Genomic DNA, 56207 nt, shown 5'->3' on the forward strand with positions numbered 1-56207 from the left:
GGTTAACTCGAACACCGCTTGCGAGTTCCAGCCGTCGCTTAAGCAAGTTCCGAGCCATTGCACGGAACCTGGCCATCACTGTCCGTTTACCGCTTCACATCCGGACGTGCATCGCCGACAAACCTGTCGCGGTTCGGCATTTTGACGGCTGCAAGCGATCTTGCATCGAGGGTTGCGTCCGCTGCCACGAGCCCATTCAAGTTCAGGACGAAAGCGGACACCGCATACACATCCTCGTCGCTCAGCGACTGCGGCGCGTTCTGCGGCATGGCGCGTCGGATGTAGTCGAACAGCGTCGGCGCATAAGGCCAATAGCTGCCGACGGTGCGGATCGGCTTTGGCGTTCCGATCGTACCCTGACCGCCGGCAAGCCGATCACCCAATCCACCCTCGCCCTTCTCACCATGGCACGAAGCACATTGCTGAGCGAACACCTCGCGCCCATGGCTGACTGAACCACTCCCCTTCGGCAAGTTACTGCCGTCTCGCCCGATATCGATGTTCCAGCCCGCGATCTCCACAGCCGTCGCCGGGCGCCCGATGCCGTATGGGCTTTGCGCCTGCGCTTCGCTTGCGAAGGCAAACAGAACGATTGCGACGGCGATGCCGTAAATCTCACGCCAGCGCATTGGTCACCTCCCCGTCAGCGGCAATGCGCCAGGGCCAGATCGCATTGTTGTGGTAGAAATAATTCTCGCCTCGCACCGCAAGCAGTTCAGCCAGCGTCGGCTGCACGTAACCAGTCTCGTCAATCGCGCGGCTCTGGATCACCGCAGGCTTGCCGTCCCACTGCCACGGCAAGCGGAAGCGGGTGAGCGCACGCGTCAGCACCGGCTCCTGCAAGCGGGCTTCCTGCCAGCTCTTGCCGTCATCGACGGAGACTTCGACGCGTGCGATTTTGCCATGCCCGCTCCAGGCAATGCCGGTGATCTCGTGGAAGCCTGGCGCACTCAACCGCTGGCCACCGGACGGACGCGTGATGATCGACTTCGCTTCCATATAGAAGGTGAACTCGCGCGCGGTGCCGTCAGGCAGGAGATCGGTGTATTTCGAGGTCTCCTCGCGCGAGTATGCGGGCTCCGCGGCCACGTGCAGGCGGCGCAGCCATTTCACGCTCATATTGCCTTCGAAGCCCGGCAGGAACAGACGCAGCGGATAGCCCTGCTGCGGACGCAGCCGCTCCCCGTTCTGGCTGTAGACCAGCATGGCGTCTTCAAGGCACTTCTCGATCGGGATGCTTCGGGTCAGCGCCGCAGCGTCGGCGCCTTCGGCAATCACCCATTTGGCTTCCGGCTTCACGCCCGCCTCCTGAAGCACGAGCTTCAGGCTCACGCCGGTCCATTCGGCACAACTCACCAGCCCCACAAGGTCCGATGCCGTCTTGCCATAGGGCTTGCTGTAGCCGGGATTGCCCGAGCATTCGAGAAAGTGAATGCGCGACTCCGACGGGAAGCGACGCAGGTCGTCCATCGTGAAGACCAGCGGCCGCTCGACCAGGCCATGGAGCATCAACCGGTGCTGCGCTGGATCAATGGTCGGAACGCCGCCATGATGTCGCTCATAGAACAATCCGTTCGGCGTGATGATGCCGTCGAGCTCCTGCAACGGCGTCCGGCTCGACGCCGAAACGTACTGCTTGAGAGTCTTCGAGATGTTCCTGACGACGCCCTTCTCGAACGGCGACGGCGCGCCATAGGGCTCGCCTCCTGTTGGATCCCCCGGCGCCTTCATCCATTCGGGAATGTTGGGGGGAAGGTTGCCCGTCTCTGCGGCGACCGCCCCGCTTGCGCCCAGAACGGCTCCGCCGGCCGCTGCGGTGCCGCCCTGCAGAAAGCGACGGCGTGTCGTCCTTGCGGATTTGTCGTCGGCGTCGATTGTGCTGCTCATTTGCGGGCCCTCGGCTGAAACCTCGGGCCGCATCAAACTCTCAGCGAGGTGCATTTGCAATTCGCGCCTGTTTCAAAAACAGGCGATCTCGATCAAGATAGGTCTACATCCACTGGCCGCAACAGCAGTTCCGTTCTTCGCAACGCACAAACGGCCCGCACATCACTCTCCCGGCGCAATCGCATTGCTCGGCGTGGGCCGATCGGTGATCTGCTGTCCGAACAGGCTTCCGATCAGCTCAACTGCGGTGCGCGCGGTGCGGCCACGCTCGTCGAGAAACGGATTGAGCTCGACGATGTCGACCGATCCGACCACGCCGGAATCGTGCAGCAACTCCATGATCAGGTGTGCCTCGCGATAGGTCGCCCCACCCGGCACCGTGGTGCCGACGCCGGGCGCCACGCACGGGTCGAGGAAATCGACGTCGAAGCTGACATGCAGCACACCGTTGTTCGCCTTGACCCGCTCGATGACGCGGCGAATCAGGACGGCGACGCCGAACTCGTCGATCTGGCGCATGTCGACAACCCTGATCCGGCGCGCGCGCATCAACTCCTTCTCGAGCTTGTCGATCGAACGCGCCCCGAACAGGTCAAGCCTGTCAGGATGGATCGACGCGCGCGGATCATCGCCGAGCAGCCCGTCAAGGCCGGGTTCGCCGCATAGGAACGCCGCCGACATACCGTGCATGTTGGCGGTGATCGACGTCTCCGGCGTGTTGTAGTCGGCGTGGGCATCGAGCCAGAGCACGAACAACTCGCGTCCGCGCTCCTGCCAGTGGCGGGCCATGGCATTCACCGACCCCATCGACAGGGTGTGATCGCCGCCGAGGAAGATCGGCAACGCACCTGTTTGCGCGATTTCGTAGCCACGGCGGCTCAGCACACGCGTCCAGCGCTGGATTTCGCGGTAGTGATTGGCGTTCTGCGGCGGCCGGTCGGAAAAGTCCCTGACCTCGGAGACCGAGAGATCACCGTAGTCGACGACCTCGAGATCCAGGCTCTCCAGCAGTGTCGCAAGACCGGCGGTGCGCAGCGCCGCGGGGCCCATCAAGGTGCCGCGTTGCGAAGCTCCCATGTCGATGGGCGCGCCGAGCAAGGCGATGCGCCGGGCTCGATCCGTCACGGTTTGATCGGTCACGGCAATCTCCCGAGATCAGCAAGGCTGCACCAGCCTAACAGAGATTCGCATCCGTCGTTTCACGGGGGGCTCATGGCGAAATGGTCCTCCCGCTCCGGAACCAATTCCCGTACGCCGCATTTTCTCTGCAAGGCCGGCACCCGCCGTACAAAACGGCGCCTGTCGCGGATAGCCAAAGGTCTTCGGGCCCGCTGTTCAAAACGAGCGCACGCGTGGATAGCCAAAGGTGCCGGCCTCATTCATTTCGTCAGAAGCGGAGTTCACGAACTTGAGCACGGAGATTCCGCAGTCCACCCCGACACCGCCCGGCATGGCCGAGCGCGCCATCGACGCGGCGACTGACATGTCGCACACCATCGGCGAAGTTGCTGGAGGTTTGCGTACAGCTGTCGATCGCTTCACCTATGTGATCGATGAGGCGCGAAAGCCCGGACGACCGCTCGCGACGGTCGCCGCTATCGCGCGCGAAGCGCCGTTGGCCAGTCTGTTCGTCGCTTTCCTCTTTGGCGTAGCGGTTGCGCGCCGCCGCTAGACGCGCAGCGAGCCCGTTCAGGCCGCGCTGACGGCATCGAGCTCTGCCGCCAGAAATTGCTTCTCGAACGCTTCGGCAGGCATTGGACGGCCGAAGAAATAACCCTGCCCTTCCTCGCATCCCATGCTGACGAGGAAGTCGGCGGTGGCACGGTTCTCGATACCTTCAGCCACGACCGTGAGCCCGAGTTGCTTGCTGAGACCAATTGTCGAGCCGACGATCGCGGCATCGTCGGAATCGGCGAGCAGGTCGAGCACGAACGAACGGTCGATCTTGAGCCCGTCCAGCGGAAACTTCTTGAGATAGCTCAGGCTCGCATAACCGGTGCCGAAATCGTCGAACAGGACACGGACGCCGAGCTGCTGGATCCGCTTGAACATGTCGAGCACGCGGCTTTCGTCATGAAGCAGGATGTCCTCGGTGACCTCAATCTCGAGCAGCGACGGCGTCAACCCCGTCGTTTCCAGCAACACCGCAATCGCCTGCGCGAGATCTCCGGAATGGAGCTGCGACGGCGACAGGTTGATTGCGACACGTACGCTGTTACCGGACAGCTCCCACGCACGCGCCTGTCGGCAGGCGGTATCCATCACCCAGTTCGCGATCCGCTCAGACAGAGCTGAGGTATTGACCACCGGCATGAACTCGCCGGGCGAGACATAGCCGCGCACAGGATGCCGCCAGCGAATGAGCGCTTCGGCGCCAACCAGGCTGCCGTTGGCCAGGCGAACCTGGGGCTGGTAGAACAGCTCGAACTCGCCGCGATCCGCGGCAAGCGCCAATTCGCTCTCCAGTGTCAGCCGGTTCTCCAACTCCTCACGGATCGCACTCTCGAAGATCACATGGCTGCCGCGTCGCGTCGCCTTGGCGCGGCTCAGCGCCAGATGGCCGTTGCTCAGGAGATCGTCGGCATTCTGTCCACCTTCGGGATAGACCGCAACACCGATGCTGATCCTGACGCGGTGTTGCCGCGTGCCCGTCGCCAGCGGCGCCTCGAACGCGCCCGAGATCCGCTCCGCAAACTCCGTAATCCGCTCGCCGGCCTCCGCACCATCAAGAGCGATGGCGAATTCGTCCCCGCTGAGCCGGGCGACGATCCCCCTGCCATCGACTTCGGTTCGCAAACGCTCGGCAACGGCCCGCAGGACCAGATCGCCGGCCGAGTGTCCGAGCATGTCGTTGATCTGCTGGAAGCCGTCGAGCCCGAGCACGAGCAGCGCGACGTCGGAAGATCGCCGCTCCGCCGCGACGATCAGATTGGCGAGACCCGCATGCAGCATGTTGCGGTTGGCAAGACCTGTCAGCGCGTCGTGTTCAGCAAGATATCTGACGCGTTCAGCCTCGCGCTTGCGCACCGAGATGTCGCGCAGGATCGCGCCGTACTGGAAACCGTCCGTACCCTGCCAGCCTGAGAAGCTCGCTTCGACGGGGAACGTCTCGCCATTCTTGCGCCGTCCTTCGAACTCGACGACGACGGCGCCGCCGGGAACCAGCAGCGCCTGGCGCGCGGCATCGCGCATGGCAAACGCCTTCGCGCGGCCGTCCGCGGCCACCGCACAGAGGATTTCAAACGGACGTCCGATCATCTCCGTCGGCATATAGCCGAAGATCGCGCTGGCGCCCGGATTCCACACCGTGATCCGGTGTTTCTCGTCGGTGCAGACCAGACCGTCGCCGAGCGACATCGCGATGCGATGAAATCGGCTCTCGGCAATCCGCCCCAGCAGACTGCGGAAGTCGATCTCGTCGAGCGCAATCGCCGTCAGATAGGCAATGATCGCGATGTGAAACAGCGACGTGTCGATGATGAGCGGCCACTTTGCCTGCACAAGGGCAGCAGCCAGTTCGACGCCTGCACCCGCTGCAACCAGGATCGCGACGCGGGCACCCGGTGCGAGGCGGCGCCACGAATACAGCATGAGCAGGCAGATCAGGCCCAGGCCGACGATCATGCCGACGTCGGACGTCCAGCGCAGCATCCGGTTCTGGAGGATCGATTCCGCCGCCAGCGCCTGGAGCATGGGTCCCGAGACGATCTTGCCGTTTGGAACACTGAACCGATCACCGAGCTCGAGTGCCGTGGCACCGACGATGACCTTTTTGTCCCTCAGCTTGTCGAGGGTCGCGGTATCGCCGCGCAGCACGTCAAAATAGGAGACGCTTGGGATGGAGGCAGCGCGAATGCCGAAATCGATCAGGAAGGGCGGCCGCCGATTTGCATCCTGCCCGGCGAGCACGACGGCCATCGACGGCATCTGGGAGTCGCCGAGCTTCTCGCCGACCGGATAGCGGCGGACCAATCCGTCGGATTCGATTGCCACATTGACGAGGGCTGGCCACGACTGGTTGCTGAACGGCTTCAGGGGGCGATTGATGTGAGCCGCACCACCATTCGGCGTCGGCTGCTTGAAGGAGGGCAGGATCGTCGAGCCGCCGACCTCCCGGAGCGCCGTGACAAAGGCCTCGTCGGAGGCGGGGTCTGACGGTGTGCTGAAATCGACATCGAAGGCAACATCCTGCGCGCCCGCCGCCTCGAGTCTGTGCAACAGCTCGGCGTGAAGCCGGCGCGGCCAAGGCCAGATCCCGATCTGGTCGATCGAGGGCGCGTCGATCGCCACCACGACGACGTTGCCGCTCGCGGCACGAGATTGCCAGGTGAACCGCAGATCGGTGAGCGCATTGCGAAGCGCGCCATGCCATCCCGTGGACAGCACGACCGCCAGCGCGATCACGACAAGAATATGCGGCCGATAGCGTTTCACTTTGCTCCCCTGCACCGGCGGCGCCTGCCGCGAGGTGCTCCCCTATACCGGCGACGGCGCGGTCCTAGCGATGGCCCTTGTACCAGCCGTAGTGGTGGCCATTGTTGCCGTTATTCCCGTTGCCGCTATTCCCGTTTCCGCTATTGCCGTTGTTGCCGCTATTACCGTTGTTGCCATTGTTTCCGTTATTGCCGGTGCCGCTGCTTCCGTTGCCGGTCGCACCAGTCCCGCTGCTCCCACTCCCCGAGCTTCCGCTGGACACATTGCTGGTCGAACCAGCGGTGGTCGCCACAGTCGTCGTTGTATTTGACGTCGTCGCCGTCGCACTGGCAGCAGCTGCGCTGCTGCTCACGGTGACGGCCGTGACGTTAGAGCTGTTGGCGGCGGCGGTTGTCGTGCTCGCCTTCGTATCGCTCCAGACCGTCTCGGTCCCCGTGCTGGCGTTCGCATTGCGCACGCGCCCCGTCGCAACGGCGCCGTGGGCAAGCCCATTCGTGACCTTGTGGACGTTCAGCTTGACCTCGCCGAGCGAACTCGAAATGCGCACGACACCAGCCTTGGGCGTGTGAACTCCGCTCGCCTGATGCGATTGCTTCGGCACGCCGGCCGCCTTGTTGCCCTTGTCGACCGGACCCAGCGCATGGATCGCGTGACCGTTGGCAGCATTGCGCGGTGCGGACAGGCCCGATTTCGGCACGGGGACGCGCTCAATCGTGGACGCACGCGGCTTGCCATGTTCGATCGGACTGAAAGCCCCGGCGCCGCTCAGGCTGAGGCCGGGCTTGCCGTGTTCGAAAGCCGTAGCCGATTGTCCCGGCATGACCTGGGCGATCTGTCCGGTCTTGAAGTCCGAGACTTCGACCTGACCGCGGACCACGCCGACCTTGGTGCTGCCCGCACCCACGGTCACGCTGAACTGCGTCCCCTTGACCACGGCGGCGAGATAGGGCGTCTCGACCTCGAAATGCTTGACGTTGCGCTTCTCGACCTCGAGCAGGATCGAACCCGCCTGCTGGATGATGGTGGTCGAGAGCCCCTCCTTCTTCTCGGCCGGCAAGCCGACCACCGAGTTCGGAGAGATCAGAATGGTTTCCTCGCCGCGGACAAGCAGAACGCGCCCGTTGCGTCCGGTGCGAATGGTATCGCCTGCCTTCAGCGTGCCTTCCTGACCCAAGGAAACCTGCTGCGCACCGTTGGCGCCGAGCCAGACCTCGCCCGAGGACTTTCTGACCGACCAGACGCCGTCATCCGCGGCAGATGCGCCGGAGGCCAATCCCAGGATCAGCGCTGCCGCGAAGGCGCACCGTATTCCAACTTTGCCCAGCATGACGATCCTCGGTCCGCGTTACAGCAGCCCTGAGGGGTATCCGAAATCACTCAACATAAACTTAGCGGGAAGCAGCGAGTGACGTGGTCGCATTAACGGTTCGTTGACCATAAAAAACTAAGAAAAATCATGCAGCTAACGAACTCTTACCGGCTCAGGGGCACTTCTCCGTCAAACTACGGGGAACAGATCGTTGCGCGCGTTGAGAAGCGGCATCTCCTTACCGCGCTGGTGCTGGTCGCACCAATTTTCGCGGGAGTCTCGTCAGCATTCGCGCAGCAGGCGAACGCGCCCGGCTTCGATCCCCGACAGCCCGAGAAATACTTTGAGAACCAAACCGAGCAGGAATCGCTGAGCCGTCCTCCGGTCAGGTTGCCGACGGTTGGCCAGCCCAATACCGGCGGTGATACCAAGCCCCAATTCGTCCTTCGCGGCGTCAATGTCAGCGGTGCTCACGCCGTCCCCGGTGATGGCATCGCCGCCGTCTATCAGCCCTATCTCGGCAAGAAGGTCTCGCAAGCCGACCTCGCCGCGATCGCGGGCGCGATCAGCGATCTCTATCGTGCCGCCGGTTTCCATCTGAGCCGCGCGATCGTGCCGCCGCAGGATATTGCCGACGGTCGCGTCAGGATCCAGGTGATCGAAGGCGCCATCGTGCAGGCGGAGTTGAAAGGCGACGGCGCCGAACAATTCGGCGTGAGGCCGATGCTCGGGCCGATTCTTGCCGAGCAGCCGTCACGCCTCGCAACGCTCGAACGCCAGCTCTTTCTCATCAACGGCAGGCCGGGCGTCCGGATCACCGATACTGCACTGGAAGAGATCGGCGGTACGACCGGTCGCTTCCGCCTCATTGTCTATTTGAAGACCTGGCACGTGTTCTCGTCGTTTGGCCTGGACAATCTCGGCTCGTCATCGGTCGGCCCGTGGCAGACCTATGCGACCGGCGCGTTCAACTCCTACCTCACGCCAGGCGACACCCTGGCGGTCAATTTGTCGACCGTTGCCAACGACCCCCGCCAACTCGGCTTTGCACGGCTGTCCTATGACGCGCCCGTCGGCGTCGACGGCGTGCGCCTCGGCGCGTCCGTCCTGTACAGCGCCGTGCGGCCGGGCGACGCCCGCCGCCTCGACAGCGACATCACCACGACCGAGGCTTTCGAAGTGCGGGCAAGCACCGTGCCCTTCATGTCGCAATCGTCAGCGCTGACGCTGACCATGGCCGGGACCTTCAGCAATGTGTCCGAGCACGACCTGTACGGTCCCTGGTACAACGATCACATCAGAACCGCGAGCCTGACTGCCGACTACCGGCTCCAGGATCGATTCGGCGGCACCAATTTCGCGACGCTGACCTATCGCCAGGGCCTCGACATTTTCGGCGCCTCGCATTTCGACGACGATCTGTTGTCGCGCGACGGCGCCGCATCGAACTTCTCGGTGCTGAACGTCTGGTTCACACGCTACCAGACACTCAACGACGTGTGGTCACTCAAGCTCTCCGCGGCGAGCCAGACGGCATCGCGGCCGCTGTTCACCTCGCAGCAGTTCTATCTCGGTGGCGCGGCATTCGGCCGGGGCTATGGCGCAGCCGAGATCAGCGGCGACAATGGTCTGGCCGGCTCGCTCGAAGTTCGTTTCGACCAGAAGCTCAATTTCCGCTACTGGACTGGCTATCAGATCTACGCCTTTGGCGACGCCGGCGCAGTCTGGAACGACGGTTACCGCCTGCGCGACGGGCTGGCGCTGACATCAGCCGGCGCCGGCATGCGCTTCTTCCTGCCGGACGACATTCAGGCCGATCTCGGCGTGGCCGTGCCCCTGAGCTACCGGGCCCCGAACAACGAGCGCCGCAGCCCGCGCTTCCTGTTCACCCTGTCGAGCGCGTTCCGGCTTTGCCCCGAACGCGGCAAGGGCGGCTGCCTCTAGCCATCCGACTTTCGTCGCACGCGCCTTGATGCGGCCCTTTTGCGGCGCTTCTCACAGACTTGCGTAAATTTAATCCCGTAGCCTGCTCACGATCGCTCGATCCGGGCGAGCCCGATAGCCATGTTCAGCCGAATGTGATTTGAGACCGTTCCATGAAAAGGGTGTTTGCAATTCTGGCGTTTCTCTGCGTCCTCGGTGTCGGCCAGTATTTTGTCGTCAGCCGGTTCGCGATCCGCCATGAGATTTTGACTCTGTTCGATGCCTCGCGCCAGCGGCCGATCACCGTCGAGATCGCAGTGCGGCGTGATTACGAGACCAAGGCCAATCTCGGCCTCTGGAAGCTTCCGCTTGCCATCATCAGCAACGGCAACACCGTCAAAGCTACCGAATATTCCTTCCTCGCCAACGTACTCGCGGCACGCGGCTACCTCGTTGCCAGCATCCAGCAGGACCTGCCGAGCGATCCGCCGTTGATGACCCATGTCGGCGAGCAATATGTCGGTCGGCGCGAGGTCTACATGCGCTGCGAGGCCAATATCCTTTTCGCCCTGGCCGAGCTGAAGCGGCGGCAGGAAAACGCCGATTACGACCACATCACCCTCGTCGGCCATTCCAATGGCGGCGACGTCTCCATGTATGTCGCCCATCAGCACCCGGAGATGGTGTCGAAGGTGATCACGCTCGACAATCTGCGGGTGCCCTTCGTGCTCAGCGATAACATGAAGATCCTGACGTTCCGCTCCAAGGATCCGCATTTCCAGACCGACCCGGGTGTGCTGCCGACGCCGGAAGAGGCCAAGGCTCGCGGTATCGACATCGTTCATACCGGTGCTCAGCACACCGAGATGAGCGATCGCGGTCCCGATGCGGTCAAGCAGAAGATCCAGGAGACGCTCGACCGCTTCCTGCGCGACAGTGCCAGCAGCGCGCTCGCGCCGGCTGACACCAGGAGCCCAATGATCATGAATCCCGGCGATTACTAGCCGGGAACGCCTTGCGACAGATCAAGGCAGCGGCAAATCAGCCACGATAGAATTGGCCTCACCATCCCGGAGAGGCACGTGTCGCACCTGATCGAAAGCCTTGTCACGAAAAGTCTCGATACGGCGGGCTTTGGCCTGCCCGCAACGAGGACACCGGCATTCGCACGGCACCTCTACCGCTCCGTTCGCAAGCTGCTGCGATCAATCATCGCTCGGATCGATCTCTCGCAATTCCCAGGATCATGCTGCGGCTGAGCATTGCGCCTGGCGCGCCTGCCGCAAAATGCAAATCCCTGCCGGAGAACCGACAGGGATCAGCAGAAAGAATGATGGACGGCGAATTACGCCATTCGGTGGCCCATCATGGGAAGAAACGCGATCATCAGGACTTGCCCTTGCCGGGCTGCATGAAGTTGCCGGTCATCTGGCGCATGTGATCACCTGCATTGGTGAATTGGCTGCGCAGGAATTCCGATTGGATCCGCATGGCTTCCTGAACGTCGGTGGCGTGCACGAGCTTGCGCGCATGCTCGAACGCTGCCTTCATGTTCTGCTCGGTGAAAGCGAGCGCCTGCTTGGACACATCCGCACCCGCCCCCGGGACTGTCGACATCGACTTGGTGGCGGCGTCGAAAAACATGCCGAAGGCCTTTTCAGCCTGGTCGATCGTCTTCTCGGCCAAGTCGCGCAATTCGGCCGGAACTTCGAGCTTCGGTTCGATCATGGTCTCCTCCCCTTTTTCCCCTGATTATCACATTTGTCCCACCGCATTCCAGCGGCCAAGGCCCGGAAACAGCCAGCGCCTGACGGTCGGTCCCCGGCGGACATGATGGACAGAATGTAATAAAGCCTGCGCGGGCTCAGGACAGGGGGTGCTCGGGAAGGGTTTCTTCGGAGGCGAGGTCCTCAACGAGCTTGATGACCTCGAAACGCTGTCGAGGCTCGAGCTTTAGGAATGCGCGGAGCAGGCGCAGGCTTTCAACGGTGCCGCTCGCGGGCGCACCGAGCTTGAGGTGCAGTTCAGCGGTGAAATTGAGGTTTTTCATCTCGCACCTATGACAAGCATCGGCTTTCGTGATCAGACGTCAAAGTCCCGCTCGAGAACCAAAGCCATGGCAACCATCAACTCTCGGCCAGGGCACGGGACGCTGAACGGCATATCCACACGTTAGGACACAACCGAACAGGTTGCAATTATGCCAAGGAACAACTCCTCCGGCAAGCCAAACCGTCACCGCAGCGATGCTTCGTCTGCATCGTACCACGGCAATTCCGGATAACAGGAATAGCGACCGTCGTCACCCACCTGCGTCAAGAAGTGGCATCACTCACGCACACTGCCCCGACCGCAGTCAATCGGCGCGGCATTTCGCCTTGTTTCCGATGTGAATGGAGATTGACGACGTCAGATCTGCGTTTCTTCAGCATATGCTCGTAATTGTTGAGTCCGACTTCGGCGGTTGTATCGTCGGCGAAATGAACGTCAATTTCGTCGCCGGTCTCCGGTATCTTGATCCGTGCACCATTGAAGCCGAGCCAGGCGGCGAGCGCCCGGGATCGGCCGTCTTCTCGGCACGCTGCATCTCCCCGCATCGAGGTTCATCGCCCCCAATATGCTTCCGCCTGTGAACCGTCGTCCAGGATCGAACGACAAAGCGGAGCGAAACAGTCACGCAGACCACGGGCGCCATGGCTGACCAACTCCACGATTCGGGCGCGCCCCAGCACCAAAGGACGACGGCATGCTTTCTCGCAGCGATCTCATCAAGGGCACCGCGGTCGCGCTTCTCACCCTCTCGATACAAGGCGCATGGGCGCAGGAGACCAGGATGAATCTGTTCAAGGTCGTGACCATCAAGGACGAAATCGTCGTCGGATTGTCGGCGGAGGAGCTTCAGGCGCTGGGCGGTCATGATGCGAGCGCGGTCGCGCACGCGCTGGCGCAGAAGGGCGACCTCACCGTCTGGCAGTACAACGTGCATCGCGGTCCGAACGGCGAATTGCAGCAGGCGCCCACGGCCAAGATCGGGCTTCTGGCCAACTCTTCGCTCCGTGTCGAGCCCTATACGACGCCTTACCAGATCGTGCCGCATCCGTAAGGAGCGGCGCGGTGCGCCTGAAGCGAGGCCACGGGCGCACCGCCATCATCGTCACCGCTTGGCGCGCCGGGTCTCGCCTTCCGTTGCAAAACCGTAGACCAGCGCGAGCCGGTCCAGGCATTCGCGGAAGCGCCTTGCGAAATAGTCGTTCCAGCGCTGGGTCCGGACGGCGCGCCGCTCCCCGATCTGATCCATGGTCAGCCCCAGCACCAGGACATCGTGCACCAGCGCGGCGCCGTCGGTACCGAGTTCGCGCTCGACCCGGTTCAGACGCAGCACCGCCTGCCTCTGGCTCTCGGTGACGGGTTCGCGCGAGCGCGCGCCATCGACATATTCGCGGGTCGGGTCCACCGCCTGGGGCCCGCGCTCCGCCCTTTCCCAATCGTTCTGGAAGGCACGCCCGCCGCGATATTGCGCCTCGTCGATCTGGTGATGCGCGTGCAATCGGCCGAGCGGATCGCCGCGCACTGATCGGACCGCCACGATCTTCTCGCCGGCATCGAGCGCCAGTGGATTGTCGACCTCGACCTCCGCCACCTCGGCGTTGAACGGCACCTCGCGCGAGCGCCGATCGTAGATCCCAGCCAATTTAAAGGACTTGCTGCGTCGGGCACGTGCCACTCGGATACTCCCTGCAAAATTGACGATTGAACCCATGACCGCCCCTCTCAGACAGTGGTGACCAGCCGCAGGACGACGGGACCAGCGCCATGGGCGGACGCGGCGCCGGACTTGCGCGTCAGGCGCGCATGCGGCGTGCAATAGCTGGAGCCGGGCTGGCGCGGATGGCCGCAGAAGGTGACCTCCTCTCCATCCTTGTCGCCGCCATAGGGGTAGCGGCAGTCCTGCCCCGCAAGTTCGACCAGCTGGATCAGACGCGGCTGGACGCCGACACAGCGCAGCTCGACCCGCGCGACAGGCTTCATCGCTGACTGCGGCGGCGCGTTCAGGTACGGCAACGTCATCCGGCGCGGTGATGGCTGCCAGCCCTCGCCCGGCAACGGTGGCACGATCGACGGGCTCGTCATCCGCGCGGGTGCAATCAGCCCGAGCCGCTTGGCGCGACCGACAACTGCGCTGCGCGTATAAGTCGTTCCAAACCTTGCGTTAATCTCCCATCCGATCTCCGCATAAGACAACCCCTTGAGAAAATAGTCGCGAAGCGCGTCGGAGTGCTCCGACGGCCAATGGCCCGGTTCCATGCTGTTGTCCTGTGATGCGCCTTTGCCGATCGCACGACCGGCAAGCGAAACACACATTCCGGTATTCCGAAACGATAGTCAAGCCACAATTCTGATATTCATAATTGCATCAATTCCGAATTTCGGATTACAAGAGGCGAGATGATGGGTAACCGAGGGAATCACCATGTTGGACGTTGCAATGATCGAGCGGGGCCTGGAAAAAACGGGCAAGAGCAAGGGCGGCCTGGCGGCAGCCATGGGCGTGCGGCCCGGCGCGGTGTCGGAAATCCTCGGTGGCGAGCGCCTGGTGAAGGCGTCGGAAATCATTCCGATCATGGAATATCTCGAGCTCAACCTCGCTCCGATCATGGGCCGCGTCGGTGCCGGCGCCGTGATCGAGCCGGATTATGAACAGGTTCCCCCGGAAGGTCTCGGCGAGATCGCGCTGCCTTTCCCGATCATGGAAGAGACCGTTGCGTTCGAGATCGTGGGCGATTCTATGCTGCCCAAATACGAGAGCGGCGATGTGATCGTGGTCTACAAGGATCAGCGCCACCCGCTGTCGAGCTTCTACGGCGAAGAGGCCGTAGTTCGGCTCAAGACCGGCGAGCGCTATTTGAAGACGATCGAGCGGGGCAAATCCCCCTCCGTCGTCAATCTGACCAGCTTCAATGCCAAGCCGATCGTCGGCGTGAAGCTCGAGTGGCTCGGTGAGATCTGCCTGTCCATGCCGAAGGGCCAGCTCGAGCGGCTGCGGGCCAAGTCGGCGCGCCCCCGCAAGAAGAGCAAGTAGGCACGAATTCCGATTTATCGAAATTTCTCTTGATTTAATTCCGCTTTTCGGAAATAATCTGCCGCGTTCCCGGCCACGGGGCGCGGCAGGATCGTTTGATGCAGTATTTCGTCGTGATGATTGACTATGGGCGGCGCGGCCGCGAGGCGGTGGTCGACCCCGAGATCACGAGGCGCGAAGTCATTTCCCGCGTCGCGTCAGGTGAATATCAGAACGTGTCGTTCATCCACGAGATCGCGGATGGCTCGGTCGAAGACGTAACCGAAATCATCCTTGCGGAGGCTGCTCTCCCCCAGGTCCCACCTGAAGATGTCGACCTCCAGGCGATCCACCTCGATCACGTCCGCGACCTGCGCAAGCACGAACGGACGTGACGCGAGCCTTGTCAGCCCGCGCCATTGTCCAGTCGGAAATCACACCGTGAGAACCGTCGATCCCGTGGTCTTGCGCCCGGCGAGATCGGCATGCGCCTTGGCGGCGTCCTTCAGCGGGTAGGTCTGGTGCACCTCGATCTTGACCGCGCCGGACTTGACGACATCGAACAACTCGTTCGCCATCGCGACCAGAGCCTCTCGCTTGGCGGCGTAGGTGAACAGCGTGGGACGGGTGACATAGAGTGAGCCCTTCTGCGCGAGCAGCCCGAGATTGAGCGGCTCGACAGCGCCGGAGGACGCACCGAACAGCGCCGCTACGCCAAGCGGCGCGAGGCAGTCCAGCGACTTCAGGAAGGTGTCCTTGCCGACGGAATCATAGACCACAGGCACTTTCTTGCCGCCGGTGATCTCGTCGACGCGCTTTACGAAATCCTCGCGGGTGTAGACGATGACGTGGTCGCAGCCATGCGCCTTGGCAAGCTTGGCCTTCTCGTCGTTGCTGACCGTGCCGATCACGGTCGCGCCAAGATGCTTGGCCCACTGGCTCAGGATCAGGCCAACGCCGCCGGCCGCGGCATGAAGCAGGATGGTATCGCCGGCCTTCACGCGATAGGTCTGCCGGATCAGATATTGCGTGGTGAGCCCCTTCAGCATCATCGCCGCCGCGGTCTTGTCGTCGACGCCGTCAGGCAGCTTCAACAGCCGGTCGGCCGGAATCAGCCGCGCCTCGGAATAGGCGCCGAGCGGCGAAGCGCCATAGGCGACGCGATCGCCGGGCTTCAGGTCAGTGACACCGGGTCCGACTTCCTCGACGACACCAGCCGCCTCGCTGCCGAGACCGCTCGGCAATTGCGCGGGATACACACCGGAGCGATTGTAGATGTCGACGAAGTTGAGACCGACCGCGGTGTGGCGGATGCGCGCCTCGCCGGCTCCGGGCTTGCCGACACTGACTTCCTCCCAGACCAGGACTTCCGGACCGCCTGTCTTGTGAAAGCGAATGGCATGCGTCATGGGCGTTGCTCCCTTATCGTTGCAGTGATGGTCAGAAAAGCCTGATCGGCCGGAGAAATAGGCATTTAATCCGCGCATTACAGTATAGAAGACGTAACAAGAATGTCACAGCGAACGACAAACGCCGCTCGTTCCGCCTCTGTTCGAAAGAGTTGATGACGGCCTTGCTGCGACCGGCAGTAGCTTCTGCGCGGGGTTTGGTGGTCGCCTGCGAAGGAGAGCCGAGATGCCAGCTTATGTACAGCATCATCAGGACATCGAAATCGCGCCTGTGATTTGCCCGACATGCATGGGGTTCCTGCCGATGTATGTGCGCGAGGTCGAGCCGCATTGGAGCCTGGCCAAAATCGACTTCGTCTATGAGTGCGCCGATTGCGGCGCCGAGGTGCGGCAAACCATCCGCAAGCCGGAGTTGCTGCGGCACTGACCGCTTGATCGGCGAACCGCTCAACTATTTGCGTTAAGCGGAAAAAACGCCCTTCACGCGGGTCTGGCCCCTCCCAAACGAGGCTTGTTCTTTGCCGGGAACGCAGGCAGAACGAGTCTCAAGCAAGGACCTTTGGGAGCGCCCTTTCGTGGCTGAACAGAAGGCCTCGACGTCGATCGAGGCAGTAGAGAGCGGCCTTGCCGCGCAGGGCTACATCGCGAGCCGGCAGATCGCGACGGCCGTCTATTTGTCGCAACAGATCGAGAAGCCGATCCTGGTCGAAGGCCCCGCGGGCGTCGGCAAGACCGAGCTCGCCAAGGCGATCGCCGCCTGGCGCGGCATGAAGATGATCCGCCTGCAATGCTACGAAGGCCTGGACGAGGCCAAGGCGCTCTACGAGTGGAAATACGCCAAGCAGCTTCTGTATACGCAGATCCTGAAGGACAAGCTCGGCGAAGTCCTCGGCGGCGCGCAGACGCTGGACGCGGCGCTTGGCCAGCTCCACGCTTTCGGCGACGTGTTCTTCTCCAAGGAGTTCGTCGAACCGCGCCCCCTGCTCCAGGCGCTGGAGCAGCCGGGCGGCTGCGTGCTGCTGATCGACGAGATCGACAAGTCGGACGCGGAATTCGAATCGCTGCTGCTGGAAATTCTCTCCGATTTCCAGGTCACGATCCCCGAGCTCGGCACCGTCTCGGCGATTACGCCGCCGACCGTGATCCTCACGTCCAACAGCGAGCGCGACCTTGGCGACGCCCTGAAGCGGCGCTGCCTGCATCTGCATATCGGCTTCCCCGAACAGCGGCTCGAGGAGCGCATCGTCGAGAGCCGCGTCCCCAACATCTCGCAGTCGCTGCGCCGGCAGATGGTCGGTTTCATCCACGAGATCCGCTCGCTCGATCTGAAGAAGCTGCCCTCGGTCAGCGAGACCATCGACTGGGCGCGCGTGCTGGTGCTGCTTCAGGCTAACGAGCTCGATACCGAGATCGTCAAGGACACGCTCAATGTGCTCCTGAAATATGAAGCCGATATCGAGGCCGCCCACCCGCAGATCACGACCTTCATTGCCAAGGCGGCGCGCTCCAACGTCTTCGGCTGAGACCGATGCGCGAGAACCTTCATCGTTTCTTTCGGGCGGCGCGCGGCGCCGGCGTGCATGTCTCGCCCGCCGAAAGCATCGATGCGATGCGCGCGGTCAAGCAGATCGGTTTCTCCGACCGCGCCATTCTCCGCGATGCGCTGCTCCTGACGCTCGCAAAATCGCAGGACGAGAAGCTCGCGCTCGGCGACTGCTTTGATCTGTTCTTCAGCCAGCCGGACCCACGCCAGGATCAACCTGAAGCCGACAACGACGATGACGCTTCGCAGGACGCCGATCAGTCTGCCCAATCCGGCTCGGCCAGCGAAGCAGGCGAAGGCCAGCCTCCGGCCGGGCTAGGCCCTCTCGCGCAGATGCTGATGTCGCAGGATCGCAACGCAATCGCCGCCGCCATCGCCAGCGCCTCGGGTGCAGCATCGCTCTCCGACATCCGCTATTCCACCCAGCGCGGCATCTTCTCCAGCCGCATCCTCGACGCCATGGGCCTTCAGCGCCTGCGCGACGATCTCGACGAACTCACCGCGACCAATCCGTCGCAGGCCGAACGTCTGCGCGCCGCGCTGGATGCTCTTCGCGAGGCCGTGCGTGACACCGTCTCGCAAGGCCTTGCACTCTACGCCCGCGAGGAGGCCGAGAATCTCCGCAACGAGATCCTGCGCAATGCGCCGCTGGCCCGCATCGAGCGCCGCCAGGTCGCGGAGATGCGCGCCCTCATCCGCCAGATCGCGCGGCGCTTGCGCGAGCGCTATTCGAAGCCGCGCAAGCGCCAGCGGCGTGGCCATCTCGACGTGCGCCGCACGCTGCGCCGTAACGCCGCCTGGGGCGGCGTACCCTTTCTCACCGCGTGGAAGCGCAAGCATCGCGACCGGCCGAAGATCGTGGCGCTGTGCGACGTCTCCGGCTCGGTCGCTCAGGTATCGGACTTCTTCCTGCTCCTGATCCACTCGCTGCATGAGGTCGTCGACGACGTCCGCTCCTTCGCTTTCTCCTCGCACACGATCGAGGTCAGCGAGATCTTGGAGAAGAAGTCACCGGAAGAAGCGATGGCCGAGATCATGTCCAAGGTCGGCTTCGGTTCGTCCGACTACGGCTCTTCGCTGGTCGATTTCGAGCACGATTTCATGAGCACGCTGACGCCGCAGACCACGGTGATCGTGCTCGGCGATGCCCGCAGCAACAATCTCGATCCGCGCGCGGATATTTTACGGCGCATCTCCGAGCGATCGAAGCGGCTGGTCTGGCTCAATCCCGAGGGACGCCTCGCCTGGGGCTTTGGCGACTCCGAGATGCCGCGCTATGCGACCTTCTGCAGCGTCGTGCGCCAATGCGCCACCGCGCAGCAGCTCGAGCGCGCGGTGTCCGATATCGTGGCGACCTATCAGTAGGCGGTCATCGCTTTCGGCGTCAGGCCGCGTTCAGCTCGACCCGTGCAAGATTGCACTCTCGAAAGTGATACGCGATTTCGTCGAGCGCGCGCTGCTCCCATTCCTGCGCTTGCGCAAGCCAGAACACCCGACGCTCGGAATCGAGCGCCGCGCGTTCCCGGCACAAGGATTCCTGACTGCGAATTTCCACCAGCCTGTTCATGCACTCACACTCCTGTCGTGTGAAGCCATTCCCCTCGAATCAACCTAGCAGAATCCTGAACGACTCGTCTCACTGCTTCTGTGCCTATCGCGACGCAGAATGGGACAGCAACGCTTCCCGTGCGATGCGGTAGATTGCGGCGCAACATCAAGTCGAGATCATCAATAAGTGATCCGCAGTCGGGACGATATTCGCGGCCGAACGATCTTAACGCTTGTGACGCAATGAAGTGCGGCAATTTGTGAAGAGACGTTCTAAACAGCTCACCGAATTCCCGACTCATTGTCGTCGCATGGTCTTCATGCAGCGCCGCTATCAGGGGCGCGCGAACGTGACGATTGCTTGAGGCAACATGAACGACGATTTCGACTTCGATCTTTCGCAAGATCAATGGGCGGCCCTGAGAACACTTCGGAATTCCGCTGCGAACAATCGTCTTGCGAAGGCTTATCTCGTCGATAGCCTCGTCAGGCTTGGTCTCGTTGTCATTGACGACGGCGTGCCTGCGATGACCCCCACCGGACGCAAGGTACTGGTGCGCGGCTCGTGTCGGCTGCTGGATCTGGTGGCGTAACAAATTGCCGTGTGCGGCACGTCTGCATCGTCTGAAGAATAGCTCGTGGCTCTCCGCGCGGGACGAGTCGCTGAGCTACCTTAACCGGGCAACGTAACGACCAAAGGTCCGTTGCGTGTCGCAATCACGGTATGCTCGTACTGCACCGTCGGCGCCCCGGGGCTGCCATAGAGCGTCCAGGGATCGTCATCACCATCCTCGGCCCACTCGGCGCCAAGGGACAGGAACGGCTCGACGGTGAACACCAGGCCATCGCTCATGATCCGACGCTCGGAGGCGTCGGGCCATGTTGCGATCTCCGTCGGCTCCTCATGAAGCGACAAGCCGACGCCGTGACTGGCGAGGTTCTTCACGAGCGTGTAGCCGTTTTTCCGCGCAAAGGTCCCGATGGCTTGACCGATGCCGGCAATCGGTCTGCCGGCTCCAACCTGCCGCAAGCCTGTCCACATCGCCCGCCGACCATCCCTGCAAAGACGTTCAATCGAGCGGGTCGCGGGAGGAACGGCGAACGACGCTCCCGTATCCGCAAAGAAGCCGTTCTTCTCCGCCGAAACGTCGATATTGACGAGGTCGCCACGCGCGATCCGTCGGGCTCCGGGGATGCCATGAGCGATCTCTTCGTTCACGCTGATGCATGTTGCGCCAGGAAAGTCGTAGGCCAACTCCGGCGCCGAACGTGCCCCGGCAGCCTCCAGGAGCTTTCGTCCAATCTGGTCGAGTTCAGAGGTTGCCATGCCCGGCTCGAGGGCTTTCCCCATTGCCTCGAGGACATTGGCCACGATACGCCCGATCTCTTTCAGGCTGGCAAGTTCGTCCTCATTGGAGATTGTCATATCGAGCTCTTCCGAAAGCCGGGGCTTAACCCTTACGGTGCCGACTGGCAAACCGCGACAATCTGGCACGGTAGTTGCTCCTTTCTGGCGGTCAAGACGTCGTCAGTCACGGGGGAGCCATCATGTCGACCATTGCCGCTGCGCCAACCGCCGAGCCGAAGCCGCTCTACACCTCGCTGTTCGTCCAGGTCCTCGCGGCACTGGTCCTCGGCATCATCCTCGGCATGGTCGTCCCTGACTTTGCCGTCGGCCTCAAGATCCTCAGCGATGCCTTCCTCAAGCTGATCTCGATGATCGTGGCGCCGATCGTGTTCTGCGTCGTCGTGCACGGCATTGCCGGCGCCGGCGACCTCAAGAAGGTCGGCCGGGTCGGCGTCAAGGCGCTGGTCTATTTCGAGGTGATGACCACGGTGGCCCTCGTGGTCGGCCTCCTACTCGCCTACCTCTTCGGCCCGGGCCACGGCATGAACATCGATCCCTCGACGCTCGATGCCAAGGCGCTCAACACTTACGCCGACAACGCCCACAAGCTGTCCGGCGGCGGCATCGGCGCCTTCCTGATGAACGTGATCCCGACCACCTCGTTCGACGCCCTGTCGCGCAACGACGTGCTCCAGGTGCTGTTCTTCGCGGTCCTGTTCGGCGTCGGCCTCGCGCTGGTTGGCGGCGAGAAGGGCAAGCTCGTCACCAACATGATCGACGCGGCGTCCACCGTGCTGTTCCGCGTCATGGGGCTCATCGTTCGCGTGGCCCCGCTTGGCGTGCTCGGCGCTGTCGCCTACACCGTCGGCAAATACGGCGTCGGCTCCCTGAAGCAGCTCGTCTCGCTGGTGATGCTGTTCTACGTTTCGGTCGGCATCTTCGTGCTGGGCGTGCTCGGCGGCGTGATGGCGCTTGCCGGAATCAACATCCTCAAATTCCTCGCCTACCTGCGCGAGGAGCTGATGATCGTGCTCGCGACCGCTTCCTCCGACGCGGTGCTGCCCCAGATCATGAAGAAGCTGGAGCGGATGGGCGTGAAGGATTCCGTTGTGGGCCTTGTCATCCCCACTGGTTATTCCTTCAACCTCGACGCCTTCTCGATCTACCTGACCCTCGCCGTCGTCTTCATCGCGCAGGCGACCAACACGCCGCTGTCGTTCGGCGATCTCCTGCTCGTGCTCGGCGTCTCCCTGATCACGTCGAAAGGCGCGCATGGCGTACCGGGCTCGGCGATCGTGATCCTGGCCGCAACGCTGAACGCGGTGCCGAGCATTCCCGCGATCGGCCTCGTGCTGGTGCTGTCGGTCGACTGGTTCATCGGCATGGCCCGCGCGGTCGGCAACCTCACCGGCAATTGCGTGGCCACGGTCGTCGTGGCCGCCTGGGAAGGCGACCTCGACCGCGCCAAGGCGGCCAAGGTACTGGAAGGCGGCGAACTGGTGGACGTGACCGCGGGATAATCCCGGCGGATCAGTCATTCCATCGGAGGAGCGGCGTGCCATACGCCCTCCTCCAGACCGAGAGGAAGCGCGGAAACCAGGAGTGCGCCACGGCGCCCTTGTAGGCCCAAGTGCGATATTTCAGCCCCTGTTCCGAGATCAGTTCCTGATAGCCGCCGTGAACCTCCGTCGCGGTGCGGATGTCCTTCAATATCCCTTGCGCGCAGGCCCGGTAGGTATCGCTCCCCGCGGCTTCATCATAGTCCAGCATTCGGTCAGCGAATTCGACGTTGAACGTCGGCCAGGAGGAGCGTCCCTGATAGGCAGGCGCGGCGATCTTGTGGATCATCTTGTTCTGTGGATTATCCGCAGACACCAGGAAGTGGAACGTGCTGGGGATGCGGAAGCGCGGCTCGGCGATGACCAGATCCGTGGTGGTCGCGAACAGTGCGCGCTCGCCCGCATCGTTCAGATCCCAGAAGCCGCGATGGACGCTGACAAAATCCAGCGCAACCGCGGACGCCGGCGCCGCTGCCGCGCCGTCCAGCGAATGCCTGATATAGCCGTCCTTGCCGAACAGGCGGAGCAAATCCCTCTTGTGCTGCGCGAGGTCGCGCCCGAGCAGCCGCTTCAGTTCGTTTTCGTCGACGATCCCGAACTGCACACCCCATACGAACGTTGTGTAGACGCAGGCATTGGTCACGAAACGCCTGCGCTCGGCACGCGTGTCCGTCGCCGCAGAGCGAGGGGCGCGGGCATCGCACAGCAAATACTGGGTGCCGTCAGCCTCGAGCGGCTCCAGCTCGCTTGCGAGCTTCAGGATCGCCCGCTTCAGGTCGCCGCCGTATTCCGCCAGCAGCAGGCGGCCGGCATGCGCGCCTTGTGACATCGCCAGATAGGACGACGCCCTCTCCTCGGCGGAGAGCATCTGTTGGAGACCGGCTAAAATACCGAGCAGCGTATCCGAGGGCCGCGAGAAATAGTTCACGCCGAGATACCGGCGGCGTCCGGCCGGAACGATGGTCGTGGTGACGACGTCAGCGCGAACCGCCTCCAGCAGCAGGCGGACGCTCTTCTCGAGCAGACGGACCCGGCGCACCGCGTCTTGCGAATCCATGATGGTTTCGGGGTCGAGGACGTCAGGGTAGAACCAGGCAAAATCGCGCGGGTAATAGGCGGAGGCGTGTGGCGCGCCCGTGACGAGGAATGCCTCGGTCACCGAAAAGGCACTGTCCATCGAATGTCGGTAAAGGTCTTCAATCGCCGAAAACGAATGCTGCGACTGCCTCAGGAATCGATCACCGAGGAAATTCACTGCCTGAAGGGCGTTGGCGACGAAGGTCGCCGCCATGCCCTGATAAAATCGGTTTCCGCGATGTGACGACAAGGAAATATCGCTGCTCATGTGCGCCTGGTATCTCGTGATCCCCGGCGATGGCCGGGTCACCATTCCAAGCGTGACCGATTCGTGTCTCGCCCTTGTGACGCCTGGACCCCGACAGTCAGTTCGCGACCGCGCGGTCCTCCCGCGGCCTGAAATTCTCGATCACCCGCAGCAGCACCCGCGCGCCGGCATCGGCATCCGCCAGCTCCACATGCTCGTCTGGATGATGGCTGATGCCGCCGCGGCAGCGAACGAAGATCATGCCGACATCGGCGATGTCGATCATCGCCATGCCGTCATGCCCCGCTCCGCTCGGCAACTCGAACACGGAAAGCCCCTCCGCTCCAATCGCCTGCGCAATCTGATCCTTCAGCCAGGGCGCACAGGGTGCGGTGCGGTTCTCGTGGGTCACGTCGAGCTGAAGCGCCAGTTGCCGGCGCTTCGCGATCGCCTCGATCTGACGAACGATATCGGCGACCGCGCGCTTGCGGTGCATGTCGGTCGGCGCGCGCATGTCGATCGTGAATGACACTTCGCCCGGGATGACATTGGTGGCGCCGGGCCGCGCCTGGATGTAGCCGACGGTGCCGACCAGCCCGCTTTCGTCGGTCCGGCAAAACTGCTCGATCGCGCCGATGCATTCGGCAGCGCCAGCGAGCGCGTCACGGCGCAGCGCCATCGGTACGGTACCGGCGTGCCCGGCCATGCCCGTCAGCCGCGCGGCAAGCCGAGTGGCCCCGGCAATCGCGGTGACGACGCCGACGGGCAGGTTTTGGGCTTCCAGCACCGGCCCCTGTTCGATGTGCAATTCGAGATAGGCAAGCAGCTCGCGCCGCGCCCGCGCGGCCGCACCGATATGGTCGGGGTCAAGGCCGAACCCGACAAGCGCATCGCGCATCGACACACCGTCACCATCCCGCGTGTTCAGGACACTCTCGTCAAAGGTGCCGGCGACCGCACGGCTTCCGAGGAGTGTCGAAGCGAAACGCACGCCCTCTTCATCGGCAAAGCCGATCACCTCGATCGCAAACGGCAGGCGCTTGCCGCGACGATTGAGATCCGCGACGCAGGCGATCGCCGTGACGACGCCCAGCGGTCCATCCCATTTGCCGGCATCGCGCACCGTGTCGTAGTGCGAGCCGAGCATCAGGCAGGGTGCTCCCGGCCGCTCGCCTTCGTAGCGACCGCAGACATTCCCGATCGCATCGAGGCGCGCGCTCATGCCGGCCTCACGCATCCAGCTCAGGATGAGGTCGGCCGCAGACCGCAGCTCCTTGGTGAGATAGATGCGGGTCAGCTTGTCGCCGTCTTCCGAGATCGCGGCGAGCTCGTTGATCCCGCGCACGATCTCTTCGCCGAGCGATGCATCTTGAACGGCGGTACCAGCACCCATCCCGGCGAGCTTTCCATTTCTCGGGACCGCCGCCACCGGGCGGTCCTGACGACCATCGATACAAGTTCGGTGCCAGCGAAAATGACACGGCAGGCTCCGCCCAATGAGCGCGTGGTTAGCATGAATGCGGACGACGGACAGACCGCGCAACCCTTGTCATGCACGCGCGAACGCCGGTTACAATTGCTTAACTCGATTGCATACAACAGATATATTCTGCCTATAATTTAATCCGATGATTTCCTGATCAAGATTTGGTCTTCGATTATATTCCATAAATATCAATTAGTTATACCGAAAATCTCACTCCACAACCTCTGGCATGAAGCTTGCGACAACTTATCCAGGCTCCGCCAGACGGTGGCAGCCGCGAGATTAAGGCGGGTCATCCGCCAAGGGGAGCGAGCAATGGATTTTGGCAGGATTTCACGACGTCATTTATTGCAGGGCGGCGCGGCCCTCACCCTCGGTGCGGCAGCCGGCATCCGCCCGGCCTTCGCAGCCGAAACGACCATCGGCTTCATCTATGTCGGCTCGCGCGACGACTACGGTTACAACCAGGCGCACGCGCAGGGCGCGGCGGCGTTGAAAAAGATTCCGGGCCTCAAAGTTGTCGAGGAAGAGAAGGTCGCGGAGACCGACGCGGTCGAGAAGACGATCGAATCGATGATCAATCTCGACGGCGCCACGCTGCTCTTCCCGACTTCGTTCGGTTACTACAACCCGCATATGATCAAGATGGCCAACAAGTTCCCGAAGCTCCGCTTCGAGCACTGCGGCGGCCTCTGGAGCGACAAGGACCCGAAGAACGCCGGCAGCTATTTCGGTTACATCGACGAAGCCCAGTATATCTCCGGCATTATCGCCGGCTACACCTCCAAGAGCGGCAAGGTCGGCTTCGTTGCGGCAAAGCCGATCCCGCAAGTGCTGCGCAACATCAACGCCTTCGCGCTCGGCGCCAGGCTCGCCAATCCCAAAGCCACCACGCAAGTGATCTTCACCGGCGACTGGTCGATGCCGGTCAAGGAAGCCGAGGCCACCAACAGCCTGATCGACCAGGGCGTCGACGTGCTCACCTGTCACGTCGACGGTCCGAAGACCATGGTCGAGAACGCCGCGCGCCGCGGCGCCTTCGTCTGCGGCTATCACGTCAACCAGTCGCCGCTCGCGCCGAAGGCTTATCTGACCGGCGCGGAATGGAATTGGGAGGCGCTCTATCCGAAGTTCGTCAAGATGATCGCGGCCGGCGAGAGCATTCCGAACTTCTATCGCGGCGGGCTCAAGGAAGAGATCGTCAAGACCTCACCCTATGGCGAGGCCGTGTCCGCCGAAGCGCGCAAGCATGCCGACGAGGTCAAGACGAAATTCCTGTCGGCGGATGGCTACGCCATCTTCAAGGGCGGGCTGGTCGACAACAAGGGCAAGACAGTCATCCCGGCCGGCACCGATCGGGGCCAGAAGGATCCTGAACTGGAGAAGATGGACTACCTCGTCGAAGGCGTGATCGGAGCGACTTCGTGACCACGGAAGCCGCGGATTCCACTGAGGCGGCCGGGACGATTGCCCCGGCCGCCGATCCCGGCTTTCTGCAACGCCACGGCGGCATGATCGAATACGTCCTGATTCCGGTAGCGGCGCTAGCCGGCGCGCTCGTAGTCTTCGGCATCTTCGTCGCAATGTTCGGCAAGAACCCGCTCGACCTCTATTTCTACATGTATTACGGCGCCTTCGGCACCTGGTTCTCCTGGCAAAACACGCTGACCCGCGCGGCGCCTCTGATCCTCACTGCGCTCTGCACGGCGCTGCCGGCGCAGCTCGGCATGGTCATCATCGGCGGTGAAGGCGCACTGCTGATCGGCGCGCTGTCGGCAACCAGCGCGGCGCTGTTGCTTCAGGGGATGCCGCCCTTCTTTGTGCAGATCGCCATGGTCATCGCGGGCGTGATCGGCGGCGGCCTGTGGATCATGCTGTCCGGCGCGCTGCGTCAATATCGCGGCGTCAACGAGACCATTTCGAGCCTGCTGCTGGTTTACATCGCGCTCGCGATCCTGAACCATCTCGTCGAAGGCGTGATGCGCGATCCCGCCAGCCTCAACAAGCCTTCCACACGCGAGATCGGCGCCGCCAACATGATCGGCTCGATCCCCGGCACTGACGTGCATTGGGGCCTCGTCTTCGGCCTGATCGCCGCCATCGCCGCCTACATCCTGATCTATCACACCGTGTTCGGCTTCGCGGCGCGCGTCGCCGGCGGCAATATCCGCGCCGCCAAGATCGTCGGCCTTGGCGTCAGCAAGCTGATCCTCACCATCTGCTTCCTCGCCGGCGGCGCCGCAGGCCTTGCCGGCATGGTCGAGGTCGCCGCCGTGCAGGGGCGCACCAACGCCAACCTCGCGGCGGGCTACGGCTTCACCGGGATTCTCGTCGCCTTCCTCGCGCGGCAAAATCCGCTTGCGATCATCCCCGTCGCCATTTTGCTCGGCGGCATCAGCGCCAGCGGCGGCTTGCTGCAGCGCCGCCTCGGATTGCCCGACGCATCGGTGCTCGTGCTCCAGGGCATCATTTTCGTCTTCGTGCTCGCCAGCGATGCGCTCTACGGCCGCATCGGCTTCCTGAAGGGAAAATCCTGAGATGGCAGACGGATCGATCGGACTCTGGACCGTTCCCCTCGCCGTAGTCGGCGGCGCCATTCGCGTCTCGACGCCCTTCCTGTTCGTGAGCTTGGGCGAATGCATCACCGAGCGCTCCGGCCGCATCAATCTCGGCCTCGAAGGCACGCTGGTGATGGGCGCGATGAGCGCCTATGGCATCTCCTACCTCTCCGGCTCGCCCTGGCTCGGCGTGCTCGCGGCCGGCATCACCGGCGCATTGCTCGGCGCACTGCATGCCGGCATCTGCTCGCTGCCACGCGTCAACGACGTTGCGGTCGGCATTGCGCTCATGCTGTTCGGAACCGGCCTTGCCTTCTATCTCGGCAAGCCCCTGATCGAGCCCACCGCACCGCGGCTGCCTGCGATCGATTTCGGCTGGTGGAGCGACATCCCGCAGGTCCGCGCCGCGCTACGGGTCAACGTGCTCTTCCTGATCGGTGTCGCACTCGCGCCGATGCTGTATTGGGCCTTCCGCACGACACGATGGGGCTTGCTCATCCGCACCGCAGGCGAAAGCTCGGACGCCGCACGCGCGATGGGCCATTCCGTGCTGCTGATCCGCCTGCGCGCCACCATGGTCGGCGGCTTCCTCGCCGGCATCGGCGGCTCCTTCCTGTCGCTGTTCTATCCCGGCAGCTGGAACGAGGGCCTCTCCTCCGGCCAGGGCATCACCGCCGTGGCACTGGTGATCTTCGCACGCTGGGATCCCCTGCTTTGCCTGTGGGCCTCGCTCGCCTTCGGCGGCGCCGCGGCACTGGGACCGGCCTTGCAATCGGTCGGTGTCACCTCCGGCTATCACCTCTTCAACGCCGCGCCCTACATCCTGACGCTGGCGATCATGATCATCACCTGCTCGCCGAAGCGCACGCTGACCGGAGCCCCGGCCGAATTGTCGATCACCCGCTAGAGAGCCAAATCATGCCCGAGCGCACCATCAAGTCCGAGCCTTATGCCTGGCCCTACAACGGCGATCTCCGCCCGGAGAACACCGCGCTCATCATCATCGACATGCAGACCGATTTCTGCGGCATCGGCGGCTATGTCGACAAGATGGGCTATGACCTCTCGCTGACGCGGGCCCCGATCGAGCCGATCAAGAAGCTGCTCGCAGCGATGCGTGCCCAAGGCTTCCACATCATCCATACCCGCGAAGGCCATCGCCCCGATCTCTCCGATCTTCCGGCCAACAAGCGCTGGCGCTCGCGCCAGATCGGCGCCGGCATCGGCGACCCCGGTCCCTGCGGCCGCATCCTCGTGCGCGGCGAGCCCGGCTGGGACATCATCGAGGAGCTTGCGCCGCTGCCGGGCGAGCCCATCATCGACAAGCCCGGCAAGGGCTCGTTCTGCGCCACCGATCTGGAGCTGATCCTGCGTGTGCGCGGCATCGAGAACCTCGTGCTCACCGGCATCACCACAGACGTCTGCGTCCACACCACCATGCGCGAGGCCAACGACCGCGGCTTCGAATGCGTGCTGCTGCACGATTGCTGCGGCGCGACCGACAAGAGCAATCACGACCACGCGCTGAAGATGATCAAGATGCAGGGCGGCGTATTCGGCGCGGTCTCGACCTCGGACGCCTTCGTCGGAGCGATTTCGTGATCATCGGCGAAACGCCTCCGCCCTCAGGCGCGTTCGGCGTCGATGCCATCGCCATGACGATGCGGTTCGGAGACTTCCTGGCGCTCGACAATGTCGAGCTCAAGGTGCGCCCGGGCTCGTTCCATGCGCTGCTCGGCGAGAACGGCGCCGGCAAGTCCACGCTCGTCAAATGCATCATGGGCTATTACCGCGCGACCGAGGGCGACATCCTCGTCGGCGGCCGCGAACAGGCGATCGCCAACCCGAAGGACGCGCACGCGCTCGGTCTCGGCATGGTCTACCAGCACTTTACCCTGGTGCCGGCCATGACGGTTGCCGAAAATCTCGTGCTGGCCCGCAACGACGTTCCGGCCGTGGTGAACTGGCCGAAGGAGATGAAGCAGCTCGAGACTTTCCTGGCGCGCATGCCCTTCAAGGTGCCGCTCTCCGCGAAAGTCTCCGACATCTCGGCCGGCGAACGCCAGAAATGCGAGATCCTCAAGCAGCTCTATCTGAAGCGGCGCTTCCTGATCCTGGACGAGCCCACCTCGGTGCTGACGCCCGCGGAAGCCGACGAAGCGCTCGGCATGCTGCGCGACATGGTCATCAGGGGCGAGCTGACCATTCTGATGATCACGCACAAGTTCCGCGAGGTCATGGCCTTCGCCGACGACGTCACGATCCTGCGCCGCGGCAAGCTCGCAGGGGCCGGCAAGGTTTCCGAACTGACGCCGGATGCGATGGCGCGCACCATGATCGGCGCCGAGGAATTGACGGTGCAACCGCCACGCACCGGCGAGGCCGGTCAGGCCAGGCTCGAACTGGCAAAAGTCCGGGCACTCGACGATGCGGGCGCCATCGCCGTCCATGACGTCTCCCTCACCGTCCGCGCCGGCGAGATCGTCGGCATCGCCGGCGTCTCCGGCAACGGCCAGCGCCAGCTCGTCGAGGTCCTCGCCGGACAGCGCGAGGCCGAAAGCGGCGAAGTCCGCGTCGCCGGCGGTCCCTATCACGCCAGCCGCGAACAGATGCGGCGCCACAAGATGTCGCTGCTGCCCGAGGAGCCGCTGAAGAACGCCTGCGTCGGCGGCATGAGCGTTGCCGACAACATCGCCTTCCGCGAGTTCGACCGCGCGCCCTTCGCCAGCGGCGGCTGGTGGCTCAACCGCCGCGCGTTCCGCGACGATGCGAAGACGAAGATCGGCCAGTACAAGATCAAGACCCGCACGCCGGAGACGCCCATCTCGGCCCTGTCGGGCGGCAACGTCCAGCGCGCCGTGCTGGCCCGCGAGCTCGGCAGCGAGGTCGAGGTCCTGATCGCGGCCAATCCCTGCTTCGGCCTGGATTTCGCGGCGGTGGCGCAGATCCATGCCGAGATCATGGCCGCGCGCAATCGCGGTGCCGCGGTCCTGCTCGTCAGCGAGGATCTCGACGAATTGCTCGAACTCTCCGACCGGCTGGTGGTGATGTTCCACGGCGAATTCGTGTATGAAGCTCGGACCAGCGAGGCCGACCTCACCGTGGTCGGCCGGCATATGGCAGGGCATTGACCGCGGAGGATCGATGGACGACGCATCAGAGCGCGACGAGCACTTCCTGCGTCTGTCCTTCACGGTCGCCCGCCGGTCCCTCACCCATGGCAACCATCCCTTCGGCTGCATCGTCGTCGATGCCGACGGCAAGGTCCTGATCGAGACCGAGAACGGCTACATGCCGGACCGCGACGGCACCGCGCATGCCGAGCGCCTCGCGGCGACGCAGGCCTGCCGCACGCTCGGCCGCGCGGTGCTGGCCGGCGCGACGCTTTACTCTTCCGCAGAGCCCTGCGCGATGTGCGCGGGCGCAATCTACTGGGCCGGCATCGGCCGCGTCGTCTACGGCCTCAGCGAGCAAAGCCTGCGCGGCATCACCGGCAACCATCCGGAGAACCCGACGCTCGATCTCCCCAGCCGCGAGGTCTTTACCAGTGGCCAGCGGGCAACGGAGGTCGTGGGGCCGTTGCTGGAGAACGAGGCCGCAGCGCTCCACGACGGCGTTTGGACGAAGTAGGCGTCTCCCAGCCACCGGTGCCGTAGGGTGGGCAAAGGCGCACTTGCGCCGTGCCCACCATCTTTCTGCAAACGTTGTGAGAATGGTGGGCACGCTTCGCTTTGCCCACCCTACGGCAGCGTCTCTCCGTAGACGCGAATGACGCCGCGCATCTCTACGCGGCACCATCCGAGTCCTTCAGCCCGATCAGAACTTCACGGTGATACCACCGTAGACCGTCGATTCAGTGCAGCTCTTGGTGCTCTGGCCGGTTGCGGCAACCGTACAGACGCCAGCCATCGCGTTGTGGTCGAGACCGAACTTGTTCTGCCAGTAGCGATAGGCCACCCAGAGATCGACGAAGTGCGAGTACTTGTCGCCCCAGACCGCCTTCGAGGCATCGAAGGTCAGGCGGATCGGTTCGCTGTTCAGCTCGGTCTTGGACTTGGTGCTGAAGATGCCGGTGCCGGACAGTGCAGGCAGACCGTTGGAGTCGCCCTTCGGGCCATACCAGCCGGCGCGACCGCTGATCGACCAGAACTGCATGTTCGGCGGCAGGAAGCCGAGATCCATGTAGTAGTTGATTTCGACGGCCCAGGTCGGCTTGTAGCTGACATTGCCGTCCGAGTTGCAGGTGACGCCCGGCACGCCCGGCCCGAACAGGCCGCACTGGGTGAAAGAATTGTGGTTCAGGAACTCGTAGTACATCAACGGCGCGACGTTGAAGTAGCCCTTGTAGGGAAGGTCGAACGCGAACTGGAGACCGGCGACGACGTCCCGCTTGGCGGGCGCGAGGAAGTTGTTCTCGGTGTTGGCGTCCATGCCGACTTCGAACGAGATGTTGTGCAGCGGCCCCATGGTGAAGGCCTTGGTGTTGAAGATCTCATTCCAGCCGAAGGTCGAGCGGAACAGGCCGTAGATCTCGGTCGCGCCGGCGCAGTCGGCAGCACCGCCGGTGATGGTCACGCCGGGCGCGACGCAAGGGCTGGCAGGGTCATTCTTGCCCGACTTGAACATCGAGATGGTGAAGAAGTTGGTACCGTACTGCCAGAGATCGAAATGGGTGAAGGAGTAGACCTGCTTGGCGGTCGTGCCGTTGATGCTGCCGTCCGGGCGCACGCTCCACATGCCGGGATCGGTGCCCTTCGGCATCCAGGAGAACGACACGCGGTTGTCGATCACCAGGAAGAACGGAAGGTCCGCCGCCTTCTTGGGGGCCTTGACCGTCATATCCGCGGCCTGAGCCAGGCCGGAGGTGGCGAACGTAGCAAGTGACAGCGCCGCGGCTGCAATTGCCTTGAAGCGAAACGACATCCTGAATACCCCCAAGTTTGGACACGTAAAAATGAACGCCCTTGGGTGCGACACTTGCGCCGATCTCCCGGAGTGAGAAGCCTCAACTTGTTTCAAGGCATGCCGCTTGCTGCGGCAGAAGACGGCGCTTCACGACGTGATTTTGAGGATCTTCCGGTTTTGCCGTTGCACGTGCGCGGCAACGCAATCGCCGTCCTTGCCGGACATTCCCGTTTGATTTCGTTTATCTTTTGTGTCGAGCGGAAAATGCGGACACAATCGACAACGGTGATCATCGGCGCGACCGAGAATTGCATACGCGTGCTGGCGCGATTTTGCTCAACTTCACGTCAAGCCTGCACAGCGGGTTCCGATTTGGTTTGGATCGTCACAAATTTGCAACAGGCGTTATTCGTGGGGTGCAACAGCAGCGGTGCCTGGGGGAGACAGTTGGAGGCGGTCTCCTGCTGACGAGTGCCACGACTCGCGCGACCACCCGTTTGCTGAAGCGTTGAGCAAGGGATGACGTTTTTTCACACCTTACGCGACGGTTCAAACTAGCCCAGTATTGAGGCACTTCATCCCATGCAAGCGCATCAGCGAATGTTAGATCCGACGTCTAATGGCCTGCATTCCGGCGAGTCCCCGTTGCTTCAGACGATCGGGCTCACCAAGCGCTATGGCGATTTCCTCGCCAACGATTCCATCGACATCGATATCTGGCCGAAGCAAATCCACGCCCTGCTCGGCGAAAACGGCGCCGGCAAGTCGACGCTGGTCAAGGCGATCTACGGACTGATCCAGCCCAGCAGCGGCGAGATTCGCTGGCAGGGTCAGCCGATCGTGCAGTTGGGTCCGTCAGAGGCCCGCAGCCGCGGCATCGGCATGGTGTTCCAGCATTTCTCGCTGTTCGACAATCTCACCGTCGCCGAGAATGTCGCGCTCGGCCTTGATGGCAAGGAATCCTTCAGGGACATGTCGGCACGGCTGGAGCAGGTGTCGAAGACCTACGGCCTTCCACTCGATCCCAAACGCGAGGTCTGGCAACTGTCCGTCGGCGAGCGCCAGCGCATCGAGATTGTCCGCGCGCTGATGCAGGATCCGAAATTCCTGATCCTGGACGAGCCCACCGCCGTGCTGACGCCGCAAGAAGCCGACCAGCTCTTCATCGTACTGGAGCGGCTCAAGGCCGAAGGCCGCGCCATTCTCTACATCAGCCACAAGCTGGAGGAGGTGAAGCGGCTCTGCGACACAGCTACGATCCTGCGCGGCGGCAAGAAGGTCGACACCTGCAATCCCCGGCTCGAGACCGCCGCCTCGCTGGCGCGCATGATGGTCGGCGGCGAGATCAAGGAGGTGAAGGCCGCGGTCGGCCGGAAGACCACGGTGCCGCGCCTCGTCGTCAACGACCTGTCGCTTGCACCAAACGAGGCGCACGGCGTTCGGCTCGAGCACATTTCGTTCGAACTGAAGGGCGGCGAGATCCTCGGCATCGCCGGCGTCGCCGGCAATGGTCAGGACGAATTGTTTGCCGCGCTGTCCGGCGAGCGCCTGTCGAAGGACCCCGGCACGGTTGTGATCGAAGGCATCGCGGCCGCCCACCTCTCGATCACCCAGCGCCGAAAGCTGGGCGCGGCCTTCGTGCCCGAGGAGCGACTCGGCCACGGCACGGCGCCGCGCATGAAGCTGTCGGAGAATGCGTTGCTCACCGGGCACGCCGCCAGCGGCATGGTCCATCACGGCTTCATCGACACCGCAGCGACGTTGAAGACGGTCGACCGTGCGACTGAGACCTTTGACGTCCGCAAGGCCAAACGCGATCCGGAGGCTGCGAGCCTTTCCGGCGGCAATCTGCAAAAATTCATCGTCGGCCGCGAGATTCTGCGCAACCCCGCGGTACTCGTGGTGAGCCAACCGACCTGGGGCGTCGATGCCGGCGCCGCCGCCGTCATTCGCCAGGCGCTGCTCGATCTCGCAACCGCGGGCGCCGCCGTGCTCGTGACCAGCCAGGACCTCGACGAGCTCGCGGAGATCGCCGACCGCATCGCCGTCATGTTCCACGGTCGTCTTTCGGCGCCGCTCGCCATCGCCGATGCGAGCCGCGAGAAGCTCGGCCTGCTCATGGGCGGCAGCAGCCTCGAGCCGAAGGAGGCCGCGCATGCAGTTGGTGCTTGAGAAGCGCGCCGAGCGCTCCAACACGATCGCGCTGGTCTCGCCGCTGATCGCGATCGGCCTCACCATCGTCACCATGGTCATCCTGTTCGCGATCCTCGGCAAGAATCCGCTGCTCGCGCTGCATGCCTATTTCATCGCGCCATTGACCGACGGCTATTCCCTCCAGGAGATCGCGGTGAAGGCGACGCCGCTGGTGATGATCGCGATCGGGCTATCGCTCTGCTATCTCGCCAATGCCTGGAACATCGGCGCCGAAGGCCAATTCCTGATCGGCGCGGTCGCCGGAAGCTGGATCGCGGTGAAGACGCAGGGCACCGACGCCGGCGCCTGGGTGCTGCCGGTCATGCTGGTGCTCGCGGCAGCTGCAGGCGCGCTCTACGCGCTGATCCCGGCGATCTGCAAGGTGAAGTTCGGCGCCAGCGAGATCCTGACAAGCCTGATGCTGGTCTATGTCGCCGATCTCTTCCTCGACTATCTCGTCCGCGGCCCCTGGCGCGATCCGCACGGCTTCAACTTCCCGACCACAGCGGAATTCGATCCGGTCGCAACAGTGCCGCTGCTGATCGAAGGCGGCCGGCTGCATCTCGGCTCGATCATCGCGCTGCTCGTTGTCGCGGCAGCCGCGATCCTGCTCGGACGCACCATCAAGGGGTTTGAGATTCGCGTGGTCGGTGCTGCCCCCCGCGCCGCGCGGTTCGGCGGCTTCAACGCCAACCAGCTGGTCATCCTGACCTTCGCGGTCTCCGGCGCGCTGGCAGGCCTCGCCGGCATCATCGAGGTCGCAGGTCCGGTCGGGCATCTCCAGCCCGGCATCTCGCCGGGCTACGGCTTTACCGCGATCATTGTCGCTTTCCTTGGCCGGCTGAACCCGCTTGGAATATTGATTGCAGGCCTTTTTCTCGCACTGACCTTTATCGGCGGCGAGCAGGCGCAGATCGCGATGAAGATCCCGTTGGACGTCACCAAGGTGTTTCAGGGCATTCTGCTGTTCTACGTGCTCGCCTGCGATTCCCTCATTCTCTACCGCTTCAAGCTGGTGTTCCCAAACCGACAGGTGACCCGTGGAACTGGTTGAAGCCATCGTCCTCGCGGTGCTCGCCGCATCCACGCCGCTCCTGATCGCGGCAACCGGCGAGCTCGTGACCGAGCGTTCCGGCGTGCTCAATCTCGGCGTCGAGGGCATGATGATCGTCGGCGCCGCCTGCGGCTTTGCCGGCGCGTGGCTCACCGGCTCGATCTTCATCGGCGCGCTGTTCGGCATCGCCGCAGGCACGCTGATGTCGCTGATCTTCGCGCTGATGGCGCTCGGGCTCGCCGTCAACCAGGTCGCAACGGGTCTCGCGCTCACCATCCTGGGCGTTGGACTCTCCGGCCTGATCGGTGCCCGCTTCGTCGGCGAGCGCATCACGCCGGCGGTGCATCTCCACCTTCCCGGCCTCACCGATATTCCACTGGTCGGCCGCGTGTTGTTCGGCGAGGACGCCTTCGTCTATTTCTCCATCGCACTCGTCATCGCCGTCTGGTGGTTCCTGTACCGCACGCGGGCGGGATTGATCCTGCGCGCCTGTGGCGACAACCACGTCTCCGCGCATGCGCTTGGCTATCCCGTGCTGCGCATCCGCACCTTCGCCGTGATGTTCGGCGGTGCCTGTGCGGGCCTCGCCGGTGCTTACCTGCCGCTCGCCTATACGCCATTCTTCATTCCCGGCATGACCGCGGGCCGCGGCTGGATCGCGCTGGCGCTCGTCGTGTTCTCGTCCTGGCGGCCGGGCCGGCTCGTGGTTGGCGCTTACCTGTTCGGCGCGGTGACGATCCTGCAACTGCACGCGCAAGGCTGGGGCGTCGGCATTCCCTCGCAATTCATGTCGGCACTGCCTTATCTCGCGACCGTCATCGTGCTGGTCCTGCTCTCCCGCGCGCGCACCGGCGGCTCGACCGCGCCGGCCGCGCTCGGCACCGTGTTCGTGCCTGACCGCTGATTGATTTCCGCCAGGTGCGCGATGGGGCGCGCATTTTGCGGATTGTGGCTTTCCCCTGATGTTTGGAGATTGATGATGAGGAAATCACTTCTTGCGCTGGCCGCCGGGCTCTTGCTTGCCGGAAGCGTCAGTGCGGCCTCCGCCGCCGACAAGCTGAAGGTCGGCTTCATCTACCTCGGTCCGATCGGAGACCTCGGCTGGACCTATCAGCACGATCTCGGGCGCCAGGCTCTGGTGAAGGAATTGGGCGACAAGATCGAGACTACCTATCTCGAGAACGTCCCCGAGGGCCCCGACGCCGAGCGCTCCATCGAGCAGCTCGTCCGCGCCGGCAACAAGCTGATCTTCACCACGTCGTTCGGCTACATGGACCCGACGCTCAAGGTCGCCAAGAAATATCCGAACGTGCATTTCGAGCACGCCACCGGCTACAAGCGCAACCCGAACATGTCGACCTATTCGGCCAAATGGTATCAGGGCCGCTACATCCAGGGCCTGATCGCGGCCAAGATGTCGAAGTCGGGCGTGCTCGGCTATATCGGCTCGTTCCCGATTCCGGAGGTCGTCTCCGGCATCAACGCGACGATCCTGGCGGCGCAGACCATCAACCCGAACATCAAGGTCAAGATCATCTGGGCCAACACCTGGTTCGACCCAGGCAAGGAAGCCGACGCCGCCAAGGCGCTGATCGACCAGGGCGCCGACGTCATCATGCAGCACACGGATTCGCCCGCCGCGATGCAGATTGCCAGCGAACGCGGCAAGCTCGCCTTCGGCCAGGATTCCGAGATGATCAAGTTCGGGCCGAAGACCCAGCTGACCTCGATCCTCGACACCTGGGGTCCCTACTACATCGAGCGCGTCAAGGCCGAGCTCGCCGGAACCTGGAAGTCCGAGGACAGCTGGGGCGGCCTCGACAGCCACATGTTCGCAATGGCGCCCTATACCAACATGCCTGACGACGTGAAGAAAATGGCCGAGGATGCCCAGGCCGCGATCACATCGGGCAAGCTGCATCCGTTCAAGTGCCCGATCGTTGGGCAGGACGGCAAGCCGGTCGAGTGCAAAGGCGGCGCCAACCTCGACGACGGCCAGATCCTCGGCATGAATTTCTACGTGAAGGGCATCGACGACAAGCTGCCGGGCAAGTAGCACGCTTCTTGCTTTGACAAAATCACCTGCTCCTCCCGGAGGAGGTTCGGAGGGGGTGGCCAGAAGCACCCGGCACTTGTGGTCGCCCCCTCTTTCAATTTTCGCCGCGAGATCATCCGGCCTGCATCGCCCGCGCCGCGGAACCGTGGCAGCGGATGAGATCGGCGACATCAAGGCCCGGGATCGCCCCGTCGATCACAGCCCATTGTCCCGCCACCATCACCCGATCAGCCCGATGCGCTCCACACAGCACCAGCGCGGCCAGCGGGTCGCCATGGCCGGAGAAGCGCAGTTCGTCCAGCTTGAACAGTGCGAGGTCGGCCGCCTTGCCGATTGCGATCTCGCCGAGCTCCGGCCGGCCGACGCAGGCCGCCGAGCCCTTGGTGGCCCAACGCAGCGCATCCTTGTGGCTGACCTTCGTTACGCCATAGCGGGCGCGTTGCAGCAGGAACGCCGCCCGCACCTCCTGCATTAAATTCGATCCATCGTTCGAAGCTGAACCATCAACGCCGAGCCCGATGCCGACACCGGCCTCCTCCATCTCGCACACCGGGCAGCAGCCGGACGCCAGAATTTGGTTGCTGCACGCGCAATGGCTGATCGTGGTCTTGGCCTTGCCGAGCCGCTTCATCTCGTCTGCGTTGAAGAAGATGCCGTGGGCGAGCCAGGTCCTCGCGTTGAGCCAGCCGCATTGCTCGAGATAATCAAGCGGGCGGCAGCCATACATCTGCTGGCAGAATTTGTTCTCGTCCTCGGTCTCGGCAAGATGGGTGTGCAGGCGCACGTCGAGCCTGTCCGCGAGAACGGCGGTCGCGCGCATCAGCGACGTCGTCACCGAGAACGGCGAACATGGCGCCAGCGCGATCTGCACCATCGCGTCCGCGCCGCGCTGGTGATACTTGGCCACCACGCGCGCGCTGTCGGCGAGGATGGTGTCCTCGTCCTGCACGACGCTGTCAGGCGGCAGCCCGCCGTCGCGTTGCGACAGGTTCATCGAACCGCGCGTCAGCAGCACGCGCATGCCGAGCCGCTTTGCGACGTCGACCTCGATATCGACGGATTCCTCCAGTCCCGCGGGGAAGACGTAGTGATGATCCGTCGTCGTGGTGCATCCCGAGAGCAGCAGCTCCGACATCGCCACAGTGACGCCGAGCTGCAACCGCTCCGGCGTCAGCTTTGCCCACACCGGATAGAGCGCCTGGAGCCAGGGAAACAGCTCGCGGTCCATGGCCGCAGGCAGCGCCCGGGTCAGAGTCTGGTAAAAGTGATGATGCGTGTTGATGAGGCCCGGGAGCACGACATGCTGGTCTGCACCGAACACCGCAACGTCTGCGGTCGCAGGCTTGCCACCAGCCGGCACCAGCTCGACGATCCGGCCGTCCTTCACCACGATCCCGCGCTCGGCACCGTCGGCGAGGATGGCCAGGGGATCCCTGATCCAGATCGGCTTTGCATCGCTCATGGCCACGGCTCTCCTCACATTCGCGCGACGGCATCCAAGGCGAACGCCATCCTGCTACGACTTGTTTGTTGCGACTTGGCTCCGGTCTTGCAAGACTCATGTGCACGATTCACCCGGCAAAAGCTTTGGCGCAGCCATGGATTTGAATACCATCACGACGGTGACCCATCCGCAAACGCGCTGCGACCTGCCTGCATGGACGGCAGGTGATGCTTGGCTTGCAGGCGGCACCTGGCTGTTCTCGGAGCCGCAGGTCCATTTGAAGCGGCTGATCGATCTCACCGATCTGAAATGGCCGGCGCTGACGATCACGGATAGCCATCTCTCGATCGCCGCCACCTGCACCGTCGCGCAGCTCGATGGTTTCGCCTGCCCGCCCGACTGGCTCGCGGCACCGCTGATCGGCCAGTGCTGCCGAGCCTTCCTCGCCTCATTCAAGATCTGGAAGACAGCGACGGTCGGCGGCAATCTCTGCATGTCGCTGCCGGCGGGCCCAATGATCTCGCTCACGTCAGCGCTCGACGGCGTCTGCACCATCTGGAAGGCCGACGGCGGCGAACAGAGGATTCCCGTCCTCGATTTCGTCACAGGCAACCAGCGCAACCGCCTGACGCAAGGCGACCTGATGCGGCAGATCGATATCCCGATTGCCATCTTGAAACGCCGCACGGCGTTTCGCCAGATATCGCTCGCACCAGTCGGCCGCTCTGCGGCGCTTCTGATCGGCAGTCTCGATAACGACGGCTCGCTGGCGCTGACCGTCACCGCATCGACGGTGCGGCCAATCCGGCTCTCCTTTCGTGAGGCCCCGGACGCAAGTGAGCTTCGCGACGCGATGGCGCAGCTGATCACGGATGATCTGTACCACACCGACATCCACGGCAAGCCGCTCTGGCGCAAGCACATGACGCTCCGGCTCGCCGAGGAGATTCGCCGCGAGCTGCTGGGGACCACGTCGCCATGAGCTTTGAGGTCAACGGCAGCACATTTACGCAGGAGCCGCGCGCAGGCCAGTGCCTGCGCACGTTCCTGCGCGAGCTCGGCCATTTCGGCGTGAAGAAGGGCTGCGATGCCGGCGACTGCGGTGCCTGCACCGTGCTGCTCGACGGCGAGCCGGTGCATAGCTGCCTGATCCCGGCGTTCCGCGTCGAAGGCCGCACCGTCACGACGATCGAAGGTCTCGGTGGTGATCACGGCACGCATCCGATGCAACAGGCCTTCCTCGATGCGCAAGGCTTTCAATGCGGCTTCTGTACCGCCGGAATGATCCTGACCTGCGTCTCGCTGAACCAGGCGCAGCGCACCGATCTCGGCACCGCCTTGAAGGGTAACATCTGCCGCTGCACCGGCTATCGCGCGATCGAAGACGCGCTGCTCGGCAAGGCCAATGTCGAGGAGAGCGTCGAGCCCGGCGCCGCCTTCGGCCGCAGTCTGCCGGCCCCCGCAGGCCCCGATGTCGTGCGCGGCAAGGCGCGCTACACGTTCGACACGCAGATCGAGGGCCTGCTGCACATCAAGCTGCTGCGCTCCCCGCACGCGCACGCCAGGATCGTCGCGATCGACAAGTCCGAGGCGCTACGCGTTCCCGGCGTGCACGCGGTGCTGACGCGTGAGGATGCGCCCTCGGTGCTGATCTCGACCGCACGGCACGAGAAGGACTGGATGGACCCCGAGGACACCCGCATCCTCGATGACGTCGTCCGCTTCATCGGCCAGAAGGTCGCCGCTGTCGTCGCCGAGAGCGAAGCTGCCGCCGAGGAGGCGTGCCGCCGGATAAAGGTCGACTATGAGATCCTGCCTGCACTGATCGATCCGGAGCAGGCGATGGCGCCGGGGGCACCCATCATTCATCCGGACCGCACCACCGAGAACCGCGTCGCTGATGCCCAGCGTAACCTTGTCGCCGAGACGCATGGCGAGTTCGGCGATGTGGCGGCTGCGCTCGCGACATCTGCCGTCACTTTCGAGGGTATCTTCCACAGTCACCGTGTGCAGCATGCGGCGCTGGAGACCCATGGCGGCCTTGCCTGGCTCGACGATACGGGCGTGCTCAATGTCCGCACCTCGACGCAGGTGCCGTTCCTGACACGGCGAGCGTTGTCCGACATCTTCGAGCTCCCGATGGGCAAGGTGCGCGTGTTCTGCGAGCGCGTCGGCGGCGGCTTCGGCGGCAAGCAGGAGATGTTCGTCGAGGACATCCTGGCGCTCGCCGCGCTCAAGACCGGACGCCCGGTGAAGCTGGAGCTGACCCGGGAGGAGCAATTCATCGCGACCTCGACGCGGCACCCGATGCGGGTCCGCATCAAGGCCGGCGCGGACGCCGACGGCAAGCTCACCGCGCTCCAGCTCGAGGTGCTCTCCAACACCGGCGCCTACGGCAATCACGCCGGCCCGGTGATGTTCCACTCGCTGTCCGAATCCATCGCCGTCTACAATTGCCCGAACAAGAAGGTCGACGGCTACGCCGTCTACACCAACACGGTGCCAGCTGGTGCATTTCGCGGCTATGGCCTGCCCCAGACGCAGATCGCGACCGAAGCCGCGATCGACGAGCTGGCCAGGCAGCTCGGCATCAGCCCCTACGACATGCGCAGGCTGAACGTCGTCAAGCCGGGCGACCCCATGCTGTCACCGCCGCCGTCCGAATTTCACGACGTGCTCTATGGCTCCTACGGGCTCGACCAGTGCCTCGACCTCGTCGAGCGCGCGATGCAGGCTGACAGCCCGCAACCGGAGCTGTCGCCGGAATGGCTGATCGGCGACGGCGTTGCACTCACCATGATCGACACGGTTCCGCCGGCCGGGCACATCGCGGATGCGACGATCGCGCTCAACGACGAGGGCGGATTCGACCTCACCGTCGGCACCGCCGAGTTCGGCAACGGCACCAGCACCGTGCACCGCCAGATCGCGGCAACCACGCTCGCCACCACTGTCGACCGTATTCGCCTTCGCCAGTCCGACACCGCCCATGGCGGCCACGACACCGGCGCCTATGGTAGCGCCGGCACCTTCGTTGCGGGAAAGGCAACGCACGCGGCGGCGATGCTGCTCGCGGCTGAGCTGAAGGCAGCCGCCGCCGGCGCGTGGCTCTGCGATGGCATGAGCTGTACGCTCGACGGCGAGGCCGTCGTCAGCGGCGTCCGGCGCATGCCGTTTATAGAATTGGCGAAGCTAGCGCGCGAACGCGGCCAGCCGTTCGCAGCACACGGGAATTCCGGCGGCACGCCGCGCTCCGTCGGCTTCAACGTGCAGGGCTTTCGCGTCGCCGTGAACAAGGGCACCGGCGAACTGAAGATTCTCAAGAGCGTGCAGGCGGCGGATGCCGGCGTCGTGGCCAATCCCATGCAGTGTCGCGGCCAGGTCGAAGGCGGCGTCGCACAGGCGCTTGGCGCCGCGCTCTACGAGGAGATGGTGATCGACGCCGAGGGGCGCGTCACCAACCCGAAATTCCGCGACTACCATTTGCCGTCCTTCGCCGATGTGCCGCGCACGGAGGTCCTCTTTGCCGAGACCTCGGACACGATCGGACCGCTGGGCGCGAAGTCGATGAGCGAGAGTCCCTACAATCCGGTCGCATCCGCGCTCGGCAATGCAATCGCCGACGCCACCGGCATTCGCTTCACTGCACCACCTTTCAAGCCGGACCGGCTGTTTCCGGCGCTGCACGACAAGTTTGGAAGCTAACTGCCGCGATAAGTCGAATAGCTCCACGGCGTGACCAGCAATGGCACGTGGTAGTGGTTCTCCGGCTCGCTGACCGCAAAGCGCAGCGGGATCTCGTCGAGGAACGGCGGTTCTGACAGCGGCACGTTGCGCTCGGCGTAATATCCGGCAATCCTGAATTTGAGCTCGTAGCGGCCGATCGGCAGCGGACGACCACCGATCAGCGGCTGGTCGGTGCGACCGTCCGCGTTGGTCACCGCCCGCGCGATGACGCGGCTCTCGCCAAGCGCAGCGAGCTCGACAAGCTCGACCGGGATGCCGGCCGCAGGCTTGCCGGCATGATTGTCCAGCACATGCGTCGAGAGTCGGCCATGGACCTTGAGCTTGTCGTCGGCCAGGACGAATTGATCGAGCCGCAGCGCGGAGATGCGTCCGATCTCCTCGATCGCGCGTCGCGTCTCGGTCTTGGAGATATTGAGCAACCGCGTCTCGAAGTCGCGCAGCACGGAATCTCTGGTGTGACGGCGCACGCAAACGATACAGGGGAAGCCGAACTTGTCGCGATAGGCATTGTTGACGCGCTCGAACGCCGAATATTCGGCATCCGAGAGACGGTCGAGGCCGGCGCTGTTCTGCTCGTCGGTCGATTCCGCGGTGAGGCCCGCCGCACGCTGAGTCTTGTTGGCGAGATCGGGATGCGCGCGGATCAATGCAAGCTGGACGTCAGGCTCAGCGGCCTGAATCACCGCCATCAGCGCGGTGTGCAACTGATTGATGCCGGCGAACGGCCGCTTCTCGGCGAGCTGCTCGGCGAGCCACGGTGAATATTCGACGACGTTCGCAAGGGCTGCGACGAAATCGGCTTTGTCAGCAGCGTTGAGTTCCGAGAGCGAAATTTGCGGCATCGTGATCACCCGATCTCGAACGCATCAGCCGCAAGATGCGCCTGCTTGTCGTGCCAATGCTGCGCAATCTGCAGCCGTGTCGGCACCCAAACGTGCTCGTGCTTGCCGATGTAATCCAGGAAGCGGATCAGCCCGGCGGCGCGGCCGGGACGCCCGGCGAGACGGCAGTGCAGCCCGACCGACATCATCTTCGGTGCGGTCTCGCCTTCGGCGTAGAGCACGTCGAACGCGTCTTTCAAATAGGTGAAGAACTGCTCGCCTTCGGCAAAGCCCTGCGGATTGATGAACCGCATGTCGTTGGCATCGAGCGTATAGGGAATGATGAGCTGCTTGCCCTTCGCGCCCTTGACCCAATAGGGCAGATCATCGGCATAGGAGTCGCAGAGATAGAGGAAGCCGCCCTCCTCCATCAGCAGACGATTGGTGTTGATCGAGGAGCGCCCGGTGTACCAGCCGAACGGCCGCGATCCCGTCGCCTCGGTGTGGACGCGGATGGACTCGGCGATCTCGGCGCGCTCCTGCGCTTCGGTCATGTCCTTGTGCTCGATCCATTTCAGGCTATGGCTTGCGATATCCCAACCCGACTCCTTCATCGCAGCGACGATTTCCGGATTCCGCTTCAGCGCAGTGGCAACACCGAAAACCGTGGTCGGCCACTTCCACGCGTCGAACATCCGCCACAGCCGCCAGAAGCCGGCACGCGAGCCGTATTCGAACATGGATTCGATATTGGCGTGGCGCTGGCCCGGCCAAGGCTGCGCACCGAGCACGTCGGACAGGAACGCTTCCGAGGCGCGATCGCCGTGCAGAATGTTGTTCTCGCCGCCTTCCTCGAAGTTGACGACGAACTGCACCGCGACCCGCGCGTTGCCGGGCCATTGCGGATGCGGCGGGTTACGGCCGTAGCCACGGAGATCGCGCGGGTAGCGGGGTTCGGTCAACTCAGACTTCCTCGAAGCGGATCGGCAACGCGCCCTTCCAGAGCACGCTTTTGCCGAGGGTCGCCAAATTCTCCAGGCCCGAGGTCACGGTGATGAAGTGATTGCCGGCGAGCTGACCCATCTTGCTTGCGAAGCTGACGCCGCCATAGGCCATCAGGATCTCGGTCTCGCTGATGCCGCCGGGATAGAGGATGATCTGGCCGGGCGCGGGATAGCTGGTGTGGTTCTCGTAGCCAACGCCGAAATCGAGGTCGCCGAGCGGCATCCACACCGCCTCGCCGCTCCAGCGCACATGGATGATGTGGCTTTCGAACGGCAGCGCTTTCCGGAATGCGGCAACGGTCTTGGGCGCCGCCTGCTCCTCGAAGCGTGCATCGAAGGTGAAGTCGCCGGCGCGGATAACGAGTTTGCTCATCTCATCTCTCTGGATCGGGGGGCGTCGCCCCACGGGGAATTTTCAAGCAAAGAGCATTCCAGACAGGATCGCGCAAGGGGCGCGGGCCCGTCACCTGCGGTCGTAGGACCAGCCGAAAATGCCGCTCCGCCGCGTCTCCGGCTCCGCCTCGGCGGCGGCCGGAGGCGGCGCCTCCTTCAGTTCCGCCTGCGGCGGTGGCGGAGGCGGTGCCGGTGCCGGCAGGTTCTCGCACTTCATGGAGTAGACCAACTTGCCGTCGGCGGTGCGCCCGATCGGGGCGCAGGGGTCCGGATGCGCGGCCGAGGCTTTTGGGGTCAGCTTGACCTGCGCCACGGCCGGCGAGGCGATCAGGAGGAGGATCAGCAGATATTTCGACATCGTTGTCGCCTACAATCCAATGCGGCCATTGAACCGGATTGCGGGAGGCAAGTCCACGGGCGGTGCGGAGCATGGATGCCGAATATTTAGCCGCCCATGGATCGTCGCCTCCCTCGTGTCCCGGACGCGCTGCGGCACGCAGTGACGCTGCGCAGAGGCGGGACCCACGCCGCATGGCGCACTCGGAGAGATGGGCCCCGGCTCGGCATCGCACCGCTGCGCGCTGCGCTGCGTCCGGGGCACGAGAGCGGGGGGTGGCGCACATCGCCTCCACATCGTCATTGCGAGGAGCGAACCGGTCCCGCCTTTGGCGGGCCGGATGACAGGCTAAGCGACGAAGCAATCCAGAGTCTTCCCGCGGAGGGATTCTAGATTGCTTCGCTGCGCTCGCAATGACGGAGTGTGAGGCAGCAGCGGAATTCTCCAACACGCACTTGTAGGATGGGTAGAGCGCAGCGAAACCCATCGCGCATTCTCCTCGCGGAAACATGATGGGTTTCGCTGCGCTCTACCCATCCTACAGCATCAGACGCAGCTTCACATTCTCGCGGCGCATTCCGCCCGAGCTTTGCCTGGTCACGCCACCCTCTTGAGCCAAGAGGGCGCAGGGAAGGCCGGGTGCTGACCTCGCACCCGCGGTCCGCTGCGCGAATGGATGCGCAAAGGAGACCGCACAGCAGCATACAGGTGGAGCCATCACTCGGCCTTCCCTGCGCGATGGTTGGACGGCTTATGCCGTGCTCTCCCGGGAGCCGAACTTTCCTTCTGGCCTCCCTCACCCTGCGAATTAACGATGCCGTCCGCCCGGTTGGGTTCGCGCACATCTCCGCAGACAGCTTGACCGTAGCAACGACGGCCAGGACCACACGGTTTTGCCGTACGCACGGCCCGTCTTTTCGCCGCAGTATTTCCAGCCCTGTCGACGGAGCCGAAAACTTACAAGCGAGACGAAGCCTGGCAGCGCCGTTCGTCCGCCCGCGGTTTCGAACTCACGGGGACTACCCGCCCTGCCCGTACCATCTCGTGCCGACGCTGCCGCGTCCACCGCAAGCCCGGCTCGCGTATCGTGACGACCTACGATCGCCCCTCAAGGATGAGCCGGGATGGGGGAGATGTACGACAAATCCGAATTTCGGTAAAGGAGAATATTCTTGCCGAGCGGGGTTGACGCCGTCCCGGGTGTTTTGCCCGACGGGCAACGGGACCGCATCAACCCAATGACAAGGGGTGGGGTTAGCTTCCGCATAACCCCACCCCTATTCGTCGCTTGGAAAGAAAACGCGCTGGCCGCGCTATGCGCCTGCCCCACGAAGATCAATAACGCGGGTCACCCCAGACGCGCGGGTCCTGGCGATAGGCCGGCGTCCAGCCGCCGGCGTAAGGCTGCCGGTAGCCACCACCACCGCCGTAATAGCCGTTGCCGCCATAATAACCCGGACCGCGATCGTAGTAATATTGGTTCTCGTAATAGTCGCGGCGGCGGCTTTCGGCGATCGCGCCGATGGCGAGGCCGGTCGCTGCGCCCATGATGGCAAGGGCGGCACCGTTCGGCCCGCGGCGATAGTAGCGGCGCTTTGCGGCGCTGAAATCGGTAGCGCTGGAGGCCGCGCCCTGCGCCGCGAAGGCAGCCTTCGGGGCCGACGTGGTCGAGGCCGCAGCCGACGGCGATGCGGAGGCAGCGACCAAGGCGAGGCTTGCGAACGCGGCGAGCACCGTCTTGCGGCCGGAAATCATGGGTCTAACACTCATTTTGACCTTCCTCTGTTCTCGCCCAAAAGGACATAAGCAAACAGTCGATAACGCGCAAACCACTGAAAAGGTTTCATCATCGCGGCAATCTGCCACGTTTGATCGATTGTAAACCGACCGATCTGATCCAGCTTGCACCACTCAACCTGAGCGGATAATGAACAGCCGCGCCGTTTTCCGGCCGCCGTAAGCGTTTCACGTGAACCAACGCATCAACCGACGCCGTCGGGATCGATGCCATTTAAGGGTTCACCGTGACTGACGCGTCCTTTTCTACGAGAAAAATCAGATGATTGCGGTTCGCAAACTGCCGGCGCGCTATGCGCCGATCGTGATGCCATTCGTGCTGTCCGTCCTCATGACTGCCGTGGTGTCGGTCATTTCGACGCTGCGGAGCCTCGGCGCAACGCCGGCCTTCGTCGCGACCTGGCCGGGCGCCTGGGCGCTGTCATGGCTCGTCGCCTTTCCAACGCTGCTAATGGTGCTGCCACTGGTCCGCCGGATCGTGGCCTGCCTCGTCGCCTCGCCGCCTCAACCGGGGCGATAGAAGACGGCTACGTCAAAGCTCCCAGCACCCCGCGCGTCGCCTTGTCGATCTCCTCGACATAGCGGCGGCGGGCGAAGGTCTCGGTGAGGAAGCCGACCACCTTGCGGTTGTCGGTGGAATCGACCACCGCCAGCATCTCGGCCTCGGCTTCGTCGAACACCGCCATCGCCGACTTCACGTTCATTTCCGGAATCAGCACGATCTCGGTCAGCCGCGCGAGCTCGATGACCTGGATGTCGTCGGCGATGGTGTCGAGATCGCCGGCGAACAGGTCCGGCAGCAGGACAAGCCCGACATACTCGTCCGCATTGTTGACGATGACGACGCCCGGCCGCGAGCCCAGCGCAAATTCGCGGCGGACGGCGGCAATCGTCGTGGTCGATGGCACCTTGCCGACGTCTGATCGCATCAGCCGCTCGACGGTGAGATTGCGCAGCCAGCCGACGTCGTTGGCGCTGCGGATGGTCTCGCCGCGCAGATGCAGGCGCCAGGTCGAGAACGAGTGCCCGAACATGAAGCGGACACAGATCGACGTGACGATACAGCCGGCCAGCACCACCGCGGTGACGTCGACATTGCGCGTCATTTCGAGCACGAGGAACGACATGGTCAGCGGGCCGCCGACGATGGCGACGCCGAGCGTCGCCATGCCGGTCAGCATCGCGACCAGCGGATCGATCACGAAATTCGGGCTGATCAACAGCAGCACCGCGGCAAAGAACTTGCCGATCAGGCTGCCGACGAACAGCGAGGCGAAAAACAAGCCGCCGCGGAAGCCCGAGGCGAGCGAGATCAGGCAGGCCGTCACCTTGAGCGCGATGATCAGCGCGATCAGGCCGATGGTCATGTCGTGAAAGAGGTCGAGCACCATGGCGCCGTGGCCGGCGGCCAGCACCTGCGGCGTGAGGATCGCAAAGCCGCCGACGATGAGGCCGCCGATCGCCGGACGCAGCCAGACCGGAAGCCAGGCGAACAGACGCTCGAACGTCGATGACGAGCGCATCACCGCGATGCCGACGCCGCTGGTCACGAGCGCGAGCCCGATCAGCGCCAGATATTGCTCGACGCCGACCGCGCTGACCTTGGGAATTTCGAGGGAGTATGGCGCGCCGCCGAGCCATTGCGCGGTCAAGGCGCCCGCGAGCGAGGCCGCCAGGATCGGCGCCGCGCTGCCGACCGAGTAAACGCCGACGATCAGCTCACAGGCGTAGAAGGCGCCCGTGATCGGCGCACCGAAGGCGGCTGCGATCGCAGCGGCGGCGCCGCAGCCGACGATCAGGCGCAAATCGTTGCGGCGGAGATTGAAGAACTTGCCGAACAGCGAGGCGATGCCCGAGCCGATCTGGGTGTAGCCGGCCTCGAGGCCGACCGAGGCGCCGCAGCCGTTGGAGATCAGCGTCTGGCTCGACACCACCACACTGTCCCGCATCGACAGATTGCCGCCGCGCAGCGCGTTGGCCTCGATCGGGTCGACCGCGTTCGATATCTTCAACCGTCGCCGCCACCACTCCATGATGCCGAGCAGGAGGCCGCCAAGGGCGGGCGCGGTCATTGCCGCCCAGGGACTTACCTGGGTATTGGCCGAGAGGCGCACGTCGATGGGAATGCCGTAAATCACCACATGGGCGATCTGCGCGATTTCAGCCATCAGTGTCACGACCGCGCCAGCCACTGTTCCGATGACGAGCGAGAGAGGGATCAGGTAGAACTCGTTGCTGCGCAGCAGCGCGCGCAACCGAACCATGACGCGGTTCGATCGCTTGCTGTCGACGAGATGTCTGATCCGCACGAACACCCCTAGCCTTCCGACAGGCCGTAGCCGGCCATGCGCCGGCGAACCCGTTCGATCTCCTCGCTGGAGAGCAGCGGCGGTTTCCCGATCTGGAGGCAGCCGTGATATTGCCGCGCCAGCGTCTCGACCTCGACGGCGAGCCACATCGCCTTGTCCAGCGTCTTGCCGACCGCGATCATGCCGTGATGGTCGAGCAGGCAGGCATGCCGCCCCACCAGCGCCCGCAACGCGTGCTCGGAGAGTTCCGCGGTACCGAAGGTCGCATAGGGCGCGCAGCGGATGCTGTCGCCGCCCGCGGCCGCGATCATGTAGTGCACGGGTGGGATCTCCATGCCCATGATCGCCAGGATGGTGCAATAGGTCGGATGGGCGTGGACGACGGCGTTGACGTCGTCGCGCGCCTTCAAGATGTCCAGATGGAAACGCCATTCGCTCGACGGCTTCTGATCGGGCGCATGCGAGCCGTCCATCGCCATGAACACGATCTGCTCCGGCGTCATGGCCTCATAGGGCACGCTGGTCGGCGTGATCAGGAGCCCGTCCGCATGCCGGACGCTGATATTGCCGGAGGTGCCCTGGTTGATACCGAGCGCGTTCATGCGGCGGCAGGCGTCGATGATGGCCTGTCTCTTTGCGAGTTCGTCCGCTGTCATCGACATCCCGGTTTTCTTCTCGGCTTCTTGGCGCTTGTTAGACCGGGAGTACGTCAAAGCAATGTGGCAGTGCAAGCGAAAGCGGCCGGGACCGGCTGTTACTCTGCGAGCTGTCCCGTTACATCAAGAAACCAGCTGTAAAATCAGCACATTAGCCGATTGGCATTGCCGGTGCGCCCGAGGGTCTTCGCGATCAGGTGAGCCGAGACGAAGCAGAGCATGCAAAGTGTGCACACCGCGACGACGATCGCGATGATGATGGCGAGCTTCGCCCCGTAGCCGGCATCGCCCGTCAGCAGCAGCGTGGTCGCGATCGCGCCGGGACCGGCCATCATCGGGATCGCCAGCGGAAACACCGCGACGTCGGAGGCATGCTCCGAGGTCGCCTTGTCGGCCTCGCGCGCCTCACGATGTGGACGGTCGCCGAAGATCATCTGGTAGGAGACGCCGAACAGCAGCAGCCCGCCGGCGATCTGGAAGGCGGGGATGCCGATCCCGAGCTGGCGCAGCAGCCAGTTTCCGGCCAGCGCGATCACCACCAGGATCGAGGCCGCGATCACAGGGGCGCGCAGCGCGATCGTGCGCTTGACCGTGTCGGGCATGCCCCCGGTCGCGGCAAGGAAGGCGGGCGCGAGGCCGACGGGATCGACCACCAGCAGCAGCGTCACGAAGGCGGACAGGGCGAAGTCGAGCATGGGGCGGGCGTCTCGGGCGAGCGTGGTCAAGGCGCCAAGCCATAACGGCTCGCGACCGCCTTCGCGAGGAACATTTGCCCTCGCCAAGTCTTGATCGCGCGGAGATTGGGCCAGGGAACATCTTCCCGCGCCCCCACATGAGGAGGACTTATGGCTAAATCAGCAAAGAAACGTGCGAACACGAAAAAGACCGCGGCGCGCCGCCCGCGTCAGGCGCCGAAGATGCTGAGCGATCTCTTTCACGAGACGCTGAAGGACATCTATTACGCCGAAAACAAGATCATCAAGACGCTGCCGAAGATGGCGAAGGCCGCCCATTCGAAGGACCTTGCGGCCGCCTTTAACAAGCATCTGCGCGAGACGCAGGGCCAGGTCAAACGTCTGGACCAGATCTTCAAGATGCTGGGCAAGCCGGCGCGCGGCAAGCCGTGCGAGGCGATCAACGGCATTACGGATGAGGGCGCCGAGATCATGAAGGATTTCAAGAACGCTCCTGCCCTCGACGCCGGCCTGCTCGCAGCCGCTCAAGCCGTCGAGCACTACGAGATCTCCCGCTACGGCACGCTGCGCACCTGGGCGGAGGAGCTTGGCATGCCGGACGCCGCGAGATTGCTCCAGGCGACACTGGATGAGGAAGAGGCAACCGATCACTCGCTCAGCGAGCTCGCAACCTCGGTCATCAACCTCGAAGCCGAAGAAGAATACCGCGCGGCCGCGTAATAGGCGTCCGCCTCACTGTTGCCTTTGACGCCGCGGAACATCTCCGCGGCGTCGATGCGTCTACTGCAAGGGCCTCTTCCGGTCGGAGAGGCAGGCATGCTCAAACGCGCGATGCTGGAAATTTGAGGAACCATCCCCATATCCTCGTTTTCCAACCGCAGCGCCTTCCCCGAGTTTTGCCATGCAACCCAAAAATCCCCTCGACTGGATGCTGTCCGAAGCCCTGGACCAGCTGACTCGCGCCGAACGGCTGCGTCAGCAGTTCGGCCGTCAGGAAGCCTGCTGGGAGCCGCCGATCGACGTGCTCGAGACCGAGCATGAGCTTCTGATCCTGGTCGCGCTTCCGGGCGTCAATCCGGACAATGTCGAGACGGTCATCCAGGACGGCGTGCTGGTCATCTCCGGCCACCGCACGCTTCCGCCGGAGCTTCGCAACGCCCGCATCCACCGGCTCGAGCTGCCGCAAGGGCGTTTTGAGCGCCGCATTGCATTGCCCGTGGGCCGCTACGCCATCAGCCGCTTCGTGATGGACGGCTGCGTCGCACTGCGCCTCGCCAAATCCTGAGGTCGATCATGGCCACCGAACAGATGAACAACGAACAGACGAATTCCCAAAACGGTCCCGACGTGAAGATCCCCGAAGACGCACTGATCATCATCCCCGTGCGCGAGATGGTGCTGTTCCCCGGCGCCATCGCGCCGATCGCGATCGGCCGGGCGAAGTCCATCGCCGCCGCGCAGCAGGCGCTGCGCGAGCAGCGGCCTGTCGGCATCGTGCTGCAACGCAGCCCCGAGATCGAGGAGCCCGGGCCGGACGATCTCTACCGGGTCGCGACCATCGCCAACATCGTGCGCTACATCACCGCGCCCGACGGCACCCATCACATCGTCTGCCAGGGCGTGCAGCGCGCGCGCATCATCGACTTCCTGCCGGGGACGCCGTTCCCGGCCGCGCGCTTCCAGCAGATTCCGGAGCCGACCACGACCTCTCCCGAGATCGAGGCGCGGGCGCTGAATCTGCAGCGCCAGGCCATCGAGGCGATCGAGCTGCTGCCGCAGGCGCCGCCCGAGCTGGTCGCGATGTTCCAGAGCACCAGTGCGCCCGGCGCGCTGGCGGATCTGGCGACCTCGTTCATGGACATCAAGCCGCAGGACAAGCAGGAGGTGCTGGAGACCATCGACCTCTCGCTGCGCGTCGAGAAGGTGTCGAAGCATCTGGCCGAGCGGCTGGAGGTGCTGCGCATCAGCAACGAGATTGGCCAGAAGACCCGCGCCACGTTCGACGAGCGGCAGCGCGAGGCGATCCTGCGCGAGCAGATGGCAACCATCCAGCGCCAGCTGGGCGAAGGCGACGGCAAGGCCGCCGAGGTCGCCGAGCTGACGGCTGCCATCGCCAAGGCCAACATGCCGCCCGAGGCGGACGCCCATGCCAGGAAGGAACTGCGCCGCTACGAGCGCATGCCCGAGGCAGCCGGTGAGTCCGGCATGGTCCGCACTTACCTCGACTGGCTGATCGAGCTGCCGTGGGCGCTGCCCGCGGAGAAGCCGATCGACATCAAGGAAGCGCGCCGCATCCTGGATGCCGATCATTTCGGCCTGGAGAAGATCAAGAGCCGGATCATCGAATATCTGGCAGTGCGCAAGCTGGCGCCGCAGGGCAAGGCCCCGATCCTGTGCTTCGTCGGCCCGCCCGGCGTCGGCAAGACGTCGCTCGGCCAGTCCATCGCACGCGCGATGGATCGCCCCTTCGTGCGCGTCAGTTTAGGCGGCGTGCATGACGAAGCCGAGATCCGCGGTCACCGGCGCACCTATATCGGCGCGCTGCCCGGCAACATCATCCAGGGCATCAAGAAGGCCGGCAGCCGCAACTGCGTCATGATGCTGGACGAGATCGACAAGATGGGCCGTGGCGTGCAGGGCGATCCTTCTGCCGCCATGCTGGAGGTGCTCGACCCCGAGCAGAACGGGACGTTCCGGGACAATTACCTGGCCGTGCCCTTCGACCTGTCGCGCGTGGTGTTCATCGCGACCGCCAACATGCTGGACCAGATTCCCGGTCCGCTGCTGGACCGTATGGAGCTGATCAGCCTGGCCGGTTACACCGAAGAGGAGAAGCTAGAGATCGCGAAGCGCTATCTGGTGCGACGGCAGATCGAGGCCAACGGCTTGACGGCCGAGCAGGCCGAGATCGAGCCGGAAGCGCTGAGGCTGGTCGTCAAGGGTTACACCCGCGAAGCCGGCGTGCGTAACCTGGAGCGCGAGATCGGCAAGCTGTTTCGCCATGCCGCGGTGCAGGTCGCCGAAGGCACGGCTGCGAAGATCGTGATCACGGCGAAGGACATCGCCGACGTGCTCGGCCAGCCGCGTTTCGAAGGCGAGATCGCGCAGCGCACCAGCATTCCCGGCGTGGCCACCGGCCTTGCCTGGACGCCGGTCGGCGGCGACATCCTGTTCATCGAGGCCTCGCGCGTGCCCGGCCGCGGCGCCATGATCCTGACCGGCCAGCTCGGCGAGGTCATGCGCGAAAGCGTGCAGGCGGCGCTCACGCTGGTGAAGAGCAAGGCCACGCAGCTCGGCATCGACCAGTCGGTGTTCGAGAAGAGCGACATCCACGTTCACGTCCCCGCGGGTGCAACCCCGAAGGACGGACCGAGCGCGGGCGTTGCGATGTTCACGGCGCTGACGTCACTGCTCACCAATCGGACGGTGAGGAGCGACACGGCGATGACCGGAGAGATCTCGCTTCGCGGCCTGGTGCTGCCGGTCGGCGGCATCAAGGAGAAGGTGGTGGCTGCGGCCGCCGCCGGCTTGAAGCGGGTGATGCTGCCGGCGCGCAACAAGCGCGACTATGACGACATCCCGAAGAGCGCGCGGGACAACCTCGAATTCATCTGGCTGGAGCGCGTCGACGAGGCCATCGCCGCAGCGCTCGAGCCGGCGGAGGCCAAGGTCGACGTCCAGGTCGAAGCGGCGGAGTGAATGAGATGAAAAAACTGCTGGAAGACGCGAAGAAATCGCGGACAACGCAGCGGCTGCGCCGGCTGCTCGATCGCGCCATCGACCGGGTGCGCGATGCGCTTGCATCACCGGAGCCGCGGCTTCAGCCGATCCCGGTCCGGGTCAGGCGCCGCAAGAGCTGAGTCCCCTCCGCCTCAGCCCCGCGGTCACCCAATACATACGCGATACAAAAGGCCCCCTCCTATCGAGGGGGCCTTTGCGTGATTAGCCCACTGCGTCCTTGGCAGCCTTGACCGGGCGGGCGCGGACGATCTTCCGGGCCGGCTTGGCCTTGAACATCATCTCTTCGCCCGTGAACGGGTTGGTGCCCTTGCGCGCCTTGGTGGCGGGCTTCTTGATGACCACGAACTTGGCGAAGCCCGGCACCAGGAACAGGCCGTTCTTCTTGAGCTCCTTGTGACCGACGTCGGTCAGCGTCTCCATGACGTTCTTGACGTCGCGCTTGGAAAGCTCGGTTGCGGTCGCGATCTTTTCGATCAGCTGCGATTTGGACATTTGGGTTGGCATCGTGTCTCCTCTGATTCGTTTGCCGGTTGCATATTAGACCAACCGGCGAAGGCCTATAGCCTTCTGCACAGTTTTGTCACGGTTTTTGCGGGCTTTTTTGACCCTCCGTGGCAAAAACCCCTGCTTTTTAGCTACTTCCAGAGCGGACAGAGCCTCGGGCAGCGGTTTTTGCCTTGTTTCAAAGGACCGCAAGCCGCCTTGCTAAAGCTGATTCGCGGCTTTCGACAAGCGACGACCGGCTTCTTTGTATGAAGCCGGTCGCGATTCACCCTAGAAAATAAGGCTAGATTGTCGGGTTGTGGCGTCTCAGCCGCTCTCTCGCCCTGTTCTTACGGGGGCGCGACGAGCTTCGCTCGCGCTAGATACGCTCGATGATGATGGCCGGAGCCATGCCGCCGGCCGCGCACATGGTGACGAGACCGCGCTTGAGGTCGCGCCGCTCGAGCTCGTCGAGCACGGTGCCGATCAGGATCGAGCCGGTCGCGCCGATGGGATGGCCGAGCGCGATCGAGCCGCCATTGACGTTGACCTTGGCGCGGTCGAGCTTGAGATCGCGGATGTATTTTTCCGCGACCACCGCAAACGCCTCGTTGATCTCGAACAGGTCGATGTCGTCGATGGTGAGCCCCGCCTTCGCGAGCACCTTGTGCGTCGCGGGCACCGGCGCGTTCAGCATCAGGGTCGGCGAGTCCCCCATGTTCGCCATCGCCACCACGCGGGCGCGGGCTTTGAGGCCGTGCGCCTTGGCATAGGACGGTGACGACAGCAGGATCGCCGCAGCGCCGTCGACGACGCCGGACGAGTTGCCGGCGTGGTGCATGAAGTCGATGTCGAGGTCCGGATACTTTTGCAGGATCAGGCCGCGATAGGTCGTGCCCTTGTCGTCGATCGCGTAGTCGGCGATGGCGGGGAATGCCGGCTTCAGCGCGCTCAGGCCTTCCATCGTCGTCTGCGGCCGCGGATACTCCTCACGGTCGAGCGCAAGGCTGCCGTCCTCGCGATGCACGGGCACGAGGCTCCTGTTGAAGTGGCCGCCGGCAATCGCCAAGCCTGCGCGCTTCTGGCTTTCGAGCCCGAGCGCGTCGACGTCCTGCCGCGTGATGCCCTCCAGCGTCGCGATCGCATCGGCACAGACGCCCTGATGCGACTGCGGATGCCGCGCGC

54 protein-coding genes and 1 pseudogene (1 of these 55 cut by a window edge) are annotated in these 56207 nt (G+C 63.8%); 29 read left to right on the forward strand and 26 right to left on the reverse strand.

Translation table 11 applies throughout. The features are described from left to right. Positions 1-86: 86 nt before the first annotated feature. The 3 genes from AB7532_RS25990 to rocF all read right to left on the reverse strand — a co-directional run bounded on the left by AB7532_RS25990 (position 87) and on the right by rocF (position 3027). Positions 87-629, reverse strand: a complete 543-nt coding sequence (locus tag AB7532_RS25990; protein WP_441237543.1) for a c-type cytochrome — start codon at positions 627-629, stop codon at positions 87-89. Continuing rightward, positions 616-1887 carry a sulfite dehydrogenase gene (gene soxC, locus AB7532_RS25995; protein ID WP_441237544.1) on the reverse strand — a complete coding sequence of 424 codons (1272 nt, stop codon included), beginning with the start codon at positions 1885-1887 and terminating at the stop codon, positions 616-618. Before soxC ends, AB7532_RS25990 begins: the two co-directional genes overlap by 14 nt. 162 nt (positions 1888-2049) lie before the next feature. Then, positions 2050-3027, reverse strand: coding sequence for an arginase (gene rocF / locus AB7532_RS26000; RefSeq protein ID WP_441237545.1), 978 nt, complete (start codon positions 3025-3027; stop codon positions 2050-2052). A gap of 268 nt (positions 3028-3295) precedes the next feature. On the opposite strand from rocF, the gene AB7532_RS26005 reads away from it, so the two are divergent. Beyond that, positions 3296-3559: a hypothetical protein gene (locus tag AB7532_RS26005; protein WP_441237546.1), complete on the forward strand. Its 264-nt coding sequence runs from the start codon at positions 3296-3298 to the stop codon at positions 3557-3559. 17 nt (positions 3560-3576) lie between these two features. Here AB7532_RS26005 and AB7532_RS26010 read toward each other — a convergent pair whose 3' ends face one another. Both AB7532_RS26010 and AB7532_RS26015 read right to left on the reverse strand, forming a co-directional pair. After that, positions 3577-6321 carry an EAL domain-containing protein gene (locus AB7532_RS26010; protein ID WP_441237547.1) on the reverse strand — a complete coding sequence of 915 codons (2745 nt, stop codon included), beginning with the start codon at positions 6319-6321 and terminating at the stop codon, positions 3577-3579. Positions 6322-6385: 64 nt separating this feature from the next. Further along, on the reverse strand, positions 6386-7648 hold the full coding sequence (locus AB7532_RS26015; RefSeq protein ID WP_441237548.1) for a FecR domain-containing protein: 1263 nt from the start codon (positions 7646-7648) through the stop codon (positions 6386-6388). 129 nt (positions 7649-7777) lie between these two features. Here AB7532_RS26015 and AB7532_RS26020 point away from each other — a divergent pair, with 129 nt between their 5' ends. Continuing rightward, entirely contained in the window at positions 7778-9574 is a 1797-nt protein-coding gene (locus AB7532_RS26020; RefSeq protein ID WP_441237549.1) for a ShlB/FhaC/HecB family hemolysin secretion/activation protein, read from the forward strand. Between the two features lie 152 nt (positions 9575-9726). Further along, positions 9727-10557 carry an alpha/beta fold hydrolase gene (locus AB7532_RS26025; RefSeq protein WP_441237550.1) on the forward strand — a complete coding sequence of 277 codons (831 nt, stop codon included), beginning with the start codon at positions 9727-9729 and terminating at the stop codon, positions 10555-10557. A gap of 382 nt (positions 10558-10939) precedes the next feature. Here AB7532_RS26025 and AB7532_RS26030 read toward each other — a convergent pair whose 3' ends face one another. Further along, on the reverse strand, positions 10940-11281 hold the full coding sequence (locus AB7532_RS26030; protein ID WP_441237551.1) for a phasin: 342 nt from the start codon (positions 11279-11281) through the stop codon (positions 10940-10942). A gap of 136 nt (positions 11282-11417) precedes the next feature. Then, positions 11418-11603, reverse strand: coding sequence for a hypothetical protein (locus AB7532_RS26035; protein ID WP_441237552.1), 186 nt, complete (start codon positions 11601-11603; stop codon positions 11418-11420). A gap of 696 nt (positions 11604-12299) precedes the next feature. On the opposite strand from AB7532_RS26035, the gene AB7532_RS26040 reads away from it, so the two are divergent. Then, positions 12300-12656, forward strand: coding sequence for a hypothetical protein (locus tag AB7532_RS26040; protein ID WP_441237553.1), 357 nt, complete (start codon positions 12300-12302; stop codon positions 12654-12656). A gap of 51 nt (positions 12657-12707) precedes the next feature. Here the strand turns inward: AB7532_RS26040 and AB7532_RS26045 are convergent, their stop codons facing one another. Next, positions 12708-13277, reverse strand: a complete 570-nt coding sequence (locus tag AB7532_RS26045) for a hypothetical protein (protein WP_441239353.1) — start codon at positions 13275-13277, stop codon at positions 12708-12710. A gap of 47 nt (positions 13278-13324) precedes the next feature. After that, positions 13325-13858 (reverse strand): GcrA family cell cycle regulator, encoded by a 534-nt coding sequence (locus AB7532_RS26050; protein ID WP_441237554.1) that lies wholly within the window; start codon positions 13856-13858, stop codon positions 13325-13327. Positions 13859-14024: 166 nt separating this feature from the next. Between AB7532_RS26050 and AB7532_RS26055 the strand changes: the two genes are divergently transcribed. Further along, the gene (locus tag AB7532_RS26055) at positions 14025-14633 is read left to right on the forward strand and encodes a S24 family peptidase (RefSeq protein WP_441237555.1); all 609 of its coding nucleotides are present in this window, start codon (positions 14025-14027) and stop codon (positions 14631-14633) included. Positions 14634-14731: 98 nt separating this feature from the next. Then, positions 14732-15007 carry a hypothetical protein gene (locus tag AB7532_RS26060; RefSeq protein ID WP_441237556.1) on the forward strand — a complete coding sequence of 92 codons (276 nt, stop codon included), beginning with the start codon at positions 14732-14734 and terminating at the stop codon, positions 15005-15007. A gap of 39 nt (positions 15008-15046) precedes the next feature. Here the strand turns inward: AB7532_RS26060 and AB7532_RS26065 are convergent, their stop codons facing one another. Continuing rightward, the gene (locus AB7532_RS26065; protein WP_441237557.1) at positions 15047-16021 is read right to left on the reverse strand and encodes a quinone oxidoreductase family protein; all 975 of its coding nucleotides are present in this window, start codon (positions 16019-16021) and stop codon (positions 15047-15049) included. A 226-nt stretch (positions 16022-16247) separates the two neighbouring features. Here AB7532_RS26065 and AB7532_RS26070 point away from each other — a divergent pair, with 226 nt between their 5' ends. The 3 genes from AB7532_RS26070 (at position 16248) to AB7532_RS26080 (ending at position 18929) form a co-directional block, all read left to right on the forward strand. Further along, complete coding sequence (locus tag AB7532_RS26070) at positions 16248-16448, forward strand: hypothetical protein (protein WP_057749711.1); 201 nt, start codon at positions 16248-16250, stop codon at positions 16446-16448. 148 nt (positions 16449-16596) lie between these two features. Next, complete coding sequence (locus tag AB7532_RS26075) at positions 16597-17544, forward strand: AAA family ATPase (RefSeq protein ID WP_441237558.1); 948 nt, start codon at positions 16597-16599, stop codon at positions 17542-17544. 5 nt (positions 17545-17549) lie between these two features. Further along, complete coding sequence (locus AB7532_RS26080; protein ID WP_441237559.1) at positions 17550-18929, forward strand: vWA domain-containing protein; 1380 nt, start codon at positions 17550-17552, stop codon at positions 18927-18929. 19 nt (positions 18930-18948) lie between these two features. Here AB7532_RS26080 and AB7532_RS26085 read toward each other — a convergent pair whose 3' ends face one another. Continuing rightward, complete coding sequence (locus AB7532_RS26085; protein WP_441237560.1) at positions 18949-19131, reverse strand: hypothetical protein; 183 nt, start codon at positions 19129-19131, stop codon at positions 18949-18951. Positions 19132-19483: 352 nt separating this feature from the next. Here AB7532_RS26085 and AB7532_RS26090 point away from each other — a divergent pair, with 352 nt between their 5' ends. Further along, positions 19484-19705 (forward strand): hypothetical protein, encoded by a 222-nt coding sequence (locus AB7532_RS26090; protein ID WP_441237561.1) that lies wholly within the window; start codon positions 19484-19486, stop codon positions 19703-19705. A gap of 80 nt (positions 19706-19785) precedes the next feature. On the opposite strand, the gene map is transcribed toward AB7532_RS26090, so the two are convergent. Continuing rightward, positions 19786-20538 carry a type I methionyl aminopeptidase gene (map, locus tag AB7532_RS26095; protein WP_441237562.1) on the reverse strand — a complete coding sequence of 251 codons (753 nt, stop codon included), beginning with the start codon at positions 20536-20538 and terminating at the stop codon, positions 19786-19788. Positions 20539-20660: 122 nt separating this feature from the next. On the opposite strand from map, the gene AB7532_RS26100 reads away from it, so the two are divergent. Next, positions 20661-21980, forward strand: coding sequence for a dicarboxylate/amino acid:cation symporter (locus tag AB7532_RS26100; RefSeq protein WP_441237563.1), 1320 nt, complete (start codon positions 20661-20663; stop codon positions 21978-21980). 10 nt (positions 21981-21990) lie between these two features. On the opposite strand, the gene AB7532_RS26105 is transcribed toward AB7532_RS26100, so the two are convergent. Both AB7532_RS26105 and AB7532_RS26110 read right to left on the reverse strand, forming a co-directional pair. Further along, positions 21991-23364: a hypothetical protein gene (locus AB7532_RS26105; RefSeq protein ID WP_441237564.1), complete on the reverse strand. Its 1374-nt coding sequence runs from the start codon at positions 23362-23364 to the stop codon at positions 21991-21993. A gap of 97 nt (positions 23365-23461) precedes the next feature. Next, positions 23462-24736 carry an allantoate amidohydrolase gene (locus tag AB7532_RS26110; protein ID WP_441237565.1) on the reverse strand — a complete coding sequence of 425 codons (1275 nt, stop codon included), beginning with the start codon at positions 24734-24736 and terminating at the stop codon, positions 23462-23464. 408 nt (positions 24737-25144) lie between these two features. On the opposite strand from AB7532_RS26110, the gene AB7532_RS26115 reads away from it, so the two are divergent. The 6 genes from AB7532_RS26115 to AB7532_RS26140 are packed head-to-tail and all read left to right on the forward strand — an operon-like array spanning position 25145 to position 31017. Next, a complete protein-coding gene (locus tag AB7532_RS26115) occupies positions 25145-26257 on the forward strand; it encodes a BMP family ABC transporter substrate-binding protein (protein ID WP_441237566.1) in 1113 nt (370 codons plus the stop codon). Next, positions 26254-27366: an ABC transporter permease gene (locus AB7532_RS26120; protein ID WP_441237567.1), complete on the forward strand. Its 1113-nt coding sequence runs from the start codon at positions 26254-26256 to the stop codon at positions 27364-27366. The genes AB7532_RS26115 and AB7532_RS26120 overlap by 4 nt, the downstream gene beginning before the upstream one ends. A 1-nt stretch (position 27367) precedes the next feature. Further along, a complete protein-coding gene (locus AB7532_RS26125; RefSeq protein ID WP_441237568.1) occupies positions 27368-28294 on the forward strand; it encodes an ABC transporter permease in 927 nt (308 codons plus the stop codon). Between the two features lie 11 nt (positions 28295-28305). Further along, positions 28306-28989 (forward strand): biuret amidohydrolase, encoded by a 684-nt coding sequence (biuH, locus tag AB7532_RS26130; protein ID WP_441237569.1) that lies wholly within the window; start codon positions 28306-28308, stop codon positions 28987-28989. After that, positions 28986-30518: an ABC transporter ATP-binding protein gene (locus AB7532_RS26135; RefSeq protein ID WP_441237570.1), complete on the forward strand. Its 1533-nt coding sequence runs from the start codon at positions 28986-28988 to the stop codon at positions 30516-30518. The genes biuH and AB7532_RS26135 overlap by 4 nt, the downstream gene beginning before the upstream one ends. A 13-nt stretch (positions 30519-30531) precedes the next feature. Further along, entirely contained in the window at positions 30532-31017 is a 486-nt protein-coding gene (locus AB7532_RS26140; protein WP_441237571.1) for a nucleoside deaminase, read from the forward strand. Positions 31018-31203: 186 nt separating this feature from the next. On the opposite strand, the gene AB7532_RS26145 is transcribed toward AB7532_RS26140, so the two are convergent. Beyond that, positions 31204-32310, reverse strand: a complete 1107-nt coding sequence (locus AB7532_RS26145) for a hypothetical protein (protein ID WP_441237572.1) — start codon at positions 32308-32310, stop codon at positions 31204-31206. An 87-nt stretch (positions 32311-32397) separates the two neighbouring features. Here AB7532_RS26145 and AB7532_RS26150 point away from each other — a divergent pair, with 87 nt between their 5' ends. The 5 genes from AB7532_RS26150 (at position 32398) to AB7532_RS26170 (ending at position 37595) form a co-directional block, all read left to right on the forward strand. Further along, complete coding sequence (locus AB7532_RS26150) at positions 32398-32760, forward strand: hypothetical protein (protein ID WP_441237573.1); 363 nt, start codon at positions 32398-32400, stop codon at positions 32758-32760. A 132-nt stretch (positions 32761-32892) separates the two neighbouring features. Further along, positions 32893-34464, forward strand: a complete 1572-nt coding sequence (locus AB7532_RS26155) for an ABC transporter ATP-binding protein (protein ID WP_441237574.1) — start codon at positions 32893-32895, stop codon at positions 34462-34464. Next, positions 34448-35539 carry an ABC transporter permease gene (locus AB7532_RS26160; RefSeq protein ID WP_441237575.1) on the forward strand — a complete coding sequence of 364 codons (1092 nt, stop codon included), beginning with the start codon at positions 34448-34450 and terminating at the stop codon, positions 35537-35539. The genes AB7532_RS26155 and AB7532_RS26160 overlap by 17 nt, the downstream gene beginning before the upstream one ends. Beyond that, positions 35526-36443 (forward strand): ABC transporter permease, encoded by a 918-nt coding sequence (locus AB7532_RS26165; protein ID WP_441237576.1) that lies wholly within the window; start codon positions 35526-35528, stop codon positions 36441-36443. The genes AB7532_RS26160 and AB7532_RS26165 overlap by 14 nt, the downstream gene beginning before the upstream one ends. Before the next feature lie 75 nt (positions 36444-36518). Continuing rightward, the gene (locus tag AB7532_RS26170; protein WP_441239354.1) at positions 36519-37595 is read left to right on the forward strand and encodes a BMP family ABC transporter substrate-binding protein; all 1077 of its coding nucleotides are present in this window, start codon (positions 36519-36521) and stop codon (positions 37593-37595) included. A gap of 112 nt (positions 37596-37707) precedes the next feature. Here the strand turns inward: AB7532_RS26170 and AB7532_RS26175 are convergent, their stop codons facing one another. Beyond that, entirely contained in the window at positions 37708-39057 is a 1350-nt protein-coding gene (locus AB7532_RS26175; protein ID WP_441237577.1) for an 8-oxoguanine deaminase, read from the reverse strand. Positions 39058-39193: 136 nt separating this feature from the next. Here AB7532_RS26175 and AB7532_RS26180 point away from each other — a divergent pair, with 136 nt between their 5' ends. After that, positions 39194-40021, forward strand: a complete 828-nt coding sequence (locus AB7532_RS26180; protein WP_441237578.1) for an FAD binding domain-containing protein — start codon at positions 39194-39196, stop codon at positions 40019-40021. Further along, the gene (locus AB7532_RS26185; protein ID WP_441237579.1) at positions 40018-42744 is read left to right on the forward strand and encodes a molybdopterin-dependent oxidoreductase; all 2727 of its coding nucleotides are present in this window, start codon (positions 40018-40020) and stop codon (positions 42742-42744) included. Before AB7532_RS26180 ends, AB7532_RS26185 begins: the two co-directional genes overlap by 4 nt. Here the strand turns inward: AB7532_RS26185 and uraD are convergent. The 5 genes from uraD to AB7532_RS26210 all read right to left on the reverse strand — a co-directional run bounded on the left by uraD (position 42741) and on the right by AB7532_RS26210 (position 47111). After that, positions 42741-43628, reverse strand: a complete 888-nt coding sequence (uraD, locus tag AB7532_RS26190) for a 2-oxo-4-hydroxy-4-carboxy-5-ureidoimidazoline decarboxylase (protein WP_441237580.1) — start codon at positions 43626-43628, stop codon at positions 42741-42743. The two genes, AB7532_RS26185 and uraD, sit on opposite strands and share 4 nt — an antisense overlap. Before the next feature lie 5 nt (positions 43629-43633). After that, positions 43634-44569 (reverse strand): allantoinase PuuE, encoded by a 936-nt coding sequence (puuE, locus tag AB7532_RS26195; protein ID WP_441237581.1) that lies wholly within the window; start codon positions 44567-44569, stop codon positions 43634-43636. Position 44570: 1 nt separating this feature from the next. Beyond that, complete coding sequence (locus AB7532_RS26200; protein WP_092022597.1) at positions 44571-44984, reverse strand: DUF3830 family protein; 414 nt, start codon at positions 44982-44984, stop codon at positions 44571-44573. Between the two features lie 90 nt (positions 44985-45074). Next, positions 45075-45362 (reverse strand): hypothetical protein, encoded by a 288-nt coding sequence (locus AB7532_RS26205; RefSeq protein ID WP_441237582.1) that lies wholly within the window; start codon positions 45360-45362, stop codon positions 45075-45077. Positions 45363-46676: 1314 nt separating this feature from the next. After that, complete coding sequence (locus tag AB7532_RS26210) at positions 46677-47111, reverse strand: hypothetical protein (protein WP_441237583.1); 435 nt, start codon at positions 47109-47111, stop codon at positions 46677-46679. Between the two features lie 289 nt (positions 47112-47400). On the opposite strand from AB7532_RS26210, the gene AB7532_RS26215 reads away from it, so the two are divergent. Continuing rightward, positions 47401-47658 carry a DUF2798 domain-containing protein gene (locus AB7532_RS26215; RefSeq protein ID WP_441237584.1) on the forward strand — a complete coding sequence of 86 codons (258 nt, stop codon included), beginning with the start codon at positions 47401-47403 and terminating at the stop codon, positions 47656-47658. A 7-nt stretch (positions 47659-47665) separates the two neighbouring features. On the opposite strand, the gene AB7532_RS26220 is transcribed toward AB7532_RS26215, so the two are convergent. The 3 genes and pseudogenes from AB7532_RS26220 to AB7532_RS26230 all read right to left on the reverse strand — a co-directional run. After that, positions 47666-49453, reverse strand: coding sequence for a chloride channel protein (locus AB7532_RS26220; protein WP_441237585.1), 1788 nt, complete (start codon positions 49451-49453; stop codon positions 47666-47668). Positions 49454-49455: 2 nt separating this feature from the next. Beyond that, positions 49456-50109: an L-fuculose-phosphate aldolase gene (locus AB7532_RS26225; RefSeq protein WP_441237586.1), complete on the reverse strand. Its 654-nt coding sequence runs from the start codon at positions 50107-50109 to the stop codon at positions 49456-49458. Between the two features lie 218 nt (positions 50110-50327). Further along, positions 50328-50798, reverse strand: a pseudogene (locus tag AB7532_RS26230) (MarC family protein); the annotation flags it as partial. 150 nt (positions 50799-50948) lie between these two features. Here AB7532_RS26230 and AB7532_RS26235 point away from each other — a divergent pair. From AB7532_RS26235 to AB7532_RS26250, 4 genes are all read left to right on the forward strand, one after another. After that, entirely contained in the window at positions 50949-51518 is a 570-nt protein-coding gene (locus tag AB7532_RS26235) for a YciE/YciF ferroxidase family protein (protein ID WP_441237587.1), read from the forward strand. 181 nt (positions 51519-51699) lie between these two features. Further along, positions 51700-52083, forward strand: coding sequence for an Hsp20/alpha crystallin family protein (locus tag AB7532_RS26240; RefSeq protein ID WP_441237588.1), 384 nt, complete (start codon positions 51700-51702; stop codon positions 52081-52083). 8 nt (positions 52084-52091) lie between these two features. Further along, positions 52092-54497: an endopeptidase La gene (gene lon, locus AB7532_RS26245; protein ID WP_441237589.1), complete on the forward strand. Its 2406-nt coding sequence runs from the start codon at positions 52092-52094 to the stop codon at positions 54495-54497. A 5-nt stretch (positions 54498-54502) separates the two neighbouring features. Further along, the gene (locus tag AB7532_RS26250; RefSeq protein WP_441237590.1) at positions 54503-54658 is read left to right on the forward strand and encodes a hypothetical protein; all 156 of its coding nucleotides are present in this window, start codon (positions 54503-54505) and stop codon (positions 54656-54658) included. 82 nt (positions 54659-54740) lie between these two features. On the opposite strand, the gene AB7532_RS26255 is transcribed toward AB7532_RS26250, so the two are convergent. Beyond that, positions 54741-55043: an HU family DNA-binding protein gene (locus tag AB7532_RS26255; RefSeq protein WP_018320691.1), complete on the reverse strand. Its 303-nt coding sequence runs from the start codon at positions 55041-55043 to the stop codon at positions 54741-54743. A gap of 358 nt (positions 55044-55401) precedes the next feature. After that, a protein-coding gene (locus AB7532_RS26260) for an acetyl-CoA C-acetyltransferase (protein ID WP_441237591.1) crosses the window boundary here: on the reverse strand, positions 55402-56207 show its 3' portion. It continues 430 nt past the right edge of the window; only the last 806 of its 1236 coding nucleotides appear in the window; its start codon lies beyond the right edge, outside the window — the gene reads right to left on this strand; the stop codon is at positions 55402-55404.

The organism is Bradyrhizobium sp. 930_D9_N1_4, from assembly GCF_052076015.1.
GTDB lineage: Bacteria > Pseudomonadota > Alphaproteobacteria > Rhizobiales > Xanthobacteraceae > Bradyrhizobium.

Bases quoted from the DNA above. Each gene is read 5' to 3' on its own strand.
- AB7532_RS26250 (WP_441237590.1), top strand. From the start codon at position 54,503: ATGAAAAAACTGCTGGAAGACGCGAAGAAATCGCGGACAACGCAGCGG.
- AB7532_RS26175 (WP_441237577.1), bottom strand. From the start codon at position 39,057: ATGAGCGATGCAAAGCCGATCTGGATCAGGGATCCCCTGGCCATCCTC.
- AB7532_RS26115 (WP_441237566.1), top strand. From the start codon at position 25,145: ATGGATTTTGGCAGGATTTCACGACGTCATTTATTGCAGGGCGGCGCG.
- AB7532_RS26255 (WP_018320691.1), bottom strand. From the start codon at position 55,043: ATGCCAACCCAAATGTCCAAATCGCAGCTGATCGAAAAGATCGCGACC.
- AB7532_RS26065 (WP_441237557.1), bottom strand. From the start codon at position 16,021: ATGACGCATGCCATTCGCTTTCACAAGACAGGCGGTCCGGAAGTCCTG.
- AB7532_RS26155 (WP_441237574.1), top strand. From the start codon at position 32,893: ATGTTAGATCCGACGTCTAATGGCCTGCATTCCGGCGAGTCCCCGTTG.
- AB7532_RS26170 (WP_441239354.1), top strand. From the start codon at position 36,519: ATGAGGAAATCACTTCTTGCGCTGGCCGCCGGGCTCTTGCTTGCCGGA.
- AB7532_RS26235 (WP_441237587.1), top strand. From the start codon at position 50,949: ATGGCTAAATCAGCAAAGAAACGTGCGAACACGAAAAAGACCGCGGCG.
- AB7532_RS26080 (WP_441237559.1), top strand. From the start codon at position 17,550: ATGCGCGAGAACCTTCATCGTTTCTTTCGGGCGGCGCGCGGCGCCGGC.
- AB7532_RS26025 (WP_441237550.1), top strand. From the start codon at position 9,727: ATGAAAAGGGTGTTTGCAATTCTGGCGTTTCTCTGCGTCCTCGGTGTC.
- AB7532_RS26020 (WP_441237549.1), top strand. From the start codon at position 7,778: ATGCAGCTAACGAACTCTTACCGGCTCAGGGGCACTTCTCCGTCAAAC.
- AB7532_RS26055 (WP_441237555.1), top strand. From the start codon at position 14,025: ATGTTGGACGTTGCAATGATCGAGCGGGGCCTGGAAAAAACGGGCAAG.
- AB7532_RS26015 (WP_441237548.1), bottom strand. From the start codon at position 7,648: ATGCTGGGCAAAGTTGGAATACGGTGCGCCTTCGCGGCAGCGCTGATC.
- biuH (WP_441237569.1), top strand. From the start codon at position 28,306: ATGCCCGAGCGCACCATCAAGTCCGAGCCTTATGCCTGGCCCTACAAC.
- AB7532_RS26125 (WP_441237568.1), top strand. From the start codon at position 27,368: ATGGCAGACGGATCGATCGGACTCTGGACCGTTCCCCTCGCCGTAGTC.
- AB7532_RS26160 (WP_441237575.1), top strand. From the start codon at position 34,448: ATGCAGTTGGTGCTTGAGAAGCGCGCCGAGCGCTCCAACACGATCGCG.
- AB7532_RS26100 (WP_441237563.1), top strand. From the start codon at position 20,661: ATGTCGACCATTGCCGCTGCGCCAACCGCCGAGCCGAAGCCGCTCTAC.
- AB7532_RS26180 (WP_441237578.1), top strand. From the start codon at position 39,194: ATGGATTTGAATACCATCACGACGGTGACCCATCCGCAAACGCGCTGC.
- AB7532_RS26090 (WP_441237561.1), top strand. From the start codon at position 19,484: ATGAACGACGATTTCGACTTCGATCTTTCGCAAGATCAATGGGCGGCC.
- AB7532_RS26030 (WP_441237551.1), bottom strand. From the start codon at position 11,281: ATGATCGAACCGAAGCTCGAAGTTCCGGCCGAATTGCGCGACTTGGCC.
- AB7532_RS26085 (WP_441237560.1), bottom strand. From the start codon at position 19,131: ATGAACAGGCTGGTGGAAATTCGCAGTCAGGAATCCTTGTGCCGGGAA.
- AB7532_RS26110 (WP_441237565.1), bottom strand. From the start codon at position 24,736: ATGGGTGCTGGTACCGCCGTTCAAGATGCATCGCTCGGCGAAGAGATC.
- AB7532_RS26105 (WP_441237564.1), bottom strand. From the start codon at position 23,364: ATGAGCAGCGATATTTCCTTGTCGTCACATCGCGGAAACCGATTTTAT.
- map (WP_441237562.1), bottom strand. From the start codon at position 20,538: ATGACAATCTCCAATGAGGACGAACTTGCCAGCCTGAAAGAGATCGGG.
- AB7532_RS26205 (WP_441237582.1), bottom strand. From the start codon at position 45,362: ATGTCGAAATATCTGCTGATCCTCCTCCTGATCGCCTCGCCGGCCGTG.
- AB7532_RS26225 (WP_441237586.1), bottom strand. From the start codon at position 50,109: ATGTCGATGACAGCGGACGAACTCGCAAAGAGACAGGCCATCATCGAC.
- AB7532_RS26210 (WP_441237583.1), bottom strand. From the start codon at position 47,111: ATGAGTGTTAGACCCATGATTTCCGGCCGCAAGACGGTGCTCGCCGCG.
- AB7532_RS25990 (WP_441237543.1), bottom strand. From the start codon at position 629: ATGCGCTGGCGTGAGATTTACGGCATCGCCGTCGCAATCGTTCTGTTT.
- AB7532_RS26185 (WP_441237579.1), top strand. From the start codon at position 40,018: ATGAGCTTTGAGGTCAACGGCAGCACATTTACGCAGGAGCCGCGCGCA.
- AB7532_RS26070 (WP_057749711.1), top strand. From the start codon at position 16,248: ATGCCAGCTTATGTACAGCATCATCAGGACATCGAAATCGCGCCTGTG.
- AB7532_RS26040 (WP_441237553.1), top strand. From the start codon at position 12,300: ATGCTTTCTCGCAGCGATCTCATCAAGGGCACCGCGGTCGCGCTTCTC.
- AB7532_RS26060 (WP_441237556.1), top strand. From the start codon at position 14,732: ATGCAGTATTTCGTCGTGATGATTGACTATGGGCGGCGCGGCCGCGAG.
- lon (WP_441237589.1), top strand. From the start codon at position 52,092: ATGGCCACCGAACAGATGAACAACGAACAGACGAATTCCCAAAACGGT.
- AB7532_RS26215 (WP_441237584.1), top strand. From the start codon at position 47,401: ATGATTGCGGTTCGCAAACTGCCGGCGCGCTATGCGCCGATCGTGATG.
- AB7532_RS26145 (WP_441237572.1), bottom strand. From the start codon at position 32,310: ATGTCGTTTCGCTTCAAGGCAATTGCAGCCGCGGCGCTGTCACTTGCT.
- AB7532_RS26050 (WP_441237554.1), bottom strand. From the start codon at position 13,858: ATGGAACCGGGCCATTGGCCGTCGGAGCACTCCGACGCGCTTCGCGAC.
- AB7532_RS26035 (WP_441237552.1), bottom strand. From the start codon at position 11,603: ATGAAAAACCTCAATTTCACCGCTGAACTGCACCTCAAGCTCGGTGCG.
- AB7532_RS26240 (WP_441237588.1), top strand. From the start codon at position 51,700: ATGCAACCCAAAAATCCCCTCGACTGGATGCTGTCCGAAGCCCTGGAC.
- uraD (WP_441237580.1), bottom strand. From the start codon at position 43,628: ATGCCGCAAATTTCGCTCTCGGAACTCAACGCTGCTGACAAAGCCGAT.
- soxC (WP_441237544.1), bottom strand. From the start codon at position 1,887: ATGAGCAGCACAATCGACGCCGACGACAAATCCGCAAGGACGACACGC.
- AB7532_RS26200 (WP_092022597.1), bottom strand. From the start codon at position 44,984: ATGAGCAAACTCGTTATCCGCGCCGGCGACTTCACCTTCGATGCACGC.
- AB7532_RS26140 (WP_441237571.1), top strand. From the start codon at position 30,532: ATGGACGACGCATCAGAGCGCGACGAGCACTTCCTGCGTCTGTCCTTC.